The sequence below is a fragment of the Bradyrhizobium sp. MOS001 genome (genome assembly GCF_004634465.1).
Lineage (GTDB): Bacteria > Pseudomonadota > Alphaproteobacteria > Rhizobiales > Xanthobacteraceae > Bradyrhizobium > Bradyrhizobium barranii.
In genome coordinates this window covers 230,687-286,987 of sequence record NZ_SPVJ01000006.1, presented here as the reverse complement: position 1 = coordinate 286,987, position 56,301 = coordinate 230,687, and the positions used below count along the sequence as shown (strand labels likewise).

Annotated in this window: 55 protein-coding genes and 1 other RNA gene (2 of these 56 only partly in view); 20 read left to right on the top strand and 36 right to left on the bottom strand. The window is 65.3% G+C overall.

Annotation, left to right across the window (positions count from 1 at the left end; genetic code table 11):
• Nucleotides 1-643: the 5' portion of an SDR family oxidoreductase gene (locus tag CT676_RS12355; RefSeq protein WP_135214743.1), read on the bottom strand. Its footprint begins 194 nt before the window's first position; 643 of the gene's 837 nt are visible here — the first part of the coding sequence; its start codon is at nt 641-643; its stop codon lies beyond the left edge, outside the window.
• A 74-nt stretch (nt 644-717) separates the two neighbouring features.
• On the bottom strand, nt 718-2,037 hold the full coding sequence (locus tag CT676_RS12350; protein WP_135214742.1) for a solute carrier family 23 protein: 1,320 nt from the start codon (nt 2,035-2,037) through the stop codon (nt 718-720).
• 162 nt (nt 2,038-2,199) lie between these two features.
• Here CT676_RS12350 and CT676_RS12345 point away from each other — a divergent pair, with 162 nt between their 5' ends.
• Nucleotides 2,200-3,534: a dicarboxylate/amino acid:cation symporter gene (locus CT676_RS12345; RefSeq protein WP_071909716.1), complete on the top strand. Its 1,335-nt coding sequence runs from the start codon at nt 2,200-2,202 to the stop codon at nt 3,532-3,534.
• Nucleotides 3,535-3,559: 25 nt separating this feature from the next.
• On the opposite strand, the gene CT676_RS12340 is transcribed toward CT676_RS12345, so the two are convergent.
• Entirely contained in the window at nt 3,560-5,155 is a 1,596-nt protein-coding gene (locus CT676_RS12340; RefSeq protein ID WP_135214741.1) for an ABC-F family ATP-binding cassette domain-containing protein, read from the bottom strand.
• A gap of 23 nt (nt 5,156-5,178) precedes the next feature.
• Here CT676_RS12340 and CT676_RS43970 point away from each other — a divergent pair, with 23 nt between their 5' ends.
• Nucleotides 5,179-5,346: a hypothetical protein gene (locus CT676_RS43970; RefSeq protein WP_155257924.1), complete on the top strand. Its 168-nt coding sequence runs from the start codon at nt 5,179-5,181 to the stop codon at nt 5,344-5,346.
• 39 nt (nt 5,347-5,385) lie between these two features.
• A complete protein-coding gene (locus tag CT676_RS12335; protein WP_135214740.1) occupies nt 5,386-6,231 on the top strand; it encodes a tetratricopeptide repeat protein in 846 nt (281 codons plus the stop codon).
• On the opposite strand, the gene CT676_RS12330 is transcribed toward CT676_RS12335, so the two are convergent.
• From CT676_RS12330 to CT676_RS12285, 10 genes are all read right to left on the bottom strand, one after another.
• Nucleotides 6,221-6,940 carry a hypothetical protein gene (locus tag CT676_RS12330; protein ID WP_063981063.1) on the bottom strand — a complete coding sequence of 240 codons (720 nt, stop codon included), beginning with the start codon at nt 6,938-6,940 and terminating at the stop codon, nt 6,221-6,223. The two genes, CT676_RS12335 and CT676_RS12330, sit on opposite strands and share 11 nt — an antisense overlap.
• Nucleotides 6,941-7,075: 135 nt before the next feature.
• Nucleotides 7,076-7,423, bottom strand: coding sequence for a RidA family protein (locus CT676_RS12325; protein WP_135214739.1), 348 nt, complete (start codon nt 7,421-7,423; stop codon nt 7,076-7,078).
• 12 nt (nt 7,424-7,435) lie between these two features.
• A complete protein-coding gene (locus CT676_RS12320; RefSeq protein WP_135214738.1) occupies nt 7,436-8,557 on the bottom strand; it encodes an FAD-dependent oxidoreductase in 1,122 nt (373 codons plus the stop codon).
• On the bottom strand, nt 8,554-9,972 hold the full coding sequence (locus tag CT676_RS12315; protein WP_135214737.1) for a (2Fe-2S)-binding protein: 1,419 nt from the start codon (nt 9,970-9,972) through the stop codon (nt 8,554-8,556). Before CT676_RS12315 ends, CT676_RS12320 begins: the two co-directional genes overlap by 4 nt.
• Nucleotides 9,969-10,265: a (2Fe-2S)-binding protein gene (locus tag CT676_RS12310; RefSeq protein WP_063981059.1), complete on the bottom strand. Its 297-nt coding sequence runs from the start codon at nt 10,263-10,265 to the stop codon at nt 9,969-9,971. Before CT676_RS12310 ends, CT676_RS12315 begins: the two co-directional genes overlap by 4 nt.
• Before the next feature lie 29 nt (nt 10,266-10,294).
• Complete coding sequence (locus tag CT676_RS12305) at nt 10,295-11,431, bottom strand: FAD-dependent oxidoreductase (RefSeq protein WP_135214736.1); 1,137 nt, start codon at nt 11,429-11,431, stop codon at nt 10,295-10,297.
• An 8-nt stretch (nt 11,432-11,439) separates the two neighbouring features.
• The gene (locus CT676_RS12300) at nt 11,440-12,246 is read right to left on the bottom strand and encodes an ABC transporter permease (protein ID WP_135214735.1); all 807 of its coding nucleotides are present in this window, start codon (nt 12,244-12,246) and stop codon (nt 11,440-11,442) included.
• Entirely contained in the window at nt 12,243-13,118 is an 876-nt protein-coding gene (locus CT676_RS12295) for an ABC transporter permease (protein ID WP_135214734.1), read from the bottom strand. Before CT676_RS12295 ends, CT676_RS12300 begins: the two co-directional genes overlap by 4 nt.
• Nucleotides 13,115-14,155, bottom strand: coding sequence for an ABC transporter ATP-binding protein (locus CT676_RS12290; protein ID WP_135214733.1), 1,041 nt, complete (start codon nt 14,153-14,155; stop codon nt 13,115-13,117). Before CT676_RS12290 ends, CT676_RS12295 begins: the two co-directional genes overlap by 4 nt.
• Nucleotides 14,156-14,178: 23 nt before the next feature.
• Nucleotides 14,179-15,216, bottom strand: coding sequence for an ABC transporter substrate-binding protein (locus CT676_RS12285; RefSeq protein WP_135214732.1), 1,038 nt, complete (start codon nt 15,214-15,216; stop codon nt 14,179-14,181).
• Between the two features lie 274 nt (nt 15,217-15,490).
• On the opposite strand from CT676_RS12285, the gene CT676_RS12280 reads away from it, so the two are divergent.
• Entirely contained in the window at nt 15,491-16,408 is a 918-nt protein-coding gene (locus tag CT676_RS12280; RefSeq protein WP_028161125.1) for a LysR substrate-binding domain-containing protein, read from the top strand.
• Here the strand turns inward: CT676_RS12280 and CT676_RS12275 are convergent.
• From CT676_RS12275 to CT676_RS12235, 9 genes are read right to left on the bottom strand one after another with little or no spacing between them, the layout of a single operon-like run.
• Entirely contained in the window at nt 16,398-17,771 is a 1,374-nt protein-coding gene (locus CT676_RS12275) for an amidohydrolase family protein (RefSeq protein ID WP_135214731.1), read from the bottom strand. The genes CT676_RS12280 and CT676_RS12275 overlap by 11 nt on opposite strands.
• Nucleotides 17,768-19,351, bottom strand: coding sequence for an ABC transporter substrate-binding protein (locus CT676_RS12270; protein ID WP_135214730.1), 1,584 nt, complete (start codon nt 19,349-19,351; stop codon nt 17,768-17,770). Before CT676_RS12270 ends, CT676_RS12275 begins: the two co-directional genes overlap by 4 nt.
• A 22-nt stretch (nt 19,352-19,373) precedes the next feature.
• Nucleotides 19,374-20,030, bottom strand: a complete 657-nt coding sequence (locus CT676_RS12265; protein ID WP_135214729.1) for an aspartate/glutamate racemase family protein — start codon at nt 20,028-20,030, stop codon at nt 19,374-19,376.
• Nucleotides 20,031-20,038: 8 nt separating this feature from the next.
• A complete protein-coding gene (locus CT676_RS12260; RefSeq protein WP_135214728.1) occupies nt 20,039-20,923 on the bottom strand; it encodes a polysaccharide deacetylase in 885 nt (294 codons plus the stop codon).
• Nucleotides 20,910-21,725 (bottom strand): ABC transporter substrate-binding protein, encoded by an 816-nt coding sequence (locus tag CT676_RS12255; protein WP_167768037.1) that lies wholly within the window; start codon nt 21,723-21,725, stop codon nt 20,910-20,912. The genes CT676_RS12260 and CT676_RS12255 overlap by 14 nt, the downstream gene beginning before the upstream one ends.
• Nucleotides 21,726-21,740: 15 nt before the next feature.
• Complete coding sequence (locus tag CT676_RS12250; protein ID WP_135214726.1) at nt 21,741-22,505, bottom strand: amino acid ABC transporter ATP-binding protein; 765 nt, start codon at nt 22,503-22,505, stop codon at nt 21,741-21,743.
• Nucleotides 22,502-23,359: an amino acid ABC transporter permease gene (locus CT676_RS12245; RefSeq protein WP_167768036.1), complete on the bottom strand. Its 858-nt coding sequence runs from the start codon at nt 23,357-23,359 to the stop codon at nt 22,502-22,504. The genes CT676_RS12250 and CT676_RS12245 overlap by 4 nt, the downstream gene beginning before the upstream one ends.
• Nucleotides 23,356-24,180, bottom strand: a complete 825-nt coding sequence (locus CT676_RS12240; protein ID WP_135214724.1) for an ABC transporter substrate-binding protein — start codon at nt 24,178-24,180, stop codon at nt 23,356-23,358. The genes CT676_RS12245 and CT676_RS12240 overlap by 4 nt, the downstream gene beginning before the upstream one ends.
• 53 nt (nt 24,181-24,233) lie before the next feature.
• Nucleotides 24,234-25,190, bottom strand: coding sequence for an N-carbamoyl-D-amino-acid hydrolase (locus CT676_RS12235; RefSeq protein ID WP_135214723.1), 957 nt, complete (start codon nt 25,188-25,190; stop codon nt 24,234-24,236).
• Between the two features lie 151 nt (nt 25,191-25,341).
• Between CT676_RS12235 and CT676_RS12230 the strand changes: the two genes are divergently transcribed.
• Both CT676_RS12230 and CT676_RS12225 read left to right on the top strand, forming a co-directional pair.
• Nucleotides 25,342-26,268 (top strand): LysR family transcriptional regulator, encoded by a 927-nt coding sequence (locus CT676_RS12230; RefSeq protein ID WP_135214722.1) that lies wholly within the window; start codon nt 25,342-25,344, stop codon nt 26,266-26,268.
• A 29-nt stretch (nt 26,269-26,297) separates the two neighbouring features.
• The gene (locus CT676_RS12225) at nt 26,298-27,017 is read left to right on the top strand and encodes a type 1 glutamine amidotransferase (protein WP_135214721.1); all 720 of its coding nucleotides are present in this window, start codon (nt 26,298-26,300) and stop codon (nt 27,015-27,017) included.
• Nucleotides 27,018-27,140: 123 nt separating this feature from the next.
• Here CT676_RS12225 and CT676_RS12220 read toward each other — a convergent pair whose 3' ends face one another.
• From CT676_RS12220 to CT676_RS12180, 8 genes are all read right to left on the bottom strand, one after another.
• Entirely contained in the window at nt 27,141-27,608 is a 468-nt protein-coding gene (locus tag CT676_RS12220) for a nuclear transport factor 2 family protein (RefSeq protein ID WP_063981040.1), read from the bottom strand.
• Nucleotides 27,609-27,701: 93 nt separating this feature from the next.
• Nucleotides 27,702-28,151 (bottom strand): tol-pal system-associated acyl-CoA thioesterase, encoded by a 450-nt coding sequence (gene ybgC, locus CT676_RS12215; RefSeq protein WP_135214720.1) that lies wholly within the window; start codon nt 28,149-28,151, stop codon nt 27,702-27,704.
• Between the two features lie 69 nt (nt 28,152-28,220).
• Nucleotides 28,221-29,135, bottom strand: a complete 915-nt coding sequence (locus CT676_RS12210; RefSeq protein ID WP_135214719.1) for a metallophosphoesterase — start codon at nt 29,133-29,135, stop codon at nt 28,221-28,223.
• Between the two features lie 150 nt (nt 29,136-29,285).
• Nucleotides 29,286-30,338 (bottom strand): Holliday junction branch migration DNA helicase RuvB, encoded by a 1,053-nt coding sequence (ruvB, locus tag CT676_RS12205; protein ID WP_085401794.1) that lies wholly within the window; start codon nt 30,336-30,338, stop codon nt 29,286-29,288.
• A complete protein-coding gene (locus tag CT676_RS12200) occupies nt 30,335-30,865 on the bottom strand; it encodes a hypothetical protein (RefSeq protein WP_135214718.1) in 531 nt (176 codons plus the stop codon). The genes ruvB and CT676_RS12200 overlap by 4 nt, the downstream gene beginning before the upstream one ends.
• Nucleotides 30,862-31,479: a Holliday junction branch migration protein RuvA gene (ruvA, locus tag CT676_RS12195; RefSeq protein ID WP_063981036.1), complete on the bottom strand. Its 618-nt coding sequence runs from the start codon at nt 31,477-31,479 to the stop codon at nt 30,862-30,864. Before ruvA ends, CT676_RS12200 begins: the two co-directional genes overlap by 4 nt.
• A 142-nt stretch (nt 31,480-31,621) precedes the next feature.
• The gene (gene ruvC / locus CT676_RS12190; RefSeq protein WP_028157463.1) at nt 31,622-32,149 is read right to left on the bottom strand and encodes a crossover junction endodeoxyribonuclease RuvC; all 528 of its coding nucleotides are present in this window, start codon (nt 32,147-32,149) and stop codon (nt 31,622-31,624) included.
• A gap of 238 nt (nt 32,150-32,387) precedes the next feature.
• Nucleotides 32,388-33,134, bottom strand: coding sequence for a YebC/PmpR family DNA-binding transcriptional regulator (locus CT676_RS12180; RefSeq protein ID WP_135214717.1), 747 nt, complete (start codon nt 33,132-33,134; stop codon nt 32,388-32,390).
• A 213-nt stretch (nt 33,135-33,347) separates the two neighbouring features.
• Here CT676_RS12180 and CT676_RS12175 point away from each other — a divergent pair, with 213 nt between their 5' ends.
• The 5 genes from CT676_RS12175 to CT676_RS12155 all read left to right on the top strand — a co-directional run bounded on the left by CT676_RS12175 (nt 33,348) and on the right by CT676_RS12155 (nt 41,564).
• Nucleotides 33,348-35,096, top strand: a complete 1,749-nt coding sequence (locus tag CT676_RS12175) for a methyl-accepting chemotaxis protein (RefSeq protein WP_167768035.1) — start codon at nt 33,348-33,350, stop codon at nt 35,094-35,096.
• Between the two features lie 108 nt (nt 35,097-35,204).
• Entirely contained in the window at nt 35,205-36,629 is a 1,425-nt protein-coding gene (locus CT676_RS12170; protein ID WP_135214715.1) for a methyl-accepting chemotaxis protein, read from the top strand.
• Nucleotides 36,630-37,582: 953 nt separating this feature from the next.
• A complete protein-coding gene (locus tag CT676_RS12165) occupies nt 37,583-38,047 on the top strand; it encodes a (2Fe-2S)-binding protein (RefSeq protein ID WP_175617995.1) in 465 nt (154 codons plus the stop codon).
• Between the two features lie 8 nt (nt 38,048-38,055).
• Complete coding sequence (locus CT676_RS12160) at nt 38,056-40,224, top strand: xanthine dehydrogenase family protein molybdopterin-binding subunit (RefSeq protein ID WP_167768034.1); 2,169 nt, start codon at nt 38,056-38,058, stop codon at nt 40,222-40,224.
• Nucleotides 40,221-41,564, top strand: a complete 1,344-nt coding sequence (locus tag CT676_RS12155; RefSeq protein WP_135214713.1) for a cytochrome c — start codon at nt 40,221-40,223, stop codon at nt 41,562-41,564. Before CT676_RS12160 ends, CT676_RS12155 begins: the two co-directional genes overlap by 4 nt.
• A 270-nt stretch (nt 41,565-41,834) precedes the next feature.
• Here the strand turns inward: CT676_RS12155 and CT676_RS12150 are convergent, their stop codons facing one another.
• Nucleotides 41,835-42,932: a cyclase family protein gene (locus CT676_RS12150; RefSeq protein WP_063981030.1), complete on the bottom strand. Its 1,098-nt coding sequence runs from the start codon at nt 42,930-42,932 to the stop codon at nt 41,835-41,837.
• 120 nt (nt 42,933-43,052) lie between these two features.
• Here CT676_RS12150 and CT676_RS12145 point away from each other — a divergent pair, with 120 nt between their 5' ends.
• Entirely contained in the window at nt 43,053-44,120 is a 1,068-nt protein-coding gene (locus tag CT676_RS12145) for a GTP-binding protein (RefSeq protein ID WP_135214712.1), read from the top strand.
• A 206-nt stretch (nt 44,121-44,326) separates the two neighbouring features.
• Here CT676_RS12145 and CT676_RS12135 read toward each other — a convergent pair whose 3' ends face one another.
• From CT676_RS12135 to CT676_RS12115, 5 genes are all read right to left on the bottom strand, one after another.
• Nucleotides 44,327-45,151: a TIGR00282 family metallophosphoesterase gene (locus tag CT676_RS12135; protein ID WP_028150900.1), complete on the bottom strand. Its 825-nt coding sequence runs from the start codon at nt 45,149-45,151 to the stop codon at nt 44,327-44,329.
• Nucleotides 45,129-45,725: a 5-formyltetrahydrofolate cyclo-ligase gene (locus CT676_RS12130; RefSeq protein WP_135214710.1), complete on the bottom strand. Its 597-nt coding sequence runs from the start codon at nt 45,723-45,725 to the stop codon at nt 45,129-45,131. The genes CT676_RS12135 and CT676_RS12130 overlap by 23 nt, the downstream gene beginning before the upstream one ends.
• 191 nt (nt 45,726-45,916) lie before the next feature.
• Nucleotides 45,917-46,077, bottom strand: a non-coding RNA gene (gene ssrS / locus CT676_RS12125) — 6S RNA.
• Between the two features lie 59 nt (nt 46,078-46,136).
• A complete protein-coding gene (locus CT676_RS12120) occupies nt 46,137-46,520 on the bottom strand; it encodes a cell division protein ZapA (RefSeq protein WP_028150902.1) in 384 nt (127 codons plus the stop codon).
• Nucleotides 46,517-46,807: a DUF4164 domain-containing protein gene (locus tag CT676_RS12115; protein WP_011084341.1), complete on the bottom strand. Its 291-nt coding sequence runs from the start codon at nt 46,805-46,807 to the stop codon at nt 46,517-46,519. The genes CT676_RS12120 and CT676_RS12115 overlap by 4 nt, the downstream gene beginning before the upstream one ends.
• A gap of 315 nt (nt 46,808-47,122) precedes the next feature.
• On the opposite strand from CT676_RS12115, the gene tkt reads away from it, so the two are divergent.
• The 8 genes from tkt to CT676_RS12075 all read left to right on the top strand — a co-directional run.
• Complete coding sequence (tkt, locus tag CT676_RS12110) at nt 47,123-49,108, top strand: transketolase (RefSeq protein ID WP_135214709.1); 1,986 nt, start codon at nt 47,123-47,125, stop codon at nt 49,106-49,108.
• Between the two features lie 168 nt (nt 49,109-49,276).
• Nucleotides 49,277-50,284, top strand: a complete 1,008-nt coding sequence (gap, locus tag CT676_RS12105) for a type I glyceraldehyde-3-phosphate dehydrogenase (protein ID WP_085401784.1) — start codon at nt 49,277-49,279, stop codon at nt 50,282-50,284.
• Nucleotides 50,285-50,422: 138 nt separating this feature from the next.
• Nucleotides 50,423-51,619 (top strand): phosphoglycerate kinase, encoded by a 1,197-nt coding sequence (locus CT676_RS12100; RefSeq protein ID WP_071916653.1) that lies wholly within the window; start codon nt 50,423-50,425, stop codon nt 51,617-51,619.
• Nucleotides 51,620-51,671: 52 nt separating this feature from the next.
• The gene (fba, locus tag CT676_RS12095) at nt 51,672-52,739 is read left to right on the top strand and encodes a class II fructose-bisphosphate aldolase (RefSeq protein WP_135214708.1); all 1,068 of its coding nucleotides are present in this window, start codon (nt 51,672-51,674) and stop codon (nt 52,737-52,739) included.
• Between the two features lie 220 nt (nt 52,740-52,959).
• On the top strand, nt 52,960-53,985 hold the full coding sequence (locus tag CT676_RS12090; RefSeq protein WP_135214707.1) for a class I fructose-bisphosphate aldolase: 1,026 nt from the start codon (nt 52,960-52,962) through the stop codon (nt 53,983-53,985).
• 3 nt (nt 53,986-53,988) lie between these two features.
• Nucleotides 53,989-54,663 (top strand): thiamine phosphate synthase, encoded by a 675-nt coding sequence (locus tag CT676_RS12085; protein ID WP_135214706.1) that lies wholly within the window; start codon nt 53,989-53,991, stop codon nt 54,661-54,663.
• 8 nt (nt 54,664-54,671) lie between these two features.
• Nucleotides 54,672-55,754, top strand: coding sequence for a tetratricopeptide repeat protein (locus CT676_RS12080; RefSeq protein WP_135214705.1), 1,083 nt, complete (start codon nt 54,672-54,674; stop codon nt 55,752-55,754).
• 84 nt (nt 55,755-55,838) lie between these two features.
• A protein-coding gene (locus CT676_RS12075) for an inositol monophosphatase family protein (RefSeq protein ID WP_028150910.1) crosses the window boundary here: on the top strand, nt 55,839-56,301 show its 5' portion. The gene runs 323 nt beyond the window's last position; only the first 463 of its 786 coding nucleotides appear in the window; its start codon is at nt 55,839-55,841; its stop codon lies beyond the right edge, outside the window.

Sequence of the window (56,301 nt, the reverse complement as noted above, 5' to 3'; positions counted from 1 at the left end):
AGGCCGCGTTGATCGGCGTGTCGATCGCGCCCGGGCCGACCGCATTGACGCGAATGCCGCGGCCGGCGAATTCCAGCGCCAGCGTGCGCGTCAGATTGGCGATGCCGCCCTTGCTGATCGAATAGGCGAGATAGCCCGGCTTCGGGATGATCTGGTGGACGCTGGAGCAGTTGATGATGCTGCCGCCTCCGCCGCGCGCGACGAAATGGGCAAGCGCCTTCTGCGCGCAGACCACGGCGCCGTTGAGATTGACGTCGATGATGCGGCGGTAGGTGTCGATGTCGAGCGCCTCGCTCGGCGACTCCCGCTGGAAGCCGGCATTGTTGACGAGACAGTCGAGCCGCTTCCAGCGCGAAAGCACTGTCTCGAACATCGCGGCGACCTCCTGCTCATTGCTGACATCGGCCCTGACGACGACATGATCGAGCTTGCCGTGGCCGCGGTCAGCCGATCCTGTCCTTGCGAGCGCGAGCGTCTCCTCGGCCCTCTCGGGGTGATCGACATAGTTGATGGCGACGGTCGCGCCCTCCTGCGCGAGCCGAATGGCGATGGCGCGGCCGATGCCTTGCGAGGCACCGGTCACCAGCGCGTATTGGCCGACGAGGCGGGAGGAAAACGGGGTCGAGCGATCGGTCTGCGGCATGAGCTTTCTCCGGGGATGCTTCATCATGGACGGAACCGGCGTTTTGTTCCATCCCGCTTGCGCATCGCAGGGATTCACCCGGCGCGGCGCGCGAGCGGCGAGGTCAGGATCTGGTAGAGAATGATGGCGCCGAAGGTCGCCGTGCCGATCCCGCCGATCGTAAACGCGCCGAATTTGAACGTGAGGTCGCCGGCGCCCGCGGTCAGCGCCACGGCGACGGTGATCAGGTTCGCAGGATTGGCGAAATCCACCTTGTTCTCGACCCAGATCCGTCCGGCCATCGCGGCGATCAATCCGAACAGCACGATCGAGAGGCCGCCGATGACGGGGCCGGGAATCGACAGGATCAGTGCGCCGAACTTCGGCGAGAAGCCGAGCAGGATCGAGACCGTGGCCGCGAATGCAAACAACAGTGTCGAATAGACCTTCGTCGCCGCCATGACGCCGATGTTCTCGGCATAGGTGGTGACGCCGGTGCCGCCGCCGCAGGCCGCCACGATGGTCGCGAGGCTGTCGGCGAACAGGGCGCGGCCGAGATAGCCATCGAGGCTCCGGCCCGTCATCGCGCCGACGGCCTTGATGTGACCGAGGTTCTCGGCGACGAGGATGACCGCAACCGGCGCGATCAGAAAGATTGCATCGGCCTGGAAGGTCGGCGTGGTAAAGCTTGGCATGCCCAACCACGGCGCGGCCGCGAGCTGCGCGAAGTCGATCGGCTTGCCGAAGCCGAGGCCGTTCGCGAACAGCAGGTACAGGAGATATCCGCCGATCGCACCGAGGATGATCGGCAGGCGGCGCCACAGGCCTGGAGCGGCAACGGCCACCACGCCGATGATCAGAACCGTCGCGAGCCCGATCCAGGTGTCGAACGCGTTGACGCTCACCGCCTTGACCGCCACGGGCGCGAGATTGAGGCCGATCGCGGCGACCACGGCCCCGGTGACGGCCGGCGGCATCAGGCGCTCGACCCAGCCAACGCCGGACCACATCACGATCAGCGCGATCACGCCGTAGAGCACGCCGGCGCCAACGATGCCGCCGAGCGCGACGGAGAGATTTGGATTCGGCCCCTGCCCGGCATAGCCGGTGGCGGCGATGACGACGGCGATGAACGCGAAGCTCGAGCCGAGATAGCTCGGCACGCGCCCGGCGACGATGACGAAGAAGATCAGCGTGCCGATGCCGGAGAACAGGACCGCAACATTGGGATCGAACCCCATCAGCAACGGCGCGATGATCGTCGAGCCCGACATTGCGACGCAATGCTGGAGACCGGAGACGACGGTCTGGCCCCATGACAGCCGTTCCTCCGGCATGATCACGCCCGAGGCCTTGAATTTCCAGCGCGGAAAATAGCTCTGCGGCTGCGCGTCCGAGCCCATCGTGGTTGTCATATTCCCCCCGTTGCGGTGCAGCGACTGATCTTCGTGCGATCCGACAAAAATGTGATTGTCGCTTCTGCGGCGACCATCACATGATGCGAGTCATGCAAGATTCAAAGCTTGCAAAATCCAGATCTTGCAGAATCAAAATCAATGCGTTCCGGGGCACACACTATGACACAAGTCGCGATCCAGCCAGCCGTCCATCGCCGGCATCAGCCCTGGTACAAGATCCTCTACATCCAGGTCCTGATCGCGATCGCACTCGGGGTGCTCATCGGCTATTTCTATCCTGATCTCGGCAAGGAGCTGAAGCCGCTCGGCGACGGCTTCATCGCGCTGATCAAGATGATGATCGCGCCTGTGATCTTCTGCACCGTGGTGCACGGCATTTCCTCGATGGGCGACCTCAAGCGCGTCGGCCGGGTCGGGCTGAAGTCGCTGATCTATTTCGAGACGGTCTCGACCGTCGCGCTCGCCATCGGCCTGCTCGTCGGCGAGATTCTCCAGCCCGGGCACGGCTTCAACATCGATCCCGCCACGATCGATCCGAAGTCGGTCGCGACCTACGTCACCAAGGCCAAGGAGGAAGGCATCGTCGCCCATCTGATGGCGATCATTCCCGACAGCTATGTGGGCGCGATCGCGCGCGGCGACCTGCTTCAGGTGCTGCTGATCTCGATCCTGTCGGGCTTCGCCATCGCCTTCCTCGGCAAGGCCGGCGAGCCGATCGCGGAGGCGATCGACAAGGCCGCGAAAATGTTCTTCGGCATCATCCGCATCATCGTGCGCGTGGCGCCGATCGGCGCGTTCGGCGCGATGGCGTTCACCGTCGGCGCCTACGGCCTCGGCTCGCTGCTCAACCTCGCGGCCCTGATCGGCACGTTCTATCTCACCAGCATCCTGTTCGTGTTGATCGTGCTGGGCTCGATCGCGCGGCTCTCCGGCTTCTCGATCCTGCGCTTCATCGCCTACATCAAGGACGAACTCTTGATCGTGCTCGGCACCTCCTCGTCGGAAACGGTGCTGCCGCAGATGATCCAGAAGATGGAGCATCTCGGCGCCTCGCGCTCGGTGGTCGGCCTCGTCATTCCGACCGGCTACAGCTTCAACCTCGACGGCACCAACATCTACATGACGCTGGCGACGCTGTTCCTCGCGCAGGCGACCAACACCCATCTGACGATCTGGCAGGAGCTCGGCATTCTCGGCATCGCCATGATCACCTCGAAGGGCGCCTCGGGCGTGACCGGCGCCGGGTTCATCACGCTTGCCGCGACGCTCTCGATCGTTCCCGACATCCCGATCCAGTCGATCGCGATCCTGGTCGGGATCGACAAGTTCATGAGCGAGTGCCGCGCGCTGACCAACCTGATCGGCAACGGTATCGCCTGCGTCGTCATCAGCATCTCCGAAGGCGAGCTCGATCGCGAGGCTCTGCACGAGACCATGGCTCATCCGCTGGAGATGGGCGAGGCGCTGGAACCGGGCGGCAGCGCGGCCTCGTAGGCCGCGCCACGCAGCCGGTAGAGCCTCAGAGAGTCGCGTTGGCGACCAGCTCGACCCTGCGCGCGATCTCGATCGCCTGCAGGAACGCCTCGTCGTGACTGACCACGAGCAGCGCGCCGTCATAGGCCCTCAAGCCTGCCTCGACGGCTTCGATCGAGTCGATGTCGAGGTGATTGGTCGGCTCGTCCAGGATGAGCAGGGACGGCGGCGTCGACCCGCCTAGAACGCAGGCGAGGCCCGCACGAAACAGCTGTCCGCCACTCAGGCTCCCCACGATCTGCGAGGCGGCATCGGCGCGAAACGCGAACCGGGCCAGAGCAGCATGGCACTCGTTCGCGCTCGCTTTCGGATTGAGACGCCCGAAATTGTCCAGGATGGAGATCGCGGGATCGAGCAGGCTGACCTTCTGGTCGAACAGCGCGAAGTCCGGCCTGACCCGCACGGTGCCCGCGAACGGGCGCAACTCGCCTGTGACGAGCTTGAGCAGCGTTGTCTTGCCGGAACCATTCGGCCCGACGACCCCGACGCGCTCCGGGCCGACGAGCGTGAGTGAGAGATCGCGCAGGACCGGCTGCTCCGGCTGATAGCCGGCGTTGACGCGATCGAGCCATACCACCTCCCTGCCCGCCGGCAGGCCGGTCGGGGGCAGCTTGACCGACAGCGGCTGGCGAATCTCGACGCGCCGGCGAGCCGTGTCGACGGCCTCGATCGCCTCCGCGCGCCGCCGCTCGGCGATCTGCGCGGTCTTTCCGCCGCTGTCCTCGCTGCGGTCCTTGCGTGCACCGGCGAGAATGCGCGGCATGTCGCCCTTGGCGCGCTTCTTCCTGCCGCCGCTGTCCTTGCGCGCCTTGCGTTCCGCCGCCTCCTGCGCCTTGCCGTCGATCTCGGCGAGATGCTTCTCGGCATGCGCAAGGTCGTGCCTGACGGCGGCGAGCTCGATGGCCTTCTGCTCGCGGTAACTGCTCCAATTGCCGCCGTACCGTCTTGCCCCGAGCGATGTCATCTCGACGATGGCATCCATGGTCTCGAGCAGGTCGCGGTCGTGACTGACGACGATCGCCCCGCCCCGCCAGCCTGCGAGCAGGTCGACCACTGACTTACGTCCATCCCGATCGAGATTGTTGGTGGGCTCATCGAGCAGCAGGAAGTCCGGCTCGGCGAAGACCAGCGCGGCCAGACGGATCCGCGTGATCTGCCCGCCCGACAAACGATCCAGCTCCGTGTCGGTATCAGGATCGAACCCGACACGCGCGAGCGCGGACGCAAGCCGCGCTTCAAGCGTCCAGTCGACGTCGGTGACTTCGTCGGCGAATGCATCGCCCCGCTCGGCACGGCGAAGCAGCTCCAGCGCTGCGCGCGCGCCGAACAGATCGATCACCGCGGCGCCCGCAGGAAGCTGGACGTCCTGGCGGAGCATTCCCACGGTTCCGCTCACGAGAACGCGTCCCGCTTGGGGAATGTGCTCTCCGGTGATCGCAGCAAGCAGCGTTGTCTTGCCGACGCCGTTGCGGCCGACGAGACCAGCCCGTTCGGCACCAAATGTCAGGTTGAGGTCGGAAAGGAGAGGACGGCCGTCAGGCGTGGACAGCGAGAGGTTCGACAGAATGATCGATGCAGGCATGGAATTCCCCGTGAGCAAGGCGGATGGGCGTTGCGGTCGGGGTGAAATCCATGGATGCGAAACTCCTGATTGATGTCTCGCTGATAATCCCGCCGGGCGCCGAGATCAAGGCGCATTCCGTGCGACGCGTCCGCGCCAATCAGCAAAGCATCACGAAGCTGTTGATGGACGCTGCATGGGGCATGCGGTAAGGGGCAAAAAACAACGTGTCTCAACCAAGAGGCCATCTCTTGAGCGGCAAGCCGAATAGCCCCCTCGCCCAACTGCTTCAGCAAGCCTTTCTGGCGCTACGTGCAAAGCAGTTCGACATTGCAAGGCAGCTTGCGACCGAAGCCCTGAAATCAAATCGCACCGACCGGAATGCCGTGCTGATCCTCGCCCATGCCCTGCTCGGCCAGGAGCGTGCGGAGGAGGCGATTGCGCCGCTGGAGAAAGCCGCGAAGCGCAATAGCGATCCCGAAATCGAGACGCTGCTCGGCCATGTGCTGTGTGCCGCGCGGCGCAGAAGCGATGGACTGGCGCAACTGCGGCGAACCACAGCGCGCCGTCCGCCCTATCTGCCCGCGTTCCAGGAGCTGGCGGGCCAGCTTGCGAACGCCGGCGAGGTTGGCGAGGCGGTCGGGATGATCGAGCAAGCCCTCGCGCTCGCCCCGGCCAGCGTCGATCTGCAACTCGACCTTGGCCGCATGCATGTCCGGAATAACAATCGCGCCAAAGCGCGTACCGTGCTGACCGCGGCGCGCGCGATCGGGCCGGGACGCACCGATATCCTGACCGAACTTGGCTGGGCCGAGCTTCTCGACGGCGCCTATGCGGAGGCCGCCGACACCTACCGTCACGCGCTCGGGCTTCGCCCGGACGACGCTCTCTCCCGCGCCAATCTCGCGATCTGCCTGATGGAGATGGGCGAACGCGATGGCGGCGAGGCGGCGCTGCGGTCCGTGTATGGCGGACGGCCGCAGATGCTCAGCCGCGCCGCCCTCACACTCGCCGCCTCGTCGCACGGCCGCTTCTTCTTCCGCCCGAGCGCCGCGGCGAAATTCCTGGGAGCCAGGCCCGAGCGGGCTACGCCCTGAATTTCCGCCGGTACAGACCCGGCTCGCGCTTCAGCGCGGCGCGCAGGGCGTGGACCTTCTGCGCTTCATCCTCGGTGAAGGCCGAGGTCTGCCGCGTCCAATCCTCACGCTTGACCGGAATGCATTGCGCGATCGGTGTGCCCTTGGGCAGCACGCCGCGAAAGCCCGTATTGTGCCAATGCGCCGGAAAGTGGATCCAGCTGTCGCGATAGCGATCGCAATCGACGAGGCCGCTCAGCGTGATGAACGGCAGGTCGAAGCGATTGACCGGATGGGTGAAGAACAGCGAATAGCCTTCCGGCGCCTCGATGGTCCAGAGATTGTGAAACTTGATGACGAAGCGATCGGCCTCGAACAGCGGCGAGCCGGTGAGCTGGCCCTGATCGTGAAAGCTGATCGGCGAGCGCGGAAAATCGATCTCACCGCCGGGCGGGATGTCGTTGTCCCAGCTGATCTCGCCATCCTCGACCCTGATATCGCAGATTAGCGGGATCAGGAAACCGCATGTCATCGCGTCGATGAACGGCGGGCAGCGCTTAACCGTCTCGTCATCCTGCTGATTGAGGGCACTGAAGGCCGTGGTCGGCATCGCCTTGAGCCAGTCGGGAACGCCGAGATTCGCCGGCACCGGCTGCGGCAGCAGGCCTTCGAGTTCTCCGGGGCAGCGAAATTTGATCGCGAGCTTGTTGTTATTATTCTGCGAGGACATTGGGCATTCCAGCCGAGTCCCCTACTGATAAACGGAAACTGCGGCGCGTCAAAGCGCCGCAGCTAATCCAGACCATTACATCTTCGTCATGTTCGGATCGACGGCTCTCTTCACGGGCCCGTGAGAAGAGCGCAATCAGCCCTTGAGCGCAGTGACCACCACCTCGATCAATGCACCGCCGCCGAGATCGGCAACGCCGACCGTGGCGCGCGTCGGTAGGTTGTCACCGAAGAATTCGGTCCAGACCGCGTCCATCTCCTTCTTCTTGGAAAGATCCGTGACGAAGATCGAGGTGCTGACGACGCGCGACCTGTCGGTGCCGGCTTCCTTCAGATAGCCGGCGATCTTGCCGAGGATGTTGCGGGTCTGGTCGCCCATGGACACGGAAGTGTCGTCGGCGATGGTACCGCCGATGAAGACGAAGCCGTTGGCCTCGACGGCGCGGTGCATGATGGGCGTGCGGATGCTGCGGGTGATGCTCATGATGTCCTCTTCTTAGAGCGTGGAAGGATGGAAACGGCCGATGCCGAGATCGCCGATTCGGGTCTGGGTGCCGCCATTGACGATCAACTCGGCCATCACGGCACCGGCGCCGGGGCCGAGCTGAAAACCGTGCAGCGAGAAGCCGAACTGATGATAGAGGCCCTTGTGGCGGCTGCTTGGTCCGAACACGGGGATATCGTCCTTCATCTTCGCCTCGATGCCGGCCCAGGCGCGGACGATCGTCGCGCTGCGCATCACCGGGAACAGCTCGAACACGGTGCGCGCGCTGATCGCGAGGCTCTTCCAGTCCAGCACGGTCTCGTTGCGATCCTGATAGGGCGTCGCCAGATGGCCGCCGCCAATCAGCACGGTGCCGTTGGAGAATTGCTTGAAGGACAGTTTGCGCCCGCGCAGGATCACGACGGGGTCGATGAAGTGCGGCACGCGCGAGGTGATCATCAGCATCGGCGCCACGGTCTCGACCGGAACGGGCTCGCCGAGTGCGGCCGCAATGTTTCCGGCCCAGGCGCCGGCGGCATTGACGAGCACCGGCGCGGCAAAGGTTTCAGTGCCGACATCGACGTGCCAGAGGCCGCCGCTCTGACGGATGTTGCTGGCCGCCATGCCCTCGCGCACGGTCGCGCCGAGCTGCTCGGCCTTGCGCCGGAACGCCGTCGTTGTCTGCGCCGGATTGGCGGCCCCATCGCGGCGCGACACCACGCCGCCCGGACATGTCTCAGCCACGGCCGGCACCAGCCGCCGCAATTCAGTCGCGTCGATCAGCTCTTCATGGGTGAAGCCAAGCGCGTTCAGCTCGGCGACCCGCGCGCGGCAGACCGCGAGCTCCTCCTCGTTCTCCGCGACGAGAACCTGACCGTAACTCTCAAAGCTGCAATCGTCGTCGAGGAGATCGGTGATCTTCTCCCAGATCCCCATCGAGCGGATCGAGAGCGGGATTTCCGGGATGTGGCGCGCGAGCTGGCGGACGCCGCCGGCATTGACGCCGGAAGCATGGCGGCCGGCGTAGTCTTTCTCGATCAGCACCGGCTTCATGCCGGCGAGGCACAGATGCAGCGCGGTCGAGCATCCGTGGATGCCGCCGCCGACGACGATCGCATCCACGTTTTGGGTCATCCGCGCACCACCGCCTTGACGTCGGCCTCGCTCTTCGGGACGGAGGCGAGCTCGGCGAGCGTGATCGGCTTGACCGGCGCGCGCAGCCGGTAATAGCCGATCTCCTGTGCCGTCTTGCCCCGCGCCTGCGCCATCAACTCGGTGACCGTGAGGCCGCAGAGCCGGCCCTGGCACGGCCCCATGCCGGTGCGGCGATAGGCCTTGAGCTGGTTCGGGCCAGTCGCGCCAATGGCGACGGCATCGAGAATGTCCTTCGCGGTGACTTCCTCGCAGCGGCAGACGATGGTGTCGCCCGAGGGAATGCGGAACTGCGGCGCGGGGCGGAACAGCATGTCGAGGAAGACGCGGCCGCGCTCGGCCTTGGCGAGATCGGCGCGGAGCGTCGCCATCGGCGCAAGTTTTGTCACAACCGCAGGCGCCAATGCCTCCACCGCCGCGCGCGCCGCGATGCGGCCACGGACCACAGCCGCATTGGCACCACCGATGCCGGCGCCGTCACCAGCGATCGCGATGCCCGCGACCGACGAATTGCCGCTCGCGTCGAGTACCGGAGACCAGCACAATTGCAGATCATCCCAGCGATGCTCAATACCGGCGGCCATCGCCAGATTGACGTTGGGCACGACGCCCTGATGCAACAGCAGAAGATCGGCAGGAATGGTCTCGCGCTTACCACCCGCGACATAGCTCACATTCGCGAGCTGGCCATCACCGGATGCTGAGAGCTCGGTGACGCCGGAGACGACCTGCACCTTCGCCTTCACCTCGCGCATCATCGACAGGCCCTTGGTGAAATAGGGCGAGGTCAGGAAGGCGAAGGCATGCGGCAACGCGGCGAAGTAGTTGCCGCGCTCGGTGGTGTCGAGGATGCGGTCGATGCGGCCGCCCAGCCGCAAGATCTGCGCGGCGAGCAGCCAGAGCAGAGGCCCCTGCCCCGCGATCACCGTGCGTCCGTCAGGCACCAGGGCCGATGATTTCAGCATCGTCTGCGCCGCGCCCGCGGTCATCACGCCCGGCAAGGTCCAGCCGGGAATCGGGAACGGCCGCTCCAGCGCACCGGTCGCAAGGATCACGCGCTGCGCCTTGAGAAAAGCGGACGCACCGCCGATCGAGACGGCGATCTCGAGATTGCGGTCGAGGCTCCAGACGGTGGCGCGATGGATAACCTCGGCGCGGCTCGCGCGGAGCGACTGAACGAGGTCGGCACCGACCCAATAGTCGGCGCCGAGCTGACTGCGCTCTGTCACCGGCGTCGACGAGATGGCACGAAACACCTGGCCGCCGGGGCCGATGTTCTCGTCGAGCAGCAGCGTCGACAGGCCGGCTTCGGCGGACGTCGCAGCGGCCGCGAGGCCGGCGGGCCCGGCGCCGATCACCACGACGTCATAGGCTTCGCGCTTGGGAGCTACAGTCATTTTCCGATCTCCCGCTTGCCCTTCTGAATCTCGATCTGCATGCCCTCGGCGACGGGCACGAGGCAGCCCTGGCGGTTACCGACGCCGTCGATGGTGACGAGGCAGTCGAAGCACACGCCCATCATGCAATAGGGCAGACGGGGCGCGCCGCTCACTGCGGTGGAACGGCGCGCATCACAGCCGGAGGCCAGCAGCGCGGCGGAGACGGTGTCGCCCTGGCGCGCCGCGATGGCCGTGCCATCCACGAAGATCTGGACCTGCGGTCGCTTGTCCTGTTCGGATCGTCTAAACATGGGATGCCTCTTGGCTCCTTTAGATATCTCTAATAGCCGCTGTTGTTCGCAGCACCGGCGGCGCCGAAACGGCTGGCCGAGAACGCGCCGACCAACTCCGGCTCGAGCGCGCCAGCTGCGACCATGCGCGCGATCTCGAAGGCGTGGTTGGAGGCCAGCGTCACGCCGGAATGGCAGCAGGCGACGAAGGCACCGGGATGCGTCTCCGACTGGTCGTAGATCGGAAAGCCGTCCTGCGGCATGACGCGGATGCCGGCCCAGCTCCTGACCACGTTGAGCCGCGCCAGATGCGGAAACATCCTTTGCGCGCGATCGGCCATCACGGCACTGACCGAATGCTTCAGGGCGCGATCGTCGAGCTCGTCCTCCTTGCTGTCGCCGATCATCACCGTACCCTCGTCGGTCTGGCGGATCGTGGTCAGCGGATGTGGGAGGAACGGCATGGTGCGCTCGGTCACCACGATCTGGCCGCGGGTCGGGCCCATCGGCGCGTAGAGGCCGACCATCGGCGCCAATGTCTGGTTGGCATTGCCGGCGGCGAGCACGATCTTGGCGGCGCGCAACTCGCCCTTCGGCGTGGTCAGGCGGAATTCGCCGCCGCTCTTGCTGATCGCCGAGACCGGACGCTCCGGAAAATAGTCGATGCCGAACGCCCTGAAGCCGGTGTGAAACGCGCGGAAGGTCCGCAGCGAATTGACGTGGCCGTCGAGCGGACAATAGCTGCCGCCGGAAACTTCCGGCCCGATCAGCGGCAGCGACTTCTTCACTTCAGTTGCGGAGAGCATCTCCATCTTGTAGTCGGCGGCGCCGGTCTGATTATGCATGCGCTTGACCAGCTCGGTGCGCTGGCCGAATTCGTCGTCGCCGAGCGTGAGATGAAAGCCGCCATTCTGCTGAAGCGAGACATCGAGTCCGGTTTGCTGCTTCAGTTCCGCGGCGAGCCTGCTCCACGCTTGCGACGCCTGCACGGTCCAGACCGTGTAGGCCGGCATGCCCAGTCCCTTGCTCTGCACCCAGACCAGCGCAAAGTTCGCGCGCGAGGCGCGCTTGGTGATGTCGCCTTCGTCGAGCACGGCCACGCTCTTGCCGAGCCGGCCGAGGCCCCAGGCGATAGCGGAGCCGAGCAATCCGCCGCCGACAACGGCGACGTCATAATCCCTGGACATGAGTTCTCCTATCGTCCCGTATCGCCCTTGCCGGCGAGCACACGGTCGAGCCCGTAGAAGCGGTCGAGCAGAATGAGGGCGGTCATGGTAACAGCGATCACGCAGGCCGAGACCGACGTCACCAGCGGATCGATGTTGTCCTGGATATAAAGGAACATACGCACCGGCAACGTCTCGGTGCCGGGTGCCGCGAGGAAGACGGTCATGGTGAGATCATCGAACGACTGGATGAAGGCGAGCGCCCAGCCGCTGATGACGCCGGGCAGGATCAGCGGCAGCGTCACGCGGCGAAACAGCGTCCAGCCGTTGGCGCCGAGCGAGACTGCGGCCATCTCGACCGAGAGGTCCATGCCGGTCGCCGCCGCCAGCGTCAGCCGCAGCGCGAACGGAAACACGATGATGACATGCGCGATGATCAGCGCGGCAAAGCTGCCGCCGAGGCCAGCCGAGGTGAAGAAGCGCAGGAAGGCGATGCCGAGCACGACATGCGGGATCATCAGCGGCGACAGGAACAGCGCCGCGAGCGCATCGCGGCCGCGGAAGCGATAACGCGCGATCGCCAGCGCCGCCGGCGCCGCGAACAGCAGCGCCACGAAGGACGAGAGCGCACCGAGCCCCAGGCTCACCCAGAAGGCATGGATGAACTCGGGATAGTTGGCGATCGCCCTGAACCAGCGCAGCGAAAAGCCGTTGGTCGGCAGCGACAGAAAGCCTTCCGGCGTGAAAGCAACGAGGCAGACCACGAGGATCGGCGCGACCATGACGACGACGAAGATGGTGTGGAAGATCAGCGCGAGCGGGCCGTTCCGGCTCATCGGAACACCTCCGCGTAGCGGCGCTCGATCAGCGCGTTGCTTCCGACGACGATCAGCACCAGCGCGACCAGCAGCAGCGTTGCGACCGCTGCACCGAGCGGCCAGTTCAGCGTGTTGAGGAATTCGTCATAGGCCAGCGTCGCCGCGACCTTGAGCCGACGGCCGCCGATGATCGCCGGCGTCGCGAAGGCACTGGCCGAGAGCGAAAACACGATGATCGCCCCCGACAGCACGCCCGGCATGATCTGCGGCATGATGATGCGGCGGATGATGGTCACGGGCCCCGCACCGAGCGACATCGCCGCGTTCTCGATCTGCGGGTTGAGCCGCTGGAGCGCGGCCCACACCGACAGCACCATGAACGGCATCATCACATGGGCGAGCGCAACCACCATCCCTGTCTCGGTGAACATGAAGGGAATGGGCGAGCGGATCACGCCTGCCGACATCAGGAGCTTGTTGACGAGGCCGTTGTTGCCGCCGAACAGCAGCGCCCAGCCGAGCGTCCGCGCCACCACTGAGATCAAGAGCGGCCCGAGGATGATCAGCAGGAAAAAGCTCTTCCAGCGGCCGCTCATGCGATTGAGGATGTAGGCTTCGGGTGCGCCGAGCAAAGCGGTGAGTAGCGTTGTCAGGATCGCGATGCGAAACGTCCGCCAGAACATTTCTGCGTAATAGGGATCGGTCGCGATCTCGTGCCAGTTCTTGAGGATGAAGACCGGCTCGATGCCCTTGTACTGGCCCCAGTCGTGGAACGACAGCATCACCGTCATCGCCAGCGGAATCAGCAGCACGCCGACGAACAGCATCAAGGCGGGCGCGGTCAGCGCCCATGGCGCACGCGCGTTGCGCTCGTCAGCGGCCGTGCTCATGCGCCGGCCCTCGCGCGCACGCTCATGTCCTCGGGCCGCCAGACGAGGCGAACCGCCTCGCCCTCAACCGGCGGCACCGTCCCGTCATTCTGGCGAATCACGATCGCGGGCCCGCATTCGCTGTCGCACTGGAACAGCCAGTGATTGCCCTGAAAGATACGCGTGACGATCTTTGCGCTGAGCCCCGTATCGCCAAAGCCGATCCGTTCAGGGCGAATGCTGACAGTGACAGGGCCACTGAGCCCGGCCGGCGCCGGCGCGTTCCAGGAGCCGGCAACCAGCCGCACCGGCGTCGCGGTCCGATCAATCGTCGCCGCAAAATCGTTGGTCTTGCCGAGGAACTGCGAGACGAAGGCCGAGGCCGGCTTCTCATAGGTCTCCTGCGGCGAGCCGATCTGCTCGATGCGGCCCTGGCTCATCACCACGATGCGGTCGGACAGCGACATCGCCTCGTTCTGGTCGTGGGTGACCAGGATCGTCGTGGTGCCGATGGTGCGCTGGATCTGGCGCAGCTCGATCTGCATCTCCTCGCGCAGTTTTGCGTCGAGATTGGACAGCGGCTCGTCGAGCAGCAGCACACTCGGCTTGATCACCAGCGCGCGCGCCAGGGCCACGCGCTGCTGCTGACCTCCGGACATGCGGCGCGGATGGCGGTCCTCGTAGCCTGCGAGGCCAACCATCGCGAGCGCGGCGCGGACGCGCTCGGCTCTTTCGGCGCGCGGCACGTTGCGCATCTCGAGGCCGAACGCGACGTTCTCCGCCGCCGTCATGTGCGGAAACAGCGCGTAGCTCTGGAACACAATGCCGAGCCCGCGCTTCGCGGGATGGATCGCGGTCAGGTCCTTGCCCTCCAGGCGGATCGCGCCGCGTGTGGGATCGAGGAAGCCCGCGATCATCTGCAGGGTCGTGGTTTTGCCGCAGCCGGACGGGCCGAGGAAGGAGATGAACTCCCCCTTCCCCACCGACAGACTGAAGTCATCGACCACAGTCTGCGCGCCGAACTGTTTTGCGACCCGATCGAGCTCGAGATAGGCCATGCGCTGCCTCCGCTACGATCAGATCAACGCTCGACCTCGCGATTCCAGCGCTTGGTCCACTCCTCGCGCTTCTCGTTGATCACAGTCCAGTCCGGATTATAGAGCTTTGCCGCGCGCTCGCCGATCGGCGCCATCTTGCCGAGCTCCGGCGGTACCACCAGTGATTTCAGCACCGGGCCGTAGCCGTAGTCCTTCAGCATCACGAGCTGGATTTTTGGGTCGAGCAGCATCTTGACGAAGTTGGAGGCGAGCGGCGAGGCATTCGGCTTGGTGATCGGACACGCCGTCGTCAGCAGCGTCGCCGCGCCTTCCTTCGGATAAACGAAGTCGACGGGGAAGCCGGTGTTGGCAAAGCTCTGCACGCGGCCCGTGCCCCACACCGCGATCACGGCCTGGCCGGATTGGAACAGCTCGGTCATCTTGCCCGGCGACGGCTCATAGGCGAGCACGTTCGGATTGATCTGCTCCTTGAAGATCTTGAAGCCGGAATCGACGTTGGTCTCGCCGCCGCCGTTCATCTTCGACAGCATCACCAGCGCTTCGAGACCGTAGGTGTTGTTGATCGGCGGGATCACGAGCTGTTTTGCGTATTTCGTGTCCTTCAGATCGTTCCAGGAGGTCGGCGGCGCCCAGCCTTTCTCGGCGAACACCTTGGTGTTGTACATCAGGCCGGTCGCGACGATGCCGATCGCAACGGCGCGATCGTCCTTGAAGCGCGCGGTGTCATAGAGATCGGCGGCCGGCAAGCCTTCGAGCTTGCCGCAGAAGCCGAGCTGGATCGCCTGGTACATCGGGCCGTCGTCGACGATGGCGACGTCGATCTGCTGATTGCCCTTCTGCGCCTGGAGCTTGGCCAGCGTGTCAGTGGAGTTGCCGGCGACGTACTCGACCTTGACGCCATTCTCCTTCTCGAAGGCCGGGATCACCTCATCGCGGATGGTCTTCTCGAACGAGCCGCCGTAACCGGCGACATAGAGCGTTTTCTGCTGGGCCGAGGCGGCCGACAGGACGGCAATGAGCGCTGCGATGCTGACCGCGGTCAGAAGGCTGAGAGTCTTCATATGGACCGATCTCCAATACCGGAATGAGGTGACGTGCCGACAAATCTCTGACTGAGGCGCCTTCCGCATTTCCTTCCGCGCAAACCCCTCTCCGGACAGGGCTCCGGCCCCTGTTCGCTAGGTTTTGGCGCGATCTGGAGGTTCGAACCCCTCCAATCTGCCGAAAAAGCGGGCTGTCTCCAGTCCTGATGAAAAAGATCGCAAACCCTGGCTTCCATCGTCCAATGAATAATGGCACCCTCTGCATGCCTAAATGTTATGGATAGAAATTGGGATGGCGCGGATCAATTCGCGGCAGGTGGAGGCCTTCCGCGCGACGATGCTGACGGGCAGCGTGACTGAGGCGGCGGCGCTGATGACCGTGACGCAGCCGGCGGTCAGCCGGCTGCTGCGCGACCTCCAGGCGCTGCTGAAAATGGAGCTGTTCGAGCGGCGCGGCACTGGCCTCGTGCCGACCGCCGCGGCGATGGCGCTTTATACCGAAGTGGAGCGCTCCTTCGTCGGGCTCGAGCGCATCACGGCGGCCGCCGAGGAAATCCGTGGCCGCCGCACCGGCTCGCTGCGCATCGCCGCGCTGCCGGCGCTGTCGAACGGCTATCTGCCGCGGCTCGCCGGACATTTCCTGAAAGAACGGCCCAACCTCAACCTCGCCTTCTTCGGCGTGATCTCGCCGATCGTGGTCGATTGGGTGCTCAACAATCAATGCGACATCGGCTTTGCCGAGGTGCCGATCGCCCATTCCGGCCTGCCGAGCCAGCGGCTGCCCGCGTTGGCGCGCGTCGCGGTGCTGCCGACCGGTCATCGCCTCGCGGAGAAGCAAGTTCTGGAGCCGCGCGATTTCGAGGGCGAGACGTTCATCTCGCTGTCGGCGGGGTCGTCGAGCCGTCACCTCGTCGACCAGGTCTTCCATCGCCACGACGTCCGCCGCGTGCTCAGGGTCGAGACCACGCTGTCGGAGATCATGTGCGGCATGGTGTCATCAGGGCTTGGCGTCGCGATCTGCGATCCCTTCACCGCGCAGGAATTTTCCACCCGCGGCGTCGTCGTGCGCCGCTTCCTGCCGCGCATCGACTTCGAATTCTCCGCGGTCTTTCCGGCGCAGCGCAGCCCCTCGCCGGTGGCGCTCGATCTGGTCGAGACCATGCGCAAGGCGCTGGTTGAATTCGAGGACGACGCAACACTCAGCCGTTGAACGCGGCCTGCGCCTCCGGCAGGTCCCAGATCTTGCCGATCGCCGCACTGCCCGCCGCGGTGATCGCCGCTTCGTCCGCGCCGAGATAGCATCCCTCATCGACTAGCATGCGGCCGTCGACCATGACCTGATCGATGTTGGCGCGGTTGGCGAGCGCGATCAGCGCGCGGCGCGGATCGAACAGCGGCTGAAGATGCGGATGGGTGAGATCGACGACGGTGAGATCGGCCGTCGCGCCCGGCTCGATCCGGCCGAGATCAGGCCGCTTGATGACGTCGGCGGCCACGGCCGTGTTGGCCTCGATCAGTTCCGGCGAATTGGCGACATCGGCGCGCTGTGACGTGACCTTGGAGATCAGCGAGGCCGCGTTGAGCTCGCCGAGCAGATCCATGTTGTAGCCGTCGGTGCCGACCACGGTGCGCACGCCGTGCTCGGCAAAACGGCTGAACGCTGCAGTGACGCCGGCGCGCGCGAACACGCGCGGGCAATTCAGCACGGTCATGCCGCGCGCGGCCATCAGCTTGAGATCGTCGTCTGAGCTGAACATGCAGTGCGCCGCCATCAGGTCTGGCGCCAGCAGGCCGAGCCAGTCCAGATATTGCGCCGGCGTGCGGCCGCCATAGCGATTGCCGATGGTCTCGACCTCGGCGCGGCTCTGCGCCATGTGCGTCGTGATGGGCGCGCCAAGCTCGCGCGCCCGTGCGGCGCAGGCTTTCAGCAGATCGGGGCCACAGGTGTCGGTGGCGTGCGGACTCATGGCAAGACTGATGCGCCCGTCGCCGCGATTGTTCCAGCGCTGATAGAGCGCGTCCCACGTTGCCATGTCGGCGGTGCCGTCGTCGCCGGAATAATGCACCACGCCATCAGGGCCCGCCTTGGCATCTGACGTCGAGAACAAATAGGGCGCGCCGTAGAAGCGGATGCCCATTTCCTCCGCCGCATCGAACATCTCCGGAATTGAATTGCGGAACGGCTCCATCACGGTGGTGGCGCCGCCCTTGAGGAGCTGAAGGATGCCGAGCCGGGCGACCGCGAGGCGCTCTTCCGCCGACAGGATATCGGCGCCGCGCTTGGTCAGCGGCAACAGCACCGTATAGACGATGCTCTGGTTGTTCTTGCGACCGTTGCCGTCCTCGGTGTGGCTGCGCGCCACCGCTTCGGAGAAGCAGTGATTGTGCAGGTTCAAGAGACCGGGCAGCACGAAGCGGCCGGGGCGATCGTAAGTTTGATCCGCACTCGGCTTGCTGCGCATGATTGCGGCAATCTTCTTGCCTTCGACCAAGATCCAGTGGTCGCGCAGCACATCCTGCACGCCGTCTTTCCGTGACAGCACATAGCTGCCGAAGATTGCTGTGGTGCTCATGCGGGGCGTACGTTCCAGAAGACGGCGGTGCCGTCGAGAATGCCGGTGATGGCTTTGCGATAGGCGGTCGGCTGCTTGTACAGGCCGATCGGAATATAGGGGATTTCCTCGAACGCCACCGCCTGGATCTCGCGGCAGATGCGCTGCTGCTCGGCAAGCTCGGAGGCCGCCAGCCACTGGCTGCGCAACGGCCCCATCCTCTCGCTCGCATACCAGCCGGCGACCTTGCCTTCGCCGCGGATGTTGGTGTTGCCGGCCGGATTGAGCCAGTCGATGCCCTGCCAGTTGCCGACCGCCGCACTCCAGCCGCCCTGCCCGATCGGGTCCTTCTTGAGCTGGCGCTGCAACACGACGGCGAAATCGAGCCCGGCATATTCGACGTTCATGCCGGCCTTGCGCAAGCTGTCGACCGCGATCTCGCCGAGCGGTTTTTGCGCCAGCGAGTTGGTGGGGACCAGCACCACGACCTTCTCGCCATTGTAGCCCGCGGCCTTCAGCTCGGCCTTGACCTTGGCGTAGTCGCGCGGACCGCGGAACACGTCGAGGCCGACGTCGCTCGCCATCGGGGTATCCGGCGCGAAATAGCCGATCGGCGAGACCTGGAAAGCCGGATCGGTACCGGCCACGGCCGTCATGAACGCGGACTGGTCGATCGCACCCAGCAGCGCGCGGCGAACAGCAGGATTGTCGAACGGAGGCTGAAGATGATTGAGGCGCAGCATGCAGGCGTAGCCTCTGGGGTCAAGGATGCGCGTCTCGATATCGCCGGCCGCCTTGATGATCGGCAGCAGATCGTGCGGCGTGGTCTCCTGCCAGTCCTGCTCGCCGGTCTGGAGCGCGGCGACGCCGGTGCCGGCATCGGGCGTCGTGGTCCAGACCACGCGATCGTAGTGCACGATCTTCGGTCCCGCGGTCCAATCCGGCTTGCCGTCGGTGCGCGGCTGGTAGCGCTCGAATTTGGCATAGGCGTTGCGCGCGCCCTGCACGCGCTCGTCGGCGAGATAGCGGAACGGGCCACTGCCGATCACCTCGGTCAGCGGCTTGAACGGGTCCTGGCTCGCCAGCCGCTCCGGCATCATGAAGCAGGGATTGATCGCGGCCTTGCCGAGCGCCTGCGGCAGCAGCGGGAACGGACGCTTGAGACGGAAACGGATGGTGCGGTCGTCGGCAGCCGAGAGCTCGGCGGTCGCCTCCAGCAGTTCACCGCCAAAGCCGTCGCGCGCGGCCCAGCGGCGGATGCTGGCGACGCCGTCGCGGGCCAGCACACGTTCGCCATCGTGCCACAACAGGCCGTCGCGCAAGCTGAGGTCCCATTGCAGCAAGTCAGCGGAGATGGCGTGGCCCGACAGCATCTGCGGCGAGACCTGCAGCGAGGAGCTCATGCCATAGAGCGTATCGTAGACCATGAAGCCGTGGTTTCGCGACACCTGCGCGGTCGAATAGATGGGGTCGACGAAGGCGAGGTCGATGACGGGAATGAAGCGCAAGGTACTCTGCGTTTCGGCGCGGACGATGCCCGGCAGCGACAGCGCCGGCACTGTTGCGGCAGCCTTGAGGAGCGAGCGGCGGGAGATAGGCATTACGAGAGGCTCCTGAAGGATCTTACGTGTTCAACAAGACCGCGCCGATCGCAGCGGCCACAGCCTGCTGCGCCGGCTCGATCACGGGTACGCCGATCGCGTCCGCGATCGCCGCGCGGTGCGACGCCATGCCAGCGCAGCCCATCACCACGACATCGGCGCGGCATTGCGTGACCAGCGCGCGGCCGGCGTCGATCAAGCGGCCGCGGATGTCGGCACCCGCTGTCTCCGCGGCACTCGCGCCGACCGACCAGCTTCCGGCGTAACGGCTGTCGACGCCCATCACCCGCGCCATGCGTTGCTGGCGGCGGATGCTCGACGGCGACAGCGCGATGACGCCAAAACGTTCGCCCAGCATCAGCGCGCGAAAGATGCCGCATTCGGCGATGCCCAGCACCGGACGGCGGCCTGCCGCCTCGCGCACCGCATGCAAGCCGGGATCGCTGAAGCAGGCGAGCACGAAAGCATCCGCATTGTCGCGCGTGACGCGGTTGACCAGCGGCATGACGACGCTGTCGGCATCGCGCTGCGAGCTGATGCCCGGCGGTCCCTCGGCGAGGCCGACCACCTCGATGTCAGGTCCGCCGGCGATGCGCAACGGCGCGACCGCCTCGTCGATAGCCGCCGTCACCGACGCCGAGGAGTTGGGGTTGATGACGAGGATGCGACGACGGGTCATGGTACTGCTCAGCGGTTACCGGCTTCGTGGCGCAGGAAGTTTTCCGCGATCTTCTCGCCGGTCGTGATCCAGACATCCGGGCACGACTTTGCGTAGGTCAGGAACTCGCGCAGCAGGCGTAGCCGCATCGGACGGCCGCTGCATTGCGGATGCAGCACGGTCGTCACCATCGCGCCCCAATCCCTGGTTTCGTCGAGTTCGTCCTTCCAGATCGAAAGCACGTGCTCCTTGGGGAAGATCGAGCGCGGGCTGAAGCGGGCAGAGAGGCCGTGCATCCAGTCGTCATAGCTCGCGGTGACCGGCAGCTCGATCGTGCCGGGCTTGCCGTCGGCGAGACGATGGCGGTAAGGCCGCACGTCGTCGCGGAATGAGGACGTGTAGACGATGCCATGACGTACGAGTGCTGCGCGCAGCTCCTCGGTGAACTCGCCATAGGGCGCGCGATAGCCGGTCGGCCTGACGCCGAGCCGGCGCTTCAGCGCCTCGAAGCCGCGCTCCAGCTCCTCCTCGATCCAGGGATCGCCGGGATCGGGCAGCAGGTGGTGATAGCCGTGATGGCCGATCTCGTGGCCCGCCTTGAGGATGGATTCCGCCATCGCCGGATGCGCGTCGACCGACCATCCCGTGACGAAGAAGGTCGCCTTGAGATCGAGCTGGTCGAGCAGCTCCAAGAGTTTGGGCGTACCGACGCGGGCCTCATAGCCGCCATAGCTCATGGTGATGAGCCGCTGCGCGTGCACCGCGTCCTTGCTGGTCCACGCGCTCTCCGCGTCGACGTCGAAGGACAGGAACATCGCCGAAGTGTACGGCTTCGGCCAGGGATATTCCGGCGCGAGATCGGCGGTGTTGGCCGGAACGAGCGGGATGCTCTTGAGTGCCTTACTGTCCAGCATTGATGGTCGCCTTCTCTAATCCGTTGTCGTTCAGTTTCCACTTGGCAAGCAGGGTCTTGTAGGTGCCGTCGGCGATCAGCGCATCGACCGCTTCGAGAATGGCCTGCTGAAGTGCCTTTTCCTTGACCGGCAGGGCGATGCCGGTGAATTGCTGCGCGATGGGCTCGCCTACGGACGCATAGGCGCCGGGCTCGAGGTCCATGATGTAGGGCAGCGTCTCGTTGCCCTGGGCGGCGGCATCGATGCGGCCCTGCCTGAGCTGGGTCCGCGCGTCGGCCGAGCCGTCGGTGCCCACGAACTGGATCGGATTGCCGCCGCAATTCTTCTCGCTCCACGCCGCGATCTGCGCCGGGAACATGGTCCGGCGGCTGGCGCCGACTTTCTTGCCGCAGAGCGATGCCGCGTCCTTGAACTCCGCCTTGCGCGACTGCTGCACGAAGAACTGCGGGCCGCTCCTGAGATAATCGACGAAGGACGCGATGTCGTGACGGCTCGCGTAGTCCGTGAAGCCGGACAGAATGGCGTCCACGCGCCCGGTCGAGATCGACGGCATGAACTCGGCAAAGCTGGTCTCCTGCCATTCGATCTTGACGCCGAGCTTGCGGCCGATGGCTTCGCCGAGATCGATGTCGAAGCCGGACAGCGCGTTGGTGGCGGGATCGCGGAACTCCATCGGCGGATAGTTCGGCACCAGCGCCACCTTGAGGCTGCCGCGCTTGGCGATCTCCGCCGGCAGCTCGATCGCCAATGCCGAAACGGTCATGGCGCCGAAAAGCGCCGCCGCAACCCAAAGTCTCTTCATCAACACGCCCCCATCTCAGATCACTGCCGAAAGAAATGCCTTGGTGCGCTCCTCGCGCGGCGCACCCAATACGTCCGAGGCGCGCCCCTGCTCGACGATCGCGCCCTGGTCCATGTAGACGACGCGGTCGGCGACCTCGCGCGCGAAGCCGAGCTCGTGCGTCACCACCATCATGGTCATGCCGCTCTTCGCCAGCTCCTTCATGACCGCGAGCACCTCGCCGACGAGCTCCGGATCGAGCGCGCTGGTCGGCTCGTCGAACAGCATCAGCATCGGCTTCATGGCGAGCGCACGCGCAATCGCCACGCGCTGCTGCTGGCCGCCGGAGAGCTGCGCGGGATACCAGTCCGCCTTGGCGGACAATCCGACGCGCCGGAGCAGTTCGAGCGCCTCCGCGCGCACCTCGTCGGATTTGCGCCCCTGCACCTGAAGTGGACCTTCGGTGATATTCTCCAGCGCGGTCTTGTGCGGAAACAGGTTGAAGCGCTGGAACACCATGCCGGTCTTGAGCCGCTGCCGCCCGATCTCCCGCTCGCTGAGGCGATAGAGCCGTCCGCTTTGCTCGCGCACGCCAAGCAGCTCGCCGTCGAGCCAGATGCCGCCGGCATCGATCGCGGCAAGCTGATTGATGCAACGGAGCAGCGTGGTCTTGCCGGAGCCGGAGGCGCCGATCAAACACATCACCTCGCCGGGCCAGACGTCGAGCGAGACGCTTCTGAGAGCCTGGAACTCGCCAAAGCTCTTGCTGACGGAGCGGATCGCGACGAGGGGTTTTGTCATCGCGCCAGCCGCAATGTGCCGCGGGCAAAACGGCGTTCGAGCAGCATCTGGAGCGGCGTCAGGATCGAGACCACGAGCAGGTACCAGAGCCCAGCAACGATCAGCAGCTCGATGACGCGCGAATTGGCGTAGTAGATGTTCTCGGCGTTGTGCAGCAGTTCCGGATACTGGATGACGCTCGCGAGCGAGGTCGCTTTCACCATGCCGATGAACTCGTTGCCGAGCGGCGGGATCACCACCCGCATCGCCTGCGGCAGGATGATCCGGCGCAGCGCGCGCAGCCGCCCCATGCCGATCGCCTGCGCCGCCTCGTATTGCCCGATGTCGACCGACAGCATGCCGGCGCGCATCACCTCGGACGTATAGGCGCCCTGGTTGATGCCGAGCCCGAGCAGCGCGGCAAGGAACGGCGTCATGACGTCGACCGCGCGCGCAGACCACAGGCCGGGAATGCCGATGGTCGGAAACACCAGCGCGAGGTTGAACCACAATAGCAGTTGCAGGATCAGCGGCGTACCACGGAACAGCCAGGTGTAGCCCGCCGCGACCGTCTTCAGCACCGGATTGGGCGACAGCCGCATGACCGCGACGACGACGCCGAGGACAATGCCGAGCGCCATCGCCAGCACCGCCATCACCATCGTGTTGACGATGCCTTCGAGAATGACTTTTGCGGTCAGGAAGCGACTGACATAGGACCATTCGATCTGACCGCCGGCGAAGGCGCGCACGATCGCCGCCAGCACGACGACGATCAGGGCAGCGCTGAGCCAGCGAAACCAGTGCGGCTCGCGCGCGATCCGCATCCCCGACAGATCAGGGAAACCCTCCGCGAGTGCCGGCACCGGCTTCATTGCGGCGCCGCATTCAGCATGGGCTGGGCCACCGCGTTGGCCCCCAGGCCCCATTTGTCGAGAACGGCCTTGTAGGCGCCGTCGGCGATCATCGCCGTGAGCTTCTCCGTCACCACCTCGCGCAAAGCCGCATCGTCCTTGCGGAACATGATGCCCTGGTAGCCTTTGGCGAAGGGCTCGCCGACGACGCGATATTTGCCGGGCTCCTGCGTCTGCGCGTAAGGCAGCGTCTCGCTGCCCTGCACGGCGGCGTCGATGCGACCCTGCTTGAGCTGGTTGCGGACGTCGATCGAGTTCTCGCCCGGGACGTACTGAATCGCCGGCTTGCCGGCCGGCTCGCAGTTCTGCTTGCTCCACTTCTCGATCTCGACCGGGAAGCTGGTGCTGCGGGTGGTGCCGACCTTCTTGCCGCAGAGATCCGCCGCGTCCTTGGCCGCATTGTCCGCCATCACGAAGAACTGCGGGCCGGTCGCGAGGTAGTCGACGAAATCGGCGGTCTCGCGCCGCGAGGCGCGGTCGGAGATGCCGGAGATGATGAAGTCCGCGCGCCTGGTCTGGAGCGACGGGATCAACTCGGCGAACGGCGTCTCGCTCCAGACGATCTTTACGCCAAGCCGCTTCGCAAGTTCGTTGGCCAGATCGACATCGAGCCCGACGAGCTCGTTGGTGGCGGGATCGCGGTACTCCATCGGCGCGTAGGTGGAGTTGACCGTGAGCTTCAACGCGCCCGCCTGCTTGATCTCCGCGGGAAGCTCCGCCGCTTGCGCCGACGTTACGGTAGCCAGTACTGCGAGGCCGAGAGAGAGCGAGAGGCGTATCATGTCAGCTCCTTTGCCAACGTTTTGCTTTGAGTCCTTTGCCAGCGCCGTGCCAGTCAGTCCGCGTCGAGAACGGCCGGCTCGATGACGCCGGCGCGTTCGGTGATCACCCTGTATTGCTCCGGCCGCCGGTGGGCGGCGAAATTGAACATCTTGTCCTTGCCCTGGCGGCAGAGATCGAGATCGATGTCGGCGACAATGACTTCGTCCGCCAGAGTCTGGGCCTGCGCGACGATGCGGCCGTTGGGATCGACGATGCAGGAGCCGCCGATCAGCCCGGAGCCGTCCTCCTCACCCGCCTTCGCCACCGAGATCGCCCAGGTCGCGTTCATGTAGGCGTTGGCCTGCGTCACCAGCGTCGAGTGGAAGGTGCGCAAGGACGCATCTTCAGTGACGCCGCCATTGGGGTCATAGGCCGCCGAATTGTAGCCGATGCAGACCAGCTCGACGCCTTGCAGGCCGAGCACGCGCCAGGATTCCGGCCAGCGGCGGTCGTTGCAGATCATCATGCCCATGATAGCGTGGGCCCAGGCCGAGCCGGCGCGGAAAGCGGGAAAGCCGAGGTCGCCATATTCGAAATAGCGCTTCTCGAGCTGCTGGTAGCGCGCGCCTTCGCGCGGCTCGACCGAACCGGGCAGATGCACCTTGCGGTAACGGCCGAGAATCTCGCCGTCGCGATCGACCAGGATGGCGCAATTATAACGGCGACCGTCCGGTGTCAGCTCGGCATAGCCGACATAGAAGCCGACGCGCAGCGCGCGCGCACGGTCGAACAGTTTTGCCACGGCCGGGTTCGGCATGCCGCGCTCGAAATAGTGGTCGAGCGCGGCGCCTTCGAGCAGCCAGCGCGGGAAGAAGGTGGTGAAGGCAAGCTCGGGAAACACCACGAGGCTGGCGCCGCGACCGGCGGCCTCCTCCAGCATGTCGAGCATTCGCGCCAGCGTATGCTCGCGCGTATCGGCTTTTTGCGTCGGCCCCATCTGTGCGGCGGCGGCGCGAAGGACACGAACCAAGATTGCCTCCAATATGTGCGCAGTGCTGCCTCAATGGGCGAATGAACCCTTTGATGCGACGTGCAAATCCGCGACCATTACGCGGAAGCGGGGCTGCAAAATCAATTCGTTCTGCTATGATGTTTTGGCCCAGAATATAATCGGCAGTGATATGAACCTGCGTCAGCTCGAGATCCTGCGTGCCGTCATCCGCCATCGCACCACGGTGGCGGCGGCGGACGAACTGGCGCTGTCACAGCCCGCGGTCAGCAACGCGCTGAAGACGATGGAGGCGCAGGCGGGCTTTGCGCTGTTCGAGCGCGTCAACAACCGGCTGTTTCCGACCGCGGAGGCGATGGCGCTCTACAAGGAGAGCGAAGCCATCTTCGCGCTGCACGCCAAGCTCGAGAACCGCGTCCGCGATCTGCGCGAGAACCGCTCCGGCCATCTGGCGCTCGTCGCGACGCCGCCGCTGGCCTACAGCATCATCCCGTCGGCGCTCTCAAGCTTCCTTCGCCGCCGCCCGGAGACGCGCGTGTTCTTCGACGTGCGGCGCTATGAGGGCATCATCGAGGGGGTGCTCAGCCGCGTCGCCGAGCTCGGCTTCGCGCTGGGGCTGACGCATCATCCCGGCATCGCGCATGAGGTGGTGCATACCGGCGAGATGGTCTGCGTCCTGCCGCCGCAGCATCCTCTCGCCGACAAGCCGGTGATCTCGGCCGCCGATCTCTCCGGCATGCCCTTCATCGGGCTCGAGCGCGGCACGCGCCTCGGCGAGGCCGTGCGCGACAGCTTTGCCCGCACCGGCGCGCCGTTCCAGCCGACCGTCGAGGTGCGCTACTGCAACACGGCCTGCGTGCTCGCCGCCGCCGGCGTCGGCGCCGCCGTGGTCGATCCGTTCTCGCCGCGACAGAACGGCGGCAGCGGCCTCGTGGTGCGGCCGTTCACGCCCACGACGCACGCCGTCGCTTATATGCTATGGTCGGAAGCCGAGCCGCTGTCGCGCCTGGCCAAGGCGTTTCTCAACGAGGTCCGGAAAGAGAGCGCACAGCTGGCACGCACAGCGCCACACCAGCAACATGGGGCAGAAAGCGACTGAGCTTCGCAACCTTTTGACCCGGGGGGCACATGGCACGCATCACCATCATCGAGACCGGACAGGTCCCGCAGAAGTACCGCGAGCAGCACGGCTCGTTTCCCGACATGTTCGAGCGCATGGTCCGCGCCGAGGACCCGACCGCCACGGTGGACGTCGTCAGCATTCCCAATGGCGATGCGCTGCCCGATCCGAGCAAGCTCGAGGCCGTGCTGATCACCGGCGCTGCTGCCGGTGTCTATGACGGGCTCGACTGGATCGCGCCGCTGGAAGATTTCGTGCGCACGGCTTACGCCAACAAGACGCCGATGGTCGGTGTCTGCTTCGGCCATCAGCTGATCGCGCAGGCGCTCGGCGGCACCGTGCAGAAGTCGGAGAAGGGCTGGGGCATCGGCCGCCACGTCTATCAGGTGCTGCCGGAGAACGGCGTCGTCGACGGCAAAGCGGTTGCGATCGCCGCCTCGCATCAGGACCAGGTGGTCGAGCCGCCCAGCGATGCGCTGACGATCCTCTCGTCCGAATTCACCCCGCATGCCGGCCTGCTCTACGCCAACGGCACCACGCTGACCGTGCAGCCGCATCCGGAATTCGACGTGGAGTTTGCGCAAGTGTGCTGCGAACTCCGCGACGGCAAGGCGCCGGAGGATGTCGTTGCGACGGCGAGGGAGTCGCTGGCGGAGCCGATGGACAACGCGAAGCTGGGTGGGGCAATCACGCGGTTTCTCGCTCGCAAATCTATCCCCTCATCCTGAGGAGCGCGCTCTCGCGCGCGTCTCGAAGGATAGAGGCCCGGATGCAACAACGGCGGGGCCTGCATGGTTCGAGACGCCGCTTCGCGGCCCCTCACCATGAGGGGCGAGAGTTGTTTACGCGCCTCAGAACGGATCCGTCCCCAGCCCCGGCACATCCGCCGGCCGCGGTCCCGGCGCCGGCCAGTGAAACCGGCGGTCCTTCTCGGCAATCGCGATATCGTTGATCGACGCCTCGCGGCGCCGCATCAGCCCGTGCTCGTCGAACTCCCACTGCTCGTTGCCGTAGGAGCGATACCACTGGCCGCTGGCGTCATGCCATTCGTACTGGAAGCGCACCGCGATGTGGTTGCCGTCGAAGGCCCATAGGTCCTTGATCAGGCGATACTCCCGCTCCTTCTCCCATTTGCGGGTGAGGAACGCGACGATGGCCTCCCGGCCCTGAAACACCTCGGAGCGATTGCGCCAGCGGCTGTCCTCGGTATAGGCGAGCGAGACTTTCACCGGATCGCGCGAATTCCACGCGTCCTCGGCCATGCGCGCCTTTTGCGCGGCGGTCTCACGGGTGAAGGGTGGAAGTGGCGGGCGCGACATGGTGGCCTCATCGGTTGGTCCGAGCCGCAATCTATCGCTGCAATTGCTGGAGTCGATAGGCCATCACCTATCGGCCGATCACTTATCGGGCGATCAGGAAATCAGATCGGCCTTCATCAGGATACGGATCGATTTCGGAATCGGCTGGGCGCGGCCGCCACTGATGAAGGCGACGCGCACCTCGGCTTTCACCAGCACGTCCTCAGCCCGCCGCACCTCCTGCGCCAGCATGATGGAGGCGCCCTTCACCGCAACCGGCCACGTCACGACGTCGAGCACGTCGTCCATCCGCGCGGGCTTCAGAAAGTCCAGATGCATCGAGCGCACCACGAAGGCAAAGCCCGCGCCCTCCGTTTCGACCTGGTCGAACAGCGCCTGCTGCTCGGCGCCCATCAGCCGCAGATGATTGGTGCGCCCGCGCTCCATGTAGCGGAGATAATTGGCGTGATAGACGATGCCGGAAAAATCCGTGTCCTCGTAGTAGACGCGGACCTGCATGTGATGGCGGCCGTCGCGGATCTCGCCGTCGAGATGGGCTGTCACGTCGCGAGCCTCTTCGCTTTTTGCAACCGACCCGTTTTGCGCAAAAACAGCCGGCCGCGCAAGCGCAGGTTATGCCACGGCCGGCGTCCTTCCCAGCGTCACTTCGACGATTTCAGGCGGCACGCCGACGCGGACCGGCATGATGCTGCAGCCGAGGCCGCCGGAGACGATGACGTCGCATTTCAGCCGGAAGTGACCATAGGCGAGCCGCACGCCGTGCTGAGGCGAAACAGCCGGCGACCGGCCGAACAGGCGGACCTGGCCGCCATGGGTATGGCCGGACAGTTGCAGCGCGACGCGCGCGGGTACGAGCGGCGCGATATTGGGCTCATGGGCGAGCAAGATGACCGGCGCATCGTCGGTGACCTTCGCCAGCGTGCCCGCGAGATCGTCGGCGCCAAGCCGGTGCACGCGGCCATAGCGCTTCGCGGGATAGTAGGCGAGCTGATCGCCGAGGCCCGCGAGCCAGAAGGAGCGTCCGTCCTTGGTGAGACGCACGACGTCGTTCTCGTAGACGGGAATACCGGCCGCCTCCAGCGCGCGATGGGCGGCTGTCGGCCCGTGCCCGGCCTGCTGCACGGCCCTGTCCACCCAATAGTCGTGATTGCCCATGACGGCATGGACGCCGAGCGGTGCCTTGAGGCCCGCGAGCACCTTGGCCCATTCGCTCGACGGAATGATGCGCGTGACCTGGTGAACACCCGCGACATAGTCGCCGAGCAACACGATGACATCGGCGTTGAGCGCATTGGTGCGATCGACGATGCCCTCGATCCGCTCCAGCGACATCCAGGGATCGCAGGCATGAATGTCGGTGACGATGGCGATCTTGAGCGGAAAATCCGCCGGCCATTGCCGCGGGGTCGGGTGATAACGGGTGACGCGGAGCCGCAGCGGCTCGACGCCGACGCCATAGGCCGCGGTCGAGACGCCGAGCGCGGACAGGCCGCCGATGGAACGGATGAGATGACGACGCGTGATCATGGAAGCCCGATGGTGATGCAGCTTTGTGATGCGGTCCGATTGGAGCGGAATTGGGGTCCGCTCGTGCAGACGGCCTGCATTTGCGCGCAGACCGTTTGCACAAAGGTTACCGGAAGTTCATGACAACCGACGCACCTTGCATCAACGCAATCAGTCGTCGCTCTCATCCGTGCCGAACAGGCCGAATTGTGCCGCGGCATCGCGCGAGGGCTCGGCGATGCCGAGATGGCGGAAGGCGTGCGAGGTGAGCAGGCGGCCGCGCGGAGTGCGCTGGAGATAGCCGCACTGAATGAGATAAGGCTCGATGATGTCCTCGATCGCATCGCGCGGCTCGGACAAGGCGGCGGCCATCGTCTCGACGCCGACCGGGCCGCCACCATAGTTCTGCGCGATGGTGGTGAGATAGCGGCGGTCCATGGCGTCAAGGCCCGCAGCGTCGACCTCGAGCGCGCTCAGCGCATGATCGGCGATCTTGCGGTCGATCGAGGCGGCATCGGCGGCGGAGGCGAAATCGCGCACGCGGCGCAGCAGGCGGCCGGCGATGCGCGGCGTGCCGCGGGCGCGACGCGCGATCTCGTTGGCACCGTCAGCGCTCATGCCGACATTGAGCACGCGCGCGCCGCGGGTGACGATGCTTTCCAGCTCTTCGATGGTGTAAAAATTGAGCCGGACCGGGATGCCGAAGCGGTCGCGCAAGGGATTGGTGAGGAGGCCGGCGCGCGTGGTAGCGCCGACGAGCGTGAATTTCGACAGCTCGATCTTCACCGAGCGTGCCGCCGGGCCCTCGCCGATGATCAGGTCGAGCTGAAAGTCCTCCATCGCGGGATAGAGCACCTCTTCCACCGCCGGGCTGAGCCGATGGATCTCGTCGATGAAGAGCACGTCGCGCTCTTCGAGGTTGGTGAGGAGTGCGGCGAGATCGCCGGCCTTGGCGATCACCGGACCCGAGGTGGCGCGAAAGCCGACGCCGAGCTCCTTGGCGACGATCTGCGCCAGCGTGGTCTTGCCGAGGCCAGGGGGGCCTACGAACAGCACGTGATCCAGCGCCTCGCCGCGCTTGCGCGCCGCCTCGATGAAGATCGAGAGGTTCTTGCGCGCCTGCTGCTGGCCGACGAAGTCGGACAGCGATTGCGGACGTAGCGCGGTGTCGCCGACGTCATCGGAGCGGCGCTCGGGCGTGACGATGCGTGGGGGAGTGGTCATGCGGGCAGGATAACACGATGCAGCGGTTTCGCGAGCCACCAGCACAGGCTGGCCGGAATGACGGCGACGACGGCGAGCATCGCCGAAAGCTTCAGCGCCTCGGGCGCGGAACGGACACTCGGCACGATCACCGCCGAGGTTTCGGAGGGCACGACGAACATGCCAACCATGACGAAGCCGGCCGCGCCCACGGCCGCGGCGAGCCACGCCATCCAGATCATGTTGAGATCGGCGTAGACCGCCGCCAACGCAAATATCAGGCCGGCGACGACTGCAGGAAGGAACGAGGCGAGAATCGTGACGATGGCCAACAGCACGACCGCGATCGAAACCAGGGCACGCAGTGCTTCCAGTTCGAGGAACACGAGAAACATCTGCAGCACCGCGGCGCCGAGCGCCGTTACCGTCACAGCAATCAACGCGGCGGTCGTCAGCGGCCCGACAATGGAGAAAATCACGACGATACCGGCCACGCGCGAAAGGCGACGAAACAGGGCGGCGACGGGATTGGCGTGGGCCGCGCTCACTTCGACAGCTCCTTCAGGCCTAGCCGGATGAGTTGCGCGGTCTCGGCGCTCTCGCCCGCGCTGCGCGATGCGGATGCAATAGCGGCAGCCGCCTGCGGCTGGCCGTAGCCGAGATTGACCAGCGCAGAGATCGCATCTGCCACCGGGCGCGGCGCGCGCTGGTCGTCGACGGCGCCGGCGAGATGCACGACGGCGGGATCGACATTGGCGAAAGCAGGCGCCTTGTCCTTCAGCTCGGTAACGATGCGCTCGGCAACCTTGGGGCCGACGCCCGGCGTGCGTGCCACCGCGGCCTTATCGCGCAGCGCAATCGCGTTGGCGAGGTCGGAAGGCGCCAGCGTGCCGAGCACGGCAAGCGCGACCTTGGCGCCGACGCCCTGCACGGTCTGAAGCAGGCGAAACCATTCGCGCTCCTGGTCGGTGCGGAAGCCGAACAGTTTTATTTGATCCTCGCGGACATAGGTCTCGATCGACAGCACCGCGGCCTCGCCGGGCGAGGGTAGATGCTGCAGCGTGCGGGCCGAGCAATGCACCTGATAGCCAACGCCGCCGACGTCGAGGAGCACATAATCCTCGCCGTAGGAATCGATCAGGCCTTTGAGCTTGCCGATCATCTCGGGACCTCGGCTACGGCAGGCACTTCTCTCTCGTCATGGCCGGGCTTGACCCGGCCATCCACGCCTTTGACATCGGCGAGAAAGAACGTGGATGCCCGGGACAAGCCCGGGCATGACGCCGGCGATGCATGGCGATCGATCATATCCCCACCACCTTCAGCCTGAGCGCCGTGCTTTGGCGATGATGGGCGTGGGTAATGGCGATGGCGAGCGCGTCGGCGGCGTCCGCTGACGGCGGCTCGGCTTTCGGCAGCAAGATCTTCAGCATCATCGCGATCTGGTGCTTGTCGGCGTGGCCGGCGCCGACCACCGTCTTCTTGACCTGGTTCGGCGCGTATTCGGCGACGGTAATGCCGAACATCGCGGGCGCCAGCATGGCGACGCCGCGGGCCTGGCCGAGCTTCAGCGTCGCGACGCCGTCCTTGTTCACAAAGGTCTGCTCGACCGCGGCTTCCATCGGCTTGTGACCGGACAGGACGGCCGCAAGCCCCTCATGGATTGCGAGCAGCCGGCTCGCCAGCGGCAAATCGTCCGGTGGTTCCACCGAGCCGCAGGCGACGTAGATCAAACGATTGCCCTCGGCCTCGATCACGCCCCAGCCGGTGCGGCGCAGGCCGGGGTCGATGCCGATGATGCGAACGGGGCCACGAATCGGGAGCGCAGTCATGGGCCAGTGATAGCGGCTGGCTGCGGTGGGGGAAACAGAAACAGAACGGAAGTAACAGGGGAAGTGGGGTGTCGCGATTGGGTGCCCGCGATGACGACCACAAGACACGCGGTCATACCCCGCGAAAGCGGGGTATCCAGTACGCCGCGGCTTCTCCGTTTCCCTCTGACGTCTCTGGAATACTGGGTCGCCCGGTCAAGCCGGGCGACGACAGCAGAATCTGGGGCTGGTGGCGACCTCAGCCGCCCATCTTCGCCAACAGCGCGTCCGACACCTCGAAATTGGCGTAGACGTGCTGGACGTCGTCGTGCTCGTTGAGCAGGTCCATCAGCTTCAAAAGCTTCTCGCCGGTCTCGTCGTCGACCGCGACCGTATTCTGCGGCTTCCAGATCAGGGCGGCCTTGCGCGGCTCGCCGAACTTGGCTTCCAGCGCCTTGGCGACGTCGCGATAGCCTTCGGTCGAGGCGTAGATCTCGTGTCCGCCTTCGCTCGATACGACGTCGTCGGCGCCGGCCTCGATCGCGGCATCCAGCACGGCGTCGTCGGAGGCGACGCTGCGGTCGTATTCGATGATGCCGGTGCGGTCGAACATGAAGGAGACCGAGCCGGTTTCGCCGAGATTGCCGCCCGATTTGGTGAAGAAGGAGCGGATGTCGGAGGCGGCGCGGTTGCGGTTGTCGGTCAGCGCCTCGACGATGACGGCGACGCCGCCGGGGCCGTAACCCTCGTAGCGGATCTCGTCATAGTTCTCGCCCTCATTGCCGAGCGCCTTCTTGACGGCGCGCTCGATATTGTCCTTCGGCATGTTCTCCTGGCGCGCCGCGATGATGGCGGCGCGCAGGCGCGGGTTCATGTTGGGGTCGGGCGTGCCCAGCTTGGCCGCGACGGTGATTTCCCGCGCCAGCTTGCCGAACAGCTTCGACTTCTGGGCATCCTGCCGCCCCTTGCGGTGCATGATGTTCTTGAATTGGGAATGTCCGGCCATGCGTGTCTCGTCAGGAATCGTGCGCCAAAGGTGAGCGTGGGAAGCGCGGCCTTATAGGCCGCCAACCCACCGGAATGAAAGAGGCTCTACGACTTTAAGGTAATACCGTAGTGGCCCGTGCCCAAGAGTCGGCATCAGTCAGGCACCGTTAACCCTGATTTCATTCCGGCTTGCGAAAATAGCAACCGCCCGTTCCCCGACAAGAGTGACCTGATGGCGTTCGCATTGTTCCGGAAGCGTCTGCCCGACTTGTCCGCGCCCGTGGCACCCCCACAGGCCGCGCCGTCGCCGGTCGATCCCGCGCCTGCCCCGTCGGCCGAGGGCGATTCCGCCAGGGAAATCCTGGAACTGCTGGAACTCGAGCTCGGCGCCATGATCCGCCAGCTCGAGCGGGCCGCCAATTCGGTCGCCGGCGGCGCGGAGGCGACCGCGGCAACGCTCGCGGATATTCGCGGGCGCACCGACGCCCTCACCGGCCGCACCAATGCGGCGCAATCGACCGCCTCCACCTTCGCCCACGCCGCCGACAAGTTCACCCAGTCCGCCCAAGGCATCGGCGCGCAGGTGCGCGAGGCCGGCAAGCTCGCCGACGAAGCCAGCGCTGCGGCGCAGGAAGCCCGCGCCAATGTCGACCGCCTGCGCGAATCCTCCGCCGCCATCGGCAATGTCGTCAATCTGATTGCGCAGATTGCGCGGCAGACGACGCTGCTCGCGCTCAACTCGACCATCGAGGCCGCGCGTGCGGGCGCGGCCGGCAAGGGCTTTGCGGTCGTCGCCACCGAAGTGAAGGCGCTCGCGGTGCAGACCCAGGGCGCGACGGAGGAGATCACCAGGAAGATCGACGCGCTTCAGCGCGACGCCGCCGGCTCGGCCGACGCCGTGCACCGCATCGCGCAGGCGATCGAGGCGATCCGCCCCGTGTTCGACACCGTCAACGGCGCGGTCGCCGAGCAGAATGCCACCACCAGCGAGGTCTCCGGCAACGCGGCAAGCGCGTCGCAGTTCATCATCTCGGTCGGCGAGAGCGCCGCCGAGATCGACGCCGCGACCAAGGCGGCCGAGACCCACGGCGAGAACGTCGCCAGCGCCGGCAAGGCCGTCACCACCTTCGCGCGGAAGCTGAAATCGCGCTGCGCGGTGCTGCTGCGCCAGAGCGAGCACGACGACCGTCGCAAGACCGAGCGGCTGCCCTGCCATCTCAAGTTCGAAACCGCGCGCGGCGCGTTGCAGGTCTACGAGATCGCGATGGACGGCGTGCTGATCGGCGGCGCGGAGGCGGCGAAGCTTGCCACGCAGGCCGTCGTCGACGGCACCCTCGAAGGCGTCGGCGCCTGCCGCCTGCGCGTGATCGAGCAGACCAAGGCCGGCGCCCGCGCGCAATTCGTCAGCCCCAATGCCGATCTCAGCGAGAAGATCGAAGACAGGCTCTGGTCGATCCACGAGGAGAACACCGAGTTCGTCACCCGCGCCATGGAAGCCGGCACCGCGCTGACCCGGATTTTCGAGCAGGCGGTTGCACGCGGCGAGGTCAGGATCGACGACCTCTTCGACACCGATTATGCGGAGATCGCCGGCACCAATCCGCAGCAATACCGCACGAAATATCTGGACTGGGCCGACCGCGCGCTGCCGCCGTTCCAGGAAGCCTTTCTCGCCAAGGAACCGCGCATGGCGTTCTGCGCCATGGTCGACCGCAACGGCTTCCTGCCGGTGCACAACAAGATCTATTCGCATCCGCAGCGGCCGGGCGACACCGCCTGGAACACCGCCAACAGCCGCAACCGGCGGATCTTCAACGATCCGGCGGGGCTCGCCGCCGCAAGCAACCTGCGCTCGTACCTGGTCCAGAGCTATGCCCGCGACATGGGCAACGGCAACACCGTGATGATGCGCGAGATCGACGTCCCGATCCGCGTGCAGGGCCGGCACTGGGGCGGATTCCGCACGGCTTACAAGCTGTAGTGCACGCTCAGGCAAGACGCCGGCCGCGAATCATCCTTTAAGGCTGGAATTGGAATGGGAATGCCGCGGAGAGCCGGCGCACGGCTCTGACTGGAGGACTCTCAAAACATGTCCGTCGCACAACTGGCAGTCCTGGACACCGGCTCCAACCGGACACTTGCCGAACGTCTGATCGACCAGCTCGCCGACCGCATCGGCGGCCTCGGCGTCGAGCTCGCCGACATCGCCGGTAACGTCCAGGAAGTCGCAAACCGCGTCGCGAACCAGTCCGAACGGTTCCATCACCTCCAGGAGACGGCCGAGACCATGGTCTCGGCCAATCACGATATCGCCAACGCATCGCAGGCGGTGCAATCGACCGCATCGGCGGCGGTCGGCGAGATCGCGCAGTCGCGCGGCGCGGTCGACACCGCAGTCAGCCACATCTCCGAGCTCGTCGCAGCCGTGGAGCGGATCGAGGCGCGCCTGAGCGCGGTCGGCTCGGCGCTGGCGCAGGTGGCAAAAGTGTCCGGCTCGATCGAGGCGATCGCGAAGCAGACCAATTTGCTCGCGCTCAACGCCACCATCGAAGCGGCCCGCGCCGGTAATGCCGGCCGCGGTTTTGCAGTGGTGGCAAGCGAGGTCAAGAATCTCGCGGAGGCTACCCGTGCGGCCACGCATCAGATCTCCGACACCGTGCGCGATCTCGACGGCCAGATCGAAGGCCTGATCGGCGAGAGCAGCGACGCCTCGCAACGCGCCAAGACTGCCGGCGAAGGCGCCCAGCAGATCTCCGGCATCATCTCGCGGGTCCAGCAGGGTTTTGCCTCGGTGGAAGCGGAGATCGACAGCGTCACGCGCGCCGCGACCTCCAATCTCGGCCATTGCGACACGGTCATCAGCGAGCTCAACGAGCTCGCCAAGGGCGTCGACCTGTCCTCGCGCGATCTCAAGAACGCCGATCAGCGCGTGACAAAACTGCTCGACACCTCCGAAGCGCTGATCGCAATGATCGCCGACAGCGGCGTGGAGACATCGGATGCGCCGCTGATCCGCGTCGTCGTCGAGACCGCAAAGCGGATCTCGGACGAGTTCGAGGCCGCAATCGACCGCGGCGAGATCACGCTCGACCAGCTCATGGACGAGAACTACCGGGAAATCCCCGGCACCGATCCCAAGCAATACAAGACCAACTACGTCGACTTCACCGACCGCGCGCTGCCCGCCATCCAGGACCCGATCCAGAAGTCAGACCCCCGCATCGTGTTCTGCGTCGCCTGGGCCAAGGGCGGCTATCTGCCGACCCACAACCCTAACTACCGCCTACCGCAGGGCAAGGATCCCGTCTGGAACAACGCCAATTGCCGCAACCGCCGCCTGTTCAGCGACCGCGCGGTGAGGAAAGTCGCGGCCAACACAAAACCGTTCCTGCTCCAGACCTATCGCCGCGACATGGGCGGCGGACAGTTCGTGCTGATGAAGGACCTGTCCTCGCCGATCGTGATCCGCGGCAAGCACTGGGGCGCCTTCCGGATGGGTTTTCGGCAGAGCTGACGCCCGCCGCGACGGCCGCGCCTGGCGTCCCTGAATCAAAAATCTGGAAAACAACCCCATGCACAGTAGGCGGGGCGTTGGGGAATCAATGGCTTGGATGCCTGATGAAGAGACTCACCTAGTGCGCCGACGAAGGTGCGTTCCCTCCCCCCTTGCGGGGGAGGGCTAGGGAGAGGGGTAGCTCAGGAAAAGGTACCGGTTTTTGGCGAGGCATCGGGCCTGCGTGTGAGCGACTCGAAAGAGTCCCCGTGTAGCACCCCTCTCCCTGCCCCTCCCCCGCAAGGGGGGAGGGAACGGAGAGAGCTGTGCCTTGCCGTCCGCCGAGCCTGATCGGACTTCAACTCATCACGCTGCACGCGTTGAATGTAGCCATTGCTCCGTCGGGCAAATAGGCGCATAATGCCATTATTCCGAAATTTTCACTCTCCCCTTCGCTTCTCCCCTTGTGGGAGAAGGTGGCGCGAAGCGCTGGATGAGGGGTCTCTATCGGCGGGCAAAGCTGCTTCGGAATGAGAGGATCATACGCGGAGACAGACCCGTCACCCGAGTGAGTCTGCGTCTACCGGTGTCGCTGCCCTCTCCCACAAGGGGAGAGGGCACAACAATGAGCCGTTGCAATTGATCCCGTGCCCGCGCTCGCCACGGCCCGACTTTCCCAATCGCACGAATTTCGTCATCGCATGAATTTCCGCATTCGCACGATCATCTGCGGCAATCAACGATGCGTGCGACGAAAATGCGTCACAACATGACGATTATCATATCAATTAGCCCAATTCCGCTGCAGCGATCGCCGCACAAATTCGTGAACGTCATGGCCTGAGGCGTCGGCAGCGCAAATATGCATCGCCGGAAATTCTGGCGCTTCATCGCTTCGCATCAGTATGATTATTGTCGCGCACGAATTCGCCGACTAGATCGCCGCAAGCGATCAAGCGAGCAAGGGGATGCTTATGGCAACAACTCTCACCATCAACGGCGAAACCAAATCGTTCGACGCGCCGCCGGAAATGCCGCTGCTGTGGGTGCTGCGCGACATCCTCGGAATGACCGGCACCAAATTCGGCTGCGGCATCGCGCAATGCGGCGCCTGCACGGTGCATGTCGACGGCAAGGCCGTGCGCTCCTGCGTCCTGCCGGTCAGCGCGGTTGCGAACCGCGCCATCACCACCATCGAACATGTCGGCAATACGCCCGCAGGCGCGAAGGTGCAGAAAGCCTGGCTCGATCTCGAGGTGGTCCAGTGCGGGTATTGCCAATCCGGCCAGATCATGGCGGCCGCCGCTCTACTGGCAACCACCTCTCATCCGGATGATTCCGACATCGACGCCGCGATGGCTGGCAACATCTGCCGCTGCGGCACCTATGTCCGCATCCGCGAGGCCATCAAGCAGGCCGCCAACGGCCGTCAGTCGTGAGGTCCGCCATGAATGCACACAACAGCCTCTCCCGCCGCACGCTTCTGACCAGCGGTCTCGCGACCGGTTTCCTCCTCGCCTTTCACCTGCCCCTACGGGCCGCCGTCAACGAGCCGGAGCAGCCGAAGGATACGACCGACGGCAAGTTCGCGCCCAATGCCTTCATCCGTATCGACGAGACCGGCCAGACCACGCTGATCATGCCGCAGGTGGAGATGGGTCAGGGCATCTACACCTCGATCTCGATGGTTCTGGCCGAAGAGCTCGACGCCGATTGGGCAAAGGTCGGGGCGTTGCACGCGCCGCCAAACGACAAGTTCTACGCCAATCCCGCCTTCGGACTGCAGGCGACGGGTGGTTCGACGTCGATCCGCGCCTGGTGGAAGCCGCTACGCGAAGCGGGTGCCAGCGCGCGCGCGATGCTGGTGCAGGCCGCCGCCGCGCAATGGCAGGTCGAGCCCGCGAGTTGCACGACGTCCAAGGGCGAAGTCATCCATGCGGAAAGCGGCCGCAAGCTCGGCTATGGTGAGCTCGCGCTGGCGGCACAGAGCCAGACACCGCCGAAGGATATCCCGGTCAAGGACCCCAAGGACTTCGTCCTCATAGGCCAACCGCTGAAGCGGCTGGATACACCGGACAAGGTCAACGGCAAAGTCGTCTACGGCATCGACGCGATCCTGCCCAACATGAAGATTGCCGCGATCGCCAATTGCCCGGTGTTCGGCGGCAAGGTCGGCAAGGTCGACGACAGCGCAGCGATGAAAGTCGCCGGCGTGCGCAAGGTCGTCGTGCTCGACGACGCCGTCGCCGTGATCGGCGATCACATGTGGGCGGCCAAGAAGGGTCTCGAAGCGCTCAAGATCGAGTGGAACGAAGGACCGAACGCCAAGATCTCCACCAAGGACATCTGGGACGATTTACGCAAGGCCAGCGAGAAGGATGGCGCGATCGCGAAATCCGTCGGCGACATCGCCAAGGGGCTTGCCAGCGGAGACAAGTTCGAGGCGAGCTTCGAACTGCCGTTCCTCGCGCATGCCTCGATGGAGCCGATCAACGCCACCGTTCACGTCAGGCCGGATGCCTGCGAGATCTGGACGGGCACACAAATCATGACGCGCGTGCAGTCGGAGGCGGCGAAGGCCGCTGGCCTTCCCGTCGAGAAGGTGATCGTCAACCAGCACCTGCTCGGCGGCGGTTTCGGCCGCAAGCTCGAACCCGACATGGTGGTTGCGGCGGTCAAGATCGCCAAGCAGGTCGACTATCCCGTCAAGGTGATATGGACCCGCGAGGAGGATATCCAGCACGACGTCTACCGCCCGGTCTATCGCGACCAGGTCAATGCGACCCTGGTCGACGGCAAGGTGGCGGCCTGGAAGTACAAGATCGCAGGTTCTGCGGTGATTGCCCGCTGGCTGCCGCCAGCGTTCCAGAAGGGCGTCGATATCGACGCGGTCGACGCCGCCGTGGAGACGCCCTACGACTTTCCCAACTTCCACGTCGAATATGTCCGTGCCGAGCCACCGGCTGTGCCGACCGGCTTCTGGCGCGGTGTCGGCCCGAACAACAATGTGTTCGCGTTCGAATGCGCGCTGGACGAACTTGCGCGCAAGGCCGGCAAGGATCCGGTCGAATTCCGAAGGTCGATGCTGACCAAGACTCCGCGTGCGCTCGCGGTGCTCAACCTTGCCGCGGAGAAATCCGGCTGGGGCCAACCGCTGCCGGCCCGCGTTGGCCGTGGCGTCTGCCTGCAGCCATCGTTTGCGAGCTTCCTCGCAACTGTTGTGGAAGCCGAGATCGACGACATCGGCGAGATCACGCTGCGCCGCATCACCTCGGTGGTCGACACCGGCATTGCGGTCAACCCCGATACGATCAAGGCGCAGATCGAGGGCGGGCTGATCTTCGGCCTCACCGCCGCGCTCTACGGCGAGATCACCATCGACAAGGGCCGCGTGCAGCAATCGAACTTCCACGACTACCGCATGATGCGCATCAACGAGACGCCGAAGATCGAGGTCATCGTGGTCAAGAGCGGCGAGGCGCCCGGCGGCATCGGCGAAGCCGGCGTCAATGCCGGACCACCGGCGCTGCGCAACGCGATTTACGCCGCAACCGGCGTGGCGCTGCGGCGCCTGCCGATCGACCGGAAACTTCTGGCTGCGGGGAAGAAGGCATGAGCGGCAAGATGCGTATCCTCACAAGCCTGGTCGTGATCGCCATCGTCGTGGCGGCGCTCGGCGTCTGGATCATCCGTGGGCCCGGTCCGCTCGACTTCGCCGGCGGCACCAAAGTGGCGCTGGCGGATTATCGCGCAGGCAAGCCGACCGGCGTGCCGGCAAAGCTGGAGAAGGCAAGCCTGGTCGAGCGCGGCGAGTATCTCGCGAAGGCCGCCGACTGCATGGTCTGCCACACCAAGCCCGGCGAGAAGGAATATTCCGGCGGGCTCGGCTTCAAGCTGCCGTTCGGCACGCTCTATTCGACCAACATCACGCCGGACAAGGACACCGGCATCGGCAATTACAGCGACCAGGATTTCCTCAACGCGGTCCAGCGCGGCACGCGTCATGACGGCGCGCGGCTCTATCCGGCCATGCCCTACACGTCCTACACCTACATGACGGACGACGACGTGCTGGCGGTGAAGGCGTATCTGTTCAGCCTGCCGGCCGTGCGCGCGAAAGCGCCCGACAACACGCTGTCGTTCCCGTTCAACCAGCGCTGGGCGATGATCTTCTGGTCGGCCGTGTTCAATCCGGACACGCGCTTTACGCCGGATACCTCGAAGAGCCCGGAGTGGAACAGAGGTGCGTATCTCGCCGAAGCGCTGGCGCATTGCGGCGAGTGCCACACGCCGCGCAATCTCGGCTTTGCGCTCGACAACCGCAAGAAGTTCGGCGGCGCGATCACGGCGGGCTGGCGCGCTTTCAACATCTCCTCCGACAAGGCCACCGGCCTCGGCAATTGGCGCGACGAGGATCTGATCTCGTATCTCTCGCTCGGCCACGCGCCGGGCCACGGCTCGGCCTCGGGTCCGATGGGCGAAGCGGTCGATCGCAGCTTCAGCCAGTTCGCTCCCGAAGACATCCGCGCGGTCGTCGCCTATCTGCGCAGCGTGCCGCCGGTGGCCTCGCCCGATCTGCCTGCGACCACGGCGCCGGTCGCGCCCGCCTCGCACAAGGACGGCGTCACGGCCGACGCACGCGGCAAGAAGGTGTTCGCCAGCGCCTGCGCCAGCTGCCACGGCTGGAGCGGCGAAAGCCCGGTCTCGCCGATGGCGACGCTGACCGGCACTTGGGCCGTCAACGACCCCGCCGCCACCAACGTCGCGCAGATCGTGCTCTCGGGCACCAAGCGGCATACGCCGGACGGCGCGCTCTCGATGCCGGCGTTCGGCGATGCGTATAGCGACGACGAGATCGCGGCGGTCGCGAACTACGTCACGGCACGGTTCGGCACCAAGGGCTCGAAGCTGACGGCGAAGGATGTCGCCGAGCTGCGGGAGCAGACAGCGGAGTAGCGTACGAAGAGATTGACGCGTGATCGCGCGCCAATCTCCACCGTCGTCCCGGACAAGCGAAGCGCAGAACCGGGACCCATAACCACAGGGCGGGGTTTGGCGAAGATTCGGTGTGGGAACTGTGCCCCGCACTACTCCCTGGGGTTATGGGTCCCCGCCCCCGTGCGCAATTGCGCACTAGGCGGGGACGACACCGAGGATGTGGCGCCGCTTTCAGCTCAACCATAACATCGGCGCGGACGCGTCACCCGCCCGCGCCGATCTTCGTCCTCACGTAATCGCGATCGGACATCCGTTGCTTCCCGTCGCGCCCTTGATGGGCGCCGGGGTGAAGGAATAGACGAACTGATACTTCTTCTCGGCGATCAGATCGTCGAAGATCAGATTCTCGTGGTTGTGGATGCCGTGCTTGGTCTGCAGCTCGGCGTGGACCACGAAAGCGAGCGACTTGTCGGGATTGGGCACCACCTCGACCGCCCAGGTGTCGGCGCCGGTCAGCGCAAGATCCTTTTCGACCACCCACTTCGCAGCATCGAGGCCGATGCCCGGCTCGCCGCTGTTGAAGCGATCATTGTTCTTCATCCACAGCGAGCCCCAGCCGGTGTGGAACATGATCGCGTCGCCAGGCTTGATGTCGCTCTCGGGGATGTTCTGCTTCGCCAGCGCCGCCTTGATGTCAGCCGAGGTGATCTCCTGCCCTGCATCCATCATGCCGCCCTTGAGCGCGACCATGTCGAGCAGATGCGCGCGGGTGAAGATCGGCTTAAGCTTCTCGATGCCAAGCTTCTTGAGCCCGTATGCGTCGCTAATTTCTGCAGCTGTGAAGCCATTGTAGAATCGCATCTCGCTCTTGTCGCCGTCCTTGCCGAGCTGGACTCCAATATGGCCGAGGCCGTCGAACTGCGTACCGGTCTGGCCGATCTCGGTGGCCAGGAATTCGTCGTGATAGACCATCTTATTGTCACCGAACGGGCCGCCGGTCGGGCTGCCGGGAATGCGCAGTGCGAATATACGCGCACCAAACAGCGGCATGGCGGCTTCGTAGACGCGGCCGATCTTGTAGATCTTGCCGTCCTTGATCCATTTCGCCGCGTCGAGGACCTTCGCCGGGGTGATGTGGTTGGATGCGCCGGACTCGTCATCCTTACCCCATTTCGATGGCCACCAGGGCTTGTCGGTGCCCTTGGGCATGGAGGTTGCAGTCTGCGCCTGGGCCTCACTGATCGGTGCAAGCGCGAACTTGCCGTGCATCGAGCCGGCGAGCGCGGCTCCAGCAACGCCGGCGATGCCCGCGGTGCGGAGCAGGGTCCGGCGATCCGTCGTGGAGCCGCCGCCGTCTTGATCTACGTTATTGATCTCGTTAGACATTCCACCCTCCCAGGTTGTGGTCAGAACAATGTCTGACTCTAAAATTGTTTCCGCTAGCCTCCTCCTCCGCTACGCTGTTGTCCAGCGACAAAAATAAGACGGCCGACGCGAGAGCTTCCCATGGGCCTGTTCGAAAGCGATAAATCCGCGCAGCGACTTCCGGTCTCGCTGATCACCGGCTTTCTCGGCAGCGGCAAGACCACGCTGCTCAATCGCTTGCTGCGCCACGACGGCATGAAGGACAGCGCCGTCATCATCAACGAGTACGGCGAAGTCAGCCTCGACCATCTCCTGGTCGAACGCGTCGACGGCGAAGTCGCCGTGCTTGCGAGCGGATGCATCTGCTGCACCATCCGCAGCGACCTGGAGCAGACGCTGCGAGACCTTCTGGTGAAGCGGGACCGCGGCGAGATTCCGCCGTTCCGCCGTATCCTGGTCGAGACCACCGGGCTCGCCGACCCCGCGCCGATCGTGCAGCTTCTGCTCAACAATCCGCTCGTCTCGCACTTCCTGCGGCTCGACACGGTCGTGACCACGGTCGATGCGGTCAACGCGCCGCATCAGCTGGATCGGCAGTATGAGGCGGTGAAACAGGTGGCGTTGGCCGACCGGCTCTTGATAACCAAGAGCGACCTGGTCGAGGACATCGCCGCGCTTGAGCTGCGCCTGCGGCGGCTCAATCCCGGCGCCAGAATCGAAAACGTCAGTCACGGCGAGATCGATCCCGCGCAGCTATTCGGCGCCGGCCTGATCGATCCCGAGCTGAAAAGGATAGACGTTGAGCGCTGGCTCAACGAGCGGGCCTTCGCGGAACCAGATGCGCACGCCGGCCATGCGCATCACGATCATCACGCGCACCATGATCATGACCATCATGATCACGATGCGTCGATCGCGAGCTTCATGCTGGCGTTCGACGAGCCGCTCGACTGGATGGCCGTGACGCACTGGCTTGCGCATTTACGCAACGCGCGCGGCCAGGACCTGCTGCGGGTGAAGGGGATCCTCAATCTCCGTGACGAACCGGCGCCGATCGTGATCCATGGCGTGCATCACGTCTTCCATCCGCCGGTCGCGCTTGGTGGCTGGCCCGACAGCGATCGCCGCTCGCGCATCGTGTTCATCACACGCGGCATCGCGCGTGCGGACGTGTTGGATCTCTGGCAGGCGGTTCGCGCGGCAGCGTGAGGCGCGTCGAAATGAGCGACGCTGCTCTTACCCTCCCCTGGAGGGGGAGGGTCGATCGCGCGAAGCGCGAGCGGGGTGGGGTGATCTCTCCGCGCAGGCACTGTTCGTCGCGGAAGGACCGTCACCCCACCCCGCTACGCATTCCGCTTCGCTTCATGCGTAGCGACCCTCCCCCTCCAGGGGAGGGTGGCCGATACCGTGAGACTTCAGCTCAACCAGAACTTCGGCGTCGCCGGCTCCAGCCGGCCGCCGACGCGCACCGGTGCAATCTTTAGCGCAAGGCCCGTGGCATCATCCGTCTCGACCGCAACGCCGCTGAGCGTTGCAACACCAGCCGCCGGCTCGAACCGGCCTGACGGAATCCCCGACGTGAAGCGCCGCAGCGGTTCTTCCTTCTGCATGCCGATGATGGAATCGTAATCGCCGGTCATGCCGGCGTCGGTCATGTAGGCGGTGCCGCCTGACAGAATCTGGTGGTCGGCGGTCGGCACATGGGTGTGGGTGCCGACGACGAGGCTGGCACGGCCGTCACAGAAGAAGCCGATGCCCTGCTTCTCGCTGGTCGCCTCGCAATGGAAGTCGACGACGATGGCGTCGGCGGCAACGCCGAGCGGGCAGGCGCCAAGCTCGCGCTCGAGCGCGGCGAAGGGATCGTCGAACGGCGTCATGAAGACACGGCCGAGCGCGTTGACGACGAGCGCATGCTTGCCGTTCTTGGTCTCCACCAGCGCGGCGCCGCGGCCGGGCGTGCCGCGCGGGTAGTTCGTCGGCCGCACCAGGCGCTCGGCGCGCTCGATGAACACCAGGGCTTCACGCTGGTCCCAGGAGTGATTGCCGAGCGTCACCGCGTCGGCCCCGGCATCGAGAAACTCCTGATAGATCGCTTCCGTGATGCCGAAGCCACCGGCGGAATTCTCGCCGTTGACGACGACGAAATCGAGCGACCAGTCCTTGACCATGCCGGGCAGATATTCGGCGATGGCGTTGCGGCCGCTACGGCCGACGACATCACCCACGAAGAGAATGCGCAACTTCAGAACTCCGGAAATCGAACACGTCCGATTCCGTTAGCACATAATCCAGCGCGACGTCGTGCGATAGTGCCGGAACCGCCTTGATCTCCTGGGCAGCAAAAGCAAGCCCGATGCCGACGATCTGCTTGGTCTTGCGCAGATGCGCGAAGGTGTGGTCGTAGTGCCCCGCGCCATAGCCGATGCGATGGCCGAGACGGTCGAAGGCCGCGAGCGGCGTCAGCATGATGTCGGGGATGACTTCGGCCGCGGCCGGCGACGGCTCGGGAATGCCGAGCGGGCCGAGCATCAGGCGGTCGTTCGGATGGAAGATGCGGAAGATCAGCGACTGGCCGCGGGCGCTGACGCAGGGCAGCGCGAGCTTTGCGCCTGCCTCGGCGAGTGCCTTCATCAGCGGCAGCGGATCGATCTCGCTGCGGATCGGGGAATAGCCGGACACGATGCTGCCGGGCAAAAGCGGGAACGGCAGCCCGCGCTTGGCGAGCTTTGCGGCGGCGGCGGTGCGCTTCTTCTCGCTCAGCGCATCGCGCGCCGCGAGGGCTTTGGCACGGAGTTCGGCTTTCGAATTGGACATGCGCTTTGGTCCCCCACGTCATCACCCACCTTGTGCGCCCTTGCGCACCGGGACGGGTGATCCAGCATTCCAGAGGCGGTGGTGATTCACACAGAGGCCGCGGCGTACTGAATGCCCCGGGCGAGCCGGAGCATGACATCTACCGAACTGGCCGCAGTTGTTTCGACAAGCACAAACCAAGCAAACAAAAGTGCGAAGCCGCGAACGCCGTTGAAGCACTCGATCCCGGAGTTCCCTACGAAAGTAGGTGGGCACCATATGTCCGAGCCCACGGGCCCGGCCAGGGACAGTTCCCTAAAGGATCGATAAGGCCCCGGGGATATATGGCTCCTGACGCACGTCGCAGCCTCGCCCGCGCAATGTAACAACGATACTGACGAACCGCCAGCCCAACGGGCGGTCCGCCCAAAATCAGCCGATCGCGATCCCGTTGCCCACCGTCCGGTTCAGGACCTGGGTCGACTTCTCGATGCGCTCGGCGGCGGCGTTGAGCGCATTCACCACGGCGGTCTGGGTCATCCGGGCGCGCTCGACGGCGGCGTTGCGGAAATCCCTGAGCTCAGTCAGCTCCTGCTCCATGGTGCGGACGCGGTTGCCAACGTCGACTAGTTCGTCGCAGACGGTCAGCGCCGCCATCACGGTGAGCCTGGCATCACCGATCTCGCCGAATTTTCCGCGCAGCGACTGAATCCGCGTCTCCAAGCTTTCGGCGAGCTTGAGCAGCCGCACCTCCTGGCCCTCCTCGCAGGCCATACGGTATTGCCGGCCGTTGATGGTGACGTTGATGTGGCTCATCCGTCCTCTCCGGTATCGAGCACCGAGCGTATCGTGACGATTGCGGAATCCAGTCGATCGGAGATTTCGCGATTGGTGCGCTCGAGCTTGCGCGCCTTCACCAGCGCGCCGTCGAGCTCATCGGCAAGCCGCGAGCGATCCGCGCCCAGTGCCTGGATTCGCGCCGCGAGCTCGTTCTCGTCGCGATCGGCATCGCGCCGCCGCTCCACCGCGCTTTCGAGCGCGTCGAGCGCCGCCATGAGTCTGCGGGTCGCGATCTCGATCTCGACGGCCGAGGACTCCGTCATGGCAGAGCTGTTTGAAACGCGATCGTTCATGCAGTCAGCGGCGGAACCTGTGGCCTTGCCCGTGGGGCTTGCCGTCCGGCAAAAGACTCGGTTCGGCAAACGGTTAGAAGCAGAAATTTACGTGGCAAGCTAGCGGAGCGCAACGCCGCCGCGAAACTATGCACTGCTAAGCAACTTTTACGGCCAAACCGACGTTTGATTGCCTTGGACTCCCGGAACCGAGGTGCTATCCCAGCCCAACCTTCCGTGGCCGCCAGGCTTCCCCCACGCGGCCCGCACCACTGCCAAGCGCCTCATTTCAGACGGATTTCAGACATGACGCAAGTCGACCACAACCGCATGGCCAACGCGATCCGTGGCCTCTCGATGGACGCTGTCGAGAAGGCGAAATCGGGCCATCCCGGCCTGCCGATGGGCGCCGCCGACGTCGCCACGGTGCTGTTCACGCAATTCCTGAAATTCGACGCCACTGCCACCGACTGGCCCGACCGCGACCGCTTCGTGCTCTCGGCCGGCCACGGTTCGATGCTGCTCTATTCGCTGCTGTATCTGACCGGCAATGCCGACATAACGCTGGATCAGCTCAAGCAGTTCCGCCAGCTCGGCGGCTTGACCCCGGGGCATCCCGAGAACTTCCACACCAAGGGCATCGAGACCACCACCGGTCCGCTCGGCCAGGGCATCTCGACCGCGGTCGGCATGGCGCTCGCCGAGAAGATGCTGGCCGCCGAGTTCGGCAAGAAGATCGTTGACCACCACACCTACGTGCTCGCCTCCGACGGCGACCTGATGGAAGGCGTGTCGCAGGAAGCGATCGCGATGGCCGGACACTGGAAGCTCAACAAGCTGATCGTGCTCTACGACGACAACGGCATCTCGATCGACGGGCCGACCTCGATCTCCGATTCCGTCGACCAGGTGAAGCGCTTCAAGTCCGCGGGCTGGGCCGCCGAAAAGATCGACGGCCATGACCAGGCCGCTATCGCCGCAGCGATCACCCGCGCGCAAAAATCCAACAAGCCGACGCTGATCGCCTGCCGCACCACCATCGGCTTCGGCGCGCCGCACAAGGCCGGCACCGCGAAGGCGCATGGCGAGGCGCTCGGCGCCGACGAGCTCAAGGCCGCCAAGGAAAATCTCGGCATCTCGCTCGAGCCGTTCTCGGTGCCGGATGACGTGCTGAAGGCCTGGCGCGCAGCCGGCAGCCGCGGCGCGGCGGCACGGCAGGAATGGGAAGGACGGCTCGGTGAGCTCGGCAGCCGCAAGCGCGCCGAGTTCGAGCGCCGTCTGCGTCATGAGCGTCCGGCCTCACTCGCGAAGGCCGTGCGCGCGTACAAGAAGGAGCTGCTGGAAAAGCCGATGACCGCGGCGACCCGCAAATCCTCGGAAGCGGTGATCGAAGTCATTGCCGGCGCGATGCCGATGGAATTCCTCGCAGGCTCCGCCGACCTCACCGGCTCCAACAACAACAAGGCGAAGTCGGCCACCGCCTTCTCGGCCAAGACGCCGAAGGGCCGCTTCATTCACTACGGCATCCGCGAGCACGGCATGGCGGCTGCGATGAACGGCATCTTCCTGCATGGCGGCTTCGCGCCGAACGGTGCGACCTTCCTGGTGTTCACCGACTACGCGCGTCCCGCGATGCGCCTTGCCGCGTTGATGGGCGCCGGCGTCGTCTACGTGATGACGCACGATTCCATCGGCCTTGGCGAAGACGGCCCGACCCACCAGCCGGTCGAGCATCTCGCCGCACTTCGCGCTATTCCGAACATGCGCGTGTTCCGCCCCGCTGACTCCATCGAGGTCGCCGAGTGCTGGGAGCTTGCGCTCAATCGTATCGACGGCCCGACCGTGCTGGCGCTGACGCGGCAGAACCTGCCGCAGCTCCGCACCAATGCGCCGAACGACATTCCCTGCGCGGCCGGCGCCTACGAGCTGGTCGCCGCCCAGGGCGAAGCCAAGGCAACGCTGTTCGCTTCCGGCTCCGAGGTCGAGATCGCGGTCGCCGCCCAGAAGCAGCTCGCCGAGCGCGGCATCGCGTCACGGGTGGTCTCGGTGCCCTCGCTCGAGCTTTTGTTAGCGCAACCAGAAGCCAAGCGTGCCGAGATCATCGGCACCGCGCCGGTGAAGGTCGCGATCGAGGCCGCAGTGCGCTGGGGCTGGGATGCCGTGATCGGCCAGGATGGCGAATTTATCGGCATGCATTCGTTCGGCGCGAGCGCGCCGGCGAAGGATCTTTACAAGCATTTCGGCATTACCGCCGAGGCTGCGGTTAACGCTGTGCTGAAGCGCGTTAGCTGAGAGTTGAGCTTGCCAAAAAAAAGGACTACGTAGTCTCTCATATGATCAAGCATCGCCCGGCCGAACCGGGCGTCCGCCCTAAAAAACCCTCGCAGGCGCGCTAAGCGCGTTGTGCGGGATGATCGGGGTTATCGAACACGTCATTGAACGGTCATAAGGAGATGAAACATGGCAGTCCGCGTCGGAATTAACGGTTTTGGCCGCATCGGCCGCAACATCCTGCGGGCTATTGCCGAGTCCGGCCGCAAGGACATCGAGGTCGTCGGCATCAACGACCTCGGCCCGGTCGAGACCAACGCCCATCTCCTTCGCTTCGACAGCGTCCATGGCCGCTTCCCCGGCACCGTCACCGTCGATGGCGACTCCATCAACCTCGGCGGCGGCAAGATCAAGGTTACCGCCGAGCGCGATCCCTCGAAACTGCCCTGGAAGGATCTCGGCGTCGACATCGCGATGGAATGCACCGGCATCTTCACCGCGAAGGACAAGGCGTCCGCGCATCTCACCGCCGGCGCCAAGCGCGTTCTCGTTTCCGCGCCCGCCGACGGCGCCGACGCCACCATCGTCTACGGCGTCAACCACGACACGCTGACCAAGGATCACCTGGTCGTCTCCAACGGCTCCTGCACCACCAACTGCCTCGCGCCGGTCGCCAAGGTGCTGAACGACCTGGTCGGCATCGAGACCGGCTTCATGACCACGATCCACGCCTACACCGGCGACCAGCCGACGCTGGACACGCTACACAAGGATCTCTACCGCGGCCGTGCGGCGGCGATGTCGATGATCCCGACCTCGACCGGCGCGGCGAAGGCAATCGGCCTCGTGCTCCCGGAACTCAAGGGCAAGCTCGACGGCGTCTCGATCCGCGTGCCGTCCCCGAACGTCTCGGTCATCGACCTCAAGATCGTCGCCAAGCGCGCCACCGACGCCAAGGAAATCAACGCGGCGATGAAGCGTGCCTCCGAGCAGCAGCTCAAGGGCATTCTCGGCTATACCAATCAGCCGAACGTCTCGATCGACTTCAACCACGATCCGCACTCCTCGACCTTCCACGAGGACCAGACCAAGGTGCAGAACGGCACGCTGGTGCGCGTGATGTCCTGGTACGACAACGAGTGGGGCTTCTCGAACCGCATGGCGGACACCGCCGTCGCGTTCGCGAAGGTGATCTAACTCCGCTCTCGTGTCCCGGACGCGATGCAGCGTAAAACGCTGCGTCGCAGATCCGGGACCCATGTCCCTCCAGCGCAGGTCCCGGTTCTGCATAGCGGCACTCCGCGCCGCTATGCGCCCGGGACAAGAGAGTGTCCGATGACCAACAAATTCCGCACCCTCGATGACGTCGATGTGAAGGGCAAGCGCGTGCTGCTGCGCGTCGATCTCAACGTGCCCATGGACAACGGGCGCGTCAGCGACGCGACCCGGCTCGAGCGCGTCGCGCCGACCATCACCGAAATTTCGGACAAGGGCGGCAAGGTCATCCTGCTCGCGCATTTCGGCCGGCCGAAGGGACGCGACCCCAAGGAGTCGCTCAAGCCGGTTGCTGAGGCGCTGTCGAAGGTCGTGAACAGGCCCGTCGCCTTCGCCGACGACTGTGTCGGCGAGCCCGCGGCCACGGCCGTGGCGGCGCTGAAAGATGGCGACATCCTGTGCCTGGAAAATACCCGCTTCCACAAGGAAGAGGAAAAGAACGATCCCGCCTTCGTCGCGGAGTTGGCGAAACTCGGCGACATCTGGGTCAATGACGCCTTCTCGGCCGCGCACCGCGCCCATGCCACGACCGAAGGCCTCGGCCACAAGCTGCCGGCCTATGCCGGCCGCACCATGCAGGCCGAGCTCGTCGCGCTGGAGAAGGCGCTGGGCTCGCCGACCAAGCCCGTCATCGCGATCATCGGCGGCGCCAAGGTCTCGACCAAGATCGACCTGCTCGAAAACCTCGTCACCAAGGTCGACGCGCTCGTGATCGGCGGCGGCATGGCCAACACCTTCCTGCACGCCCAGGGCGTCGGGATCGGCAAGTCGCTGGCCGAGAAGGATCTCGCCGCGACGGCGATCCGCATCATGGAGAAGGCGGAAGCCGCCAATTGCGCGATCATCCTGCCGGTCGACGCCACCGTCGCCTATCACTTCGCGGCGAACGCGCCCTCGCATGCCTACGGGCTCGATGCGATCCCGGCCGACGGCATGATCCTCGACGTCGGCCCGCAATCGATCGCGCGCGTCCATGCCGCCATCGATGACGCGGCCACGCTGGTCTGGAACGGACCGCTGGGCGCCTTCGAGATGCAGCCGTTCGACCGCGGAACCGTGGCGGCGGCCAAGCATGCCGCCGAGCGCACCAAGGCGAAGAAGCTGATCTCGATCGCGGGCGGCGGCGACACGGTCGCGGCGCTCAACCAGGCCCATGTGGCCGGTCAATTCACTTATGTCTCGACCGCCGGTGGCGCATTTCTTGAATGGATGGAAGGCAAGCCCCTTCCCGGCGTCGAAGTTCTGCGCACCAAGTAATCAGTCGGCCTTTTAAGTCGGCCTTGCAGGCCCAAACCGGAGAAAAAGACAGATGGCTCGGATCACGTTACGTCAATTGCTCGACCATGCAGCGGAGAACGATTACGGCGTACCGGCCTTCAACATCAACAACATGGAGCAGGCGCTGGCGATCATGGACGCGGCCAACACGGTCGACGCGCCCGTCATCATCCAGGCCTCGCGCGGCGCGCGCTCCTACGCCAACGACATCATGCTCAAGCACATGATGGACGCAGTGACCGAGATCTATCCGCACATTCCGGTCTGCGTGCATCTCGACCACGGCAACGAGGCCGCGACCTGCATGACCGCGATCCAGGCCGGCTTCACCTCGGTGATGATGGACGGCTCGCTCAAGGCCGACGGCAAGAGCCCGGCCGACTGGACCTACAATGTCGGCGTCACCAAGACCGTGACCGACATGGCCCATCTCGGCGGCATCTCGGTCGAGGGTGAGCTCGGCGTGCTCGGCTCGCTCGAAACAGGCATGGGCGACAAGGAAGACGGCCACGGCGCCGAAGGCAAGCTGAGCCACGACCAGCTCCTGACCAATCCGGACGAGGCCGTGAAGTTCGTCCAGGAGACCAAGGTGGACGCGCTCGCGATCGCGATGGGCACCTCGCATGGCGCCTACAAATTCACCCGCAAGCCCGACGGCGACATCCTGGCCATGAAGGTGATCGAGGAGATCCACCGCAAGCTGCCGAACACGCATCTGGTGATGCACGGCTCCTCGTCGGTGCCGCAGGACCTCCAGGACATCATCAACGAGTTCGGCGGCAAGATGAAGCCGACCTGGGGCGTGCCGGTCGCCGAGATCCAGCGCGGCATCAAGAACGGCGTGCGCAAGATCAACATCGATACCGACAACCGCATGGCCATGACCGGCCAGATCCGCAAGGTGTTCAAGGAGCACCCGGAAGAGTTCGACCCGCGCAAGTACCTGAAGCCCGCCATGGAAGCGATGACCAAGCTGTGTAAGCAGCGGCTCCAGGAGTTCAATACCGCAGGCCAGGCCTTCAAGTTCAAGAAGGTCCTGACCCCCGCCGAGATGGCCAAGCGCTACGCCAAGGGCGAGCTGGATCCGAAGGTGGCGTAAGGCCTTCAGCCACATCCTCCCGTCATTCCGGGACACGCGAAGCGTGGGCCCGGAATCCATAACCACAGCCTGGGGTTATGGATTCCGGGCCTGCGCCTTTCGGCGTATCCCGGAATGACAGAGGGCCCCCTTTACCCTGCGACGAACGTTAACTCGGCAATTGCCCGAGAACGGTCTATTTTCACAGGCAAGGGCAGAATCGTTTTGGGAGGACCTCTCGATGAATCTGACTGAGCTCAACAGGATCGCGACCGCCATGGTCGCGCCCGGCAAGGGCATCCTTGCCGCCGACGAATCCTCCGGCACCATCAAGAAGCGTTTCGACGCGATCGGGGTGGAATCGACGGAAGCCAACCGCCGCGATTATCGCGAGATGCTGTTCCGCTCCAGGGAGGCCATGAGCCAGTGCATCTCCGGCGTGATCCTCTATGACGAGACGATCTGGCAGGATGCGAAGGACGGCACGCCACTGGTCAAGCTGATCGAGCAGAGCGGCGCCATCCCCGGCATCAAGGTCGACGAGGGCACGCAAGCCCTGCCGATGTGCCCGGGCGAGCTCGTCACCGTCGGGCTCGACAAGCTCGCCGAGCGCCTGAAGAAATATTACGAGCGCGGCGCCCGCTTCGCCAAATGGCGCGCGGTCATCGATATCGGCAGCGGCATTCCCTCCATGACCGCGATCGGCGTCAACGCCCATGCGCTGGCCCGCTACGCAGCGCTGTGCCAGGCCGCGCAGATCGTGCCGATCGTCGAGCCTGAGGTGCTGATGGACGGCGATCACGACATCGACCGCTGCTATGAAGTGACGACCCGCGTGCTCAACAAGACCTTCCAGGAATTGCGCGTGCAGCGCGTCGCGCTCGAAGGCATGGTGCTGAAGCCGAACATGGCGATCTCTGGCAAGAAGTGCGCGAAGCAGGCTCCCGTCGAGGAAGTTGCGGAGAAGACAATTCGGCTGCTGAAGGCCTGCGTGCCCGCGGCCGTGCCCGGCATCGCCTTCCTCTCCGGCGGCCAGTCGGACGAAGAGGCGACGGCGCATCTCAACGCCATGCACAAGCTCGGCCCGCTGCCCTGGGGCCTGACCTTCTCCTACGGCCGCGCGCTGCAGGCCGCGCCGCAGAAGGCCTGGTCCGGCAAGGCCGAGAATGTCGCAGCCGGCCAAAGTGCATTCAGCCATCGCGCCCGGATGAATGGTCTGGCGTCCAAGGGCGAATGGCAAAGCAGCCTGGAAAAGAAAGCAGCCTAGATCTTGTCGAACAAATCGCCTCCGCCGCGCCCGGCGCCGCGTCTCTATCTCGCGACGCCGGCCATCGATGATCCCGCTGCGTTCGTCGCCGAGCTGCCGGGCCTGCTCGCTGCCGCCGACGTCGCGGCCGTGCTGCTGCGGCTGAAGGAGACCGACCAGCGCACCATGATCACACGCATCAAGGCGCTGGCCCCGCCGGTCCAGAAGGCGGGCGCCGCGCTGCTCGTTGAAGGTCATGCCGAACTGGTCGCACGTGGCGGTGCCGACGGCGCGCACCTCCCCGGCATCGCCGCGCTGAAAGAGGCGCTGCCATCGCTCAAGCCCGATCGCATCGCCGGCGTCGGCGGGCTGACGACGCGGCACCATTCCATGGATGCGGGCGAGATAGGCGCGGACTACGTGCTGTTCGGCGAACCTGATGCAAAGGGCCAACGCCCGTCGTCCCAGGCGATCGCCGAGCGGCTGGACTGGTGGGCCGAGCTGTTCGAGCCGCCCTGCGTCGGCTTTGCCACCTCGCTCGAAGAGGCGCACGACTTCGCCGCCAGCGGCGCCGATTTCGTGCTGGTCGGCGATTTCGTCTGGTCCGATCCGCGCGGTCCCAAGGCCGCGCTGATCGAGGTCGACGCTGAGATCAAGAAGGCCCATGCGGCTGCGCTTGCGGGTCAGGAGCACGGCTAGCGCCCGACATGAAGCTCCCGCGCATCACCATCCTGGCCACGCTGCTGCTGACGGCGCCCGCGGCCGCGCAGCTCCAGATCACGCCGCCGGTGGCCGCGCCGAGCGCTGTGCCTGAGAAACAGAAGCCCAAGCCGCCTCCGGCCGCCAAGAAGAAGGAGGCCGCGCCGGCGCCAAAACCTTCGGCCTCGCCCAAGCCGGCCGCCTCGCCCAAGCCGGCGCTGCCCGCAACCGTGATCCCCGCACCGGCAACCGACAATCCCAATGTCGATCTGGTGTTCGGCGCCTATCAGCGCGGCCAGTACAAGACGGCGTTCGATCTCGCCACCGCCCGCGCACAAGCGGGCGATCCCAAGGCGATGACCATGCTCGGCGAGCTCTATTCCAACGCCATGGGCATCCGCCGCGACTACGCCAAGGCGCTGGAATGGTACAAGCGCGCCTCCGATGCCGGCGACCGCGAGGCGATGTTCGCGCTCGCCATGCTGCGAATTTCCGGCCGCGGCGGCTCGGTCGACAAGAGCGAGGCGGTGAAGCTGATGGCTTCCGCCGCCAAGCTCGGCGAGCCCAAGGCGGCCTATAACCTCGCTTTGCTCTATCTCGACGGCCAGACCCTGCCGCAGGACGTCAAGCGGTCCGCCGAGCTGCTGCGTCAGGCCGCCGACGCCGGCCTGCCCGAGGCGCAATACGCGCTGGCGACCTTCTACAAGGAAGGCACCGGCGTGCCGAAGGACCCGGAACGCGCGGTGCGGCTGCTCCAGGCGGCTTCACTGGCGGACAATGTCGATGCCGAGGTCGAATATGCCATCGCCATGTTCAACGGCACCGGCACGGTGAAGAACCAGCCGGCCGCCGTCGCGTTGCTCCGCAAGGCCTCCCGCCAGGGCAGCGCGATCGCGCAGAACCGCCTGGCCTGGGTGCTGATCAACGGCATGGGCACGTCCGTGGACAAGGTCGAGGGCTTTAAATGGCACCTGGTGGCGAAAACCTCCGGCAAGGGCGATCCGGAGCTCGACAAGCAATTGTCCGACCTGCCGGCCGAGGACCGGGGCAAGGCCGAGGCCGCCGCCAGAAAATGGCTCGGGACCAAATGACTTGACGCAAAGGCCCTCGCAGGGCACCCCATCCTTCAAACAGGCGCGGTTTCGCGCCATTTCCCCCGATCAAGACCAGGGCACATGCTGTATTCCGCCACTATCAACGTCATGGTCAAGGCCGCGCGCCGCGCCGGCCGCAGCCTCAAGCGCGACCTCGGCGAGATCGAGCATCTCCAGGTCTCGCTGAAGGGGCCGGCCAATTTCGTCTCGCTGGCCGACAAGCGCGCCGAGGAGATCCTCTACCAGGACCTCGCCAAGGCCCGCCCCGGCTACGGCTTCATCGGCGAGGAAGGCGGCACCCGCGAGGGCAGCGACAAGAGCCACACCTGGATCGTCGATCCGCTCGACGGCACCACCAACTTCCTGCACGGCATCCCGCAATTCGCGATCTCGATCGGCCTCGTGCGCGAGGGCACGATCATTGCGGGCGTAATCTACAACCCCGCCAATGACGAGCTCTACATCGCCGAGCGCGGCAAGGGCGCCTTCCTCAACGACCAGCGCCTGCGCGTGGCCGGCCGCCGCCAGCTCAACGAATGCGTGG

Bases quoted from the DNA above. Each gene is read 5' to 3' on its own strand.
- CT676_RS12100 (WP_071916653.1), top strand. From the start codon at position 50,423: ATGACCAACAAATTCCGCACCCTCGATGACGTCGATGTGAAGGGCAAG.
- CT676_RS12090 (WP_135214707.1), top strand. From the start codon at position 52,960: ATGAATCTGACTGAGCTCAACAGGATCGCGACCGCCATGGTCGCGCCC.
- tkt (WP_135214709.1), top strand. From the start codon at position 47,123: ATGACGCAAGTCGACCACAACCGCATGGCCAACGCGATCCGTGGCCTC.
- CT676_RS12145 (WP_135214712.1), top strand. From the start codon at position 43,053: ATGGGCCTGTTCGAAAGCGATAAATCCGCGCAGCGACTTCCGGTCTCG.
- CT676_RS12350 (WP_135214742.1), bottom strand. From the start codon at position 2,037: ATGACAACCACGATGGGCTCGGACGCGCAGCCGCAGAGCTATTTTCCG.
- CT676_RS12260 (WP_135214728.1), bottom strand. From the start codon at position 20,923: ATGCTGGACAGTAAGGCACTCAAGAGCATCCCGCTCGTTCCGGCCAAC.
- CT676_RS12285 (WP_135214732.1), bottom strand. From the start codon at position 15,216: ATGAAGACTCTCAGCCTTCTGACCGCGGTCAGCATCGCAGCGCTCATT.
- CT676_RS12290 (WP_135214733.1), bottom strand. From the start codon at position 14,155: ATGGCCTATCTCGAGCTCGATCGGGTCGCAAAACAGTTCGGCGCGCAG.
- CT676_RS12175 (WP_167768035.1), top strand. From the start codon at position 33,348: ATGGCGTTCGCATTGTTCCGGAAGCGTCTGCCCGACTTGTCCGCGCCC.
- ruvC (WP_028157463.1), bottom strand. From the start codon at position 32,149: ATGACTGCGCTCCCGATTCGTGGCCCCGTTCGCATCATCGGCATCGAC.
- CT676_RS12115 (WP_011084341.1), bottom strand. From the start codon at position 46,807: ATGACGGAGTCCTCGGCCGTCGAGATCGAGATCGCGACCCGCAGACTC.
- CT676_RS12270 (WP_135214730.1), bottom strand. From the start codon at position 19,351: ATGCCTATCTCCCGCCGCTCGCTCCTCAAGGCTGCCGCAACAGTGCCG.
- CT676_RS12320 (WP_135214738.1), bottom strand. From the start codon at position 8,557: ATGACCCAAAACGTGGATGCGATCGTCGTCGGCGGCGGCATCCACGGA.
- CT676_RS43970 (WP_155257924.1), top strand. From the start codon at position 5,179: ATGGGCGTTGCGGTCGGGGTGAAATCCATGGATGCGAAACTCCTGATT.
- CT676_RS12250 (WP_135214726.1), bottom strand. From the start codon at position 22,505: ATGACAAAACCCCTCGTCGCGATCCGCTCCGTCAGCAAGAGCTTTGGC.
- CT676_RS12080 (WP_135214705.1), top strand. From the start codon at position 54,672: ATGAAGCTCCCGCGCATCACCATCCTGGCCACGCTGCTGCTGACGGCG.
- fba (WP_135214708.1), top strand. From the start codon at position 51,672: ATGGCTCGGATCACGTTACGTCAATTGCTCGACCATGCAGCGGAGAAC.
- CT676_RS12230 (WP_135214722.1), top strand. From the start codon at position 25,342: ATGAACCTGCGTCAGCTCGAGATCCTGCGTGCCGTCATCCGCCATCGC.
- CT676_RS12120 (WP_028150902.1), bottom strand. From the start codon at position 46,520: ATGAGCCACATCAACGTCACCATCAACGGCCGGCAATACCGTATGGCC.
- CT676_RS12345 (WP_071909716.1), top strand. From the start codon at position 2,200: ATGACACAAGTCGCGATCCAGCCAGCCGTCCATCGCCGGCATCAGCCC.
- CT676_RS12240 (WP_135214724.1), bottom strand. From the start codon at position 24,180: ATGATACGCCTCTCGCTCTCTCTCGGCCTCGCAGTACTGGCTACCGTA.
- CT676_RS12160 (WP_167768034.1), top strand. From the start codon at position 38,056: ATGAATGCACACAACAGCCTCTCCCGCCGCACGCTTCTGACCAGCGGT.
- CT676_RS12130 (WP_135214710.1), bottom strand. From the start codon at position 45,725: ATGTCCAATTCGAAAGCCGAACTCCGTGCCAAAGCCCTCGCGGCGCGC.
- CT676_RS12180 (WP_135214717.1), bottom strand. From the start codon at position 33,134: ATGGCCGGACATTCCCAATTCAAGAACATCATGCACCGCAAGGGGCGG.
- CT676_RS12220 (WP_063981040.1), bottom strand. From the start codon at position 27,608: ATGTCGCGCCCGCCACTTCCACCCTTCACCCGTGAGACCGCCGCGCAA.
- ruvB (WP_085401794.1), bottom strand. From the start codon at position 30,338: ATGACCACTCCCCCACGCATCGTCACGCCCGAGCGCCGCTCCGATGAC.
- CT676_RS12300 (WP_135214735.1), bottom strand. From the start codon at position 12,246: ATGAGCCGGAACGGCCCGCTCGCGCTGATCTTCCACACCATCTTCGTC.
- CT676_RS12275 (WP_135214731.1), bottom strand. From the start codon at position 17,771: ATGAGCACCACAGCAATCTTCGGCAGCTATGTGCTGTCACGGAAAGAC.
- ruvA (WP_063981036.1), bottom strand. From the start codon at position 31,479: ATGATCGGCAAGCTCAAAGGCCTGATCGATTCCTACGGCGAGGATTAT.
- CT676_RS12165 (WP_175617995.1), top strand. From the start codon at position 37,583: ATGGCAACAACTCTCACCATCAACGGCGAAACCAAATCGTTCGACGCG.
- CT676_RS12210 (WP_135214719.1), bottom strand. From the start codon at position 29,135: ATGATCACGCGTCGTCATCTCATCCGTTCCATCGGCGGCCTGTCCGCG.
- CT676_RS12330 (WP_063981063.1), bottom strand. From the start codon at position 6,940: ATGTCCTCGCAGAATAATAACAACAAGCTCGCGATCAAATTTCGCTGC.
- CT676_RS12245 (WP_167768036.1), bottom strand. From the start codon at position 23,359: ATGAAGCCGGTGCCGGCACTCGCGGAGGGTTTCCCTGATCTGTCGGGG.
- CT676_RS12255 (WP_167768037.1), bottom strand. From the start codon at position 21,725: ATGAAGAGACTTTGGGTTGCGGCGGCGCTTTTCGGCGCCATGACCGTT.
- CT676_RS12305 (WP_135214736.1), bottom strand. From the start codon at position 11,431: ATGTCCAGGGATTATGACGTCGCCGTTGTCGGCGGCGGATTGCTCGGC.
- gap (WP_085401784.1), top strand. From the start codon at position 49,277: ATGGCAGTCCGCGTCGGAATTAACGGTTTTGGCCGCATCGGCCGCAAC.
- CT676_RS12340 (WP_135214741.1), bottom strand. From the start codon at position 5,155: ATGCCTGCATCGATCATTCTGTCGAACCTCTCGCTGTCCACGCCTGAC.
- CT676_RS12325 (WP_135214739.1), bottom strand. From the start codon at position 7,423: ATGAGCATCACCCGCAGCATCCGCACGCCCATCATGCACCGCGCCGTC.
- CT676_RS12295 (WP_135214734.1), bottom strand. From the start codon at position 13,118: ATGAGCACGGCCGCTGACGAGCGCAACGCGCGTGCGCCATGGGCGCTG.
- CT676_RS12155 (WP_135214713.1), top strand. From the start codon at position 40,221: ATGAGCGGCAAGATGCGTATCCTCACAAGCCTGGTCGTGATCGCCATC.
- CT676_RS12150 (WP_063981030.1), bottom strand. From the start codon at position 42,932: ATGTCTAACGAGATCAATAACGTAGATCAAGACGGCGGCGGCTCCACG.
- CT676_RS12280 (WP_028161125.1), top strand. From the start codon at position 15,491: ATGGCGCGGATCAATTCGCGGCAGGTGGAGGCCTTCCGCGCGACGATG.
- CT676_RS12315 (WP_135214737.1), bottom strand. From the start codon at position 9,972: ATGACTGTAGCTCCCAAGCGCGAAGCCTATGACGTCGTGGTGATCGGC.
- CT676_RS12310 (WP_063981059.1), bottom strand. From the start codon at position 10,265: ATGTTTAGACGATCCGAACAGGACAAGCGACCGCAGGTCCAGATCTTC.
- CT676_RS12170 (WP_135214715.1), top strand. From the start codon at position 35,205: ATGTCCGTCGCACAACTGGCAGTCCTGGACACCGGCTCCAACCGGACA.
- CT676_RS12225 (WP_135214721.1), top strand. From the start codon at position 26,298: ATGGCACGCATCACCATCATCGAGACCGGACAGGTCCCGCAGAAGTAC.
- CT676_RS12265 (WP_135214729.1), bottom strand. From the start codon at position 20,030: ATGACCCGTCGTCGCATCCTCGTCATCAACCCCAACTCCTCGGCGTCG.